General features: G+C 71.9%; 52 protein-coding genes and 1 tRNA gene (2 of these 53 only partly in view). 25 read left to right on the top strand and 28 right to left on the bottom strand.

The features are described from left to right. Positions 1–43, top strand: partial view of an ArsR family transcriptional regulator gene (locus KBX26_RS06085; RefSeq protein ID WP_210864901.1) — the 3' portion only. The gene continues 944 nt to the left of window position 1, outside the view; only the last 43 of its 987 coding nucleotides appear in the window; its start codon lies beyond the left edge, outside the window; its stop codon occupies positions 41–43. Positions 44–55: 12 nt separating this feature from the next. On the opposite strand, the gene KBX26_RS06080 is transcribed toward KBX26_RS06085, so the two are convergent. Together KBX26_RS06080 and KBX26_RS06075 are read right to left on the bottom strand one after the other, a co-directional pair. Then, on the bottom strand, positions 56–595 hold the full coding sequence (locus KBX26_RS06080) for a nitroreductase family protein (protein ID WP_030328114.1): 540 nt from the start codon (positions 593–595) through the stop codon (positions 56–58). Positions 596–679: 84 nt separating this feature from the next. After that, on the bottom strand, positions 680–1,468 hold the full coding sequence (locus KBX26_RS06075) for a hypothetical protein (RefSeq protein WP_245233500.1): 789 nt from the start codon (positions 1,466–1,468) through the stop codon (positions 680–682). A gap of 257 nt (positions 1,469–1,725) precedes the next feature. Here KBX26_RS06075 and KBX26_RS06070 point away from each other — a divergent pair, with 257 nt between their 5' ends. Continuing rightward, positions 1,726–2,991, top strand: a complete 1,266-nt coding sequence (locus tag KBX26_RS06070) for an aspartate kinase (RefSeq protein WP_030328111.1) — start codon at positions 1,726–1,728, stop codon at positions 2,989–2,991. A 5-nt stretch (positions 2,992–2,996) separates the two neighbouring features. After that, the gene (locus tag KBX26_RS06065; RefSeq protein WP_030328109.1) at positions 2,997–4,058 is read left to right on the top strand and encodes an aspartate-semialdehyde dehydrogenase; all 1,062 of its coding nucleotides are present in this window, start codon (positions 2,997–2,999) and stop codon (positions 4,056–4,058) included. Between the two features lie 119 nt (positions 4,059–4,177). Here the strand turns inward: KBX26_RS06065 and KBX26_RS06060 are convergent, their stop codons facing one another. Then, on the bottom strand, positions 4,178–5,587 hold the full coding sequence (locus KBX26_RS06060; protein WP_030328108.1) for a sensor domain-containing diguanylate cyclase: 1,410 nt from the start codon (positions 5,585–5,587) through the stop codon (positions 4,178–4,180). 228 nt (positions 5,588–5,815) lie between these two features. Here KBX26_RS06060 and KBX26_RS06055 point away from each other — a divergent pair, with 228 nt between their 5' ends. Both KBX26_RS06055 and KBX26_RS06050 read left to right on the top strand, forming a co-directional pair. Then, positions 5,816–6,595, top strand: a complete 780-nt coding sequence (locus KBX26_RS06055) for a phosphodiesterase (RefSeq protein WP_210864900.1) — start codon at positions 5,816–5,818, stop codon at positions 6,593–6,595. A 9-nt stretch (positions 6,596–6,604) separates the two neighbouring features. Next, complete coding sequence (locus KBX26_RS06050) at positions 6,605–7,255, top strand: histone deacetylase (protein ID WP_307857753.1); 651 nt, start codon at positions 6,605–6,607, stop codon at positions 7,253–7,255. A 138-nt stretch (positions 7,256–7,393) separates the two neighbouring features. Here the strand turns inward: KBX26_RS06050 and KBX26_RS06045 are convergent, their stop codons facing one another. Further along, positions 7,394–8,191 carry an alpha/beta fold hydrolase gene (locus KBX26_RS06045; protein WP_247680206.1) on the bottom strand — a complete coding sequence of 266 codons (798 nt, stop codon included), beginning with the start codon at positions 8,189–8,191 and terminating at the stop codon, positions 7,394–7,396. Positions 8,192–8,467: 276 nt separating this feature from the next. On the opposite strand from KBX26_RS06045, the gene KBX26_RS06040 reads away from it, so the two are divergent. After that, complete coding sequence (locus KBX26_RS06040) at positions 8,468–10,195, top strand: bifunctional UDP-sugar hydrolase/5'-nucleotidase (protein WP_210864899.1); 1,728 nt, start codon at positions 8,468–8,470, stop codon at positions 10,193–10,195. A 251-nt stretch (positions 10,196–10,446) separates the two neighbouring features. Here the strand turns inward: KBX26_RS06040 and KBX26_RS06035 are convergent, their stop codons facing one another. Next, complete coding sequence (locus KBX26_RS06035) at positions 10,447–11,730, bottom strand: MFS transporter (protein WP_210864898.1); 1,284 nt, start codon at positions 11,728–11,730, stop codon at positions 10,447–10,449. A gap of 150 nt (positions 11,731–11,880) precedes the next feature. On the opposite strand from KBX26_RS06035, the gene KBX26_RS06030 reads away from it, so the two are divergent. Next, a complete protein-coding gene (locus KBX26_RS06030; RefSeq protein WP_030328096.1) occupies positions 11,881–12,354 on the top strand; it encodes a hypothetical protein in 474 nt (157 codons plus the stop codon). A gap of 149 nt (positions 12,355–12,503) precedes the next feature. On the opposite strand, the gene KBX26_RS06025 is transcribed toward KBX26_RS06030, so the two are convergent. Further along, positions 12,504–14,552 (bottom strand): FG-GAP-like repeat-containing protein, encoded by a 2,049-nt coding sequence (locus KBX26_RS06025; RefSeq protein ID WP_210864897.1) that lies wholly within the window; start codon positions 14,550–14,552, stop codon positions 12,504–12,506. A gap of 213 nt (positions 14,553–14,765) precedes the next feature. Between KBX26_RS06025 and KBX26_RS06020 the strand changes: the two genes are divergently transcribed. Continuing rightward, a complete protein-coding gene (locus KBX26_RS06020) occupies positions 14,766–15,653 on the top strand; it encodes a hypothetical protein (protein ID WP_210864896.1) in 888 nt (295 codons plus the stop codon). Between the two features lie 106 nt (positions 15,654–15,759). Here KBX26_RS06020 and KBX26_RS06015 read toward each other — a convergent pair whose 3' ends face one another. From KBX26_RS06015 to KBX26_RS06000, 4 genes are all read right to left on the bottom strand, one after another. Continuing rightward, positions 15,760–17,208 carry a hypothetical protein gene (locus KBX26_RS06015; protein WP_210864895.1) on the bottom strand — a complete coding sequence of 483 codons (1,449 nt, stop codon included), beginning with the start codon at positions 17,206–17,208 and terminating at the stop codon, positions 15,760–15,762. Next, a complete protein-coding gene (locus KBX26_RS06010; RefSeq protein ID WP_247680205.1) occupies positions 17,205–17,837 on the bottom strand; it encodes a SigE family RNA polymerase sigma factor in 633 nt (210 codons plus the stop codon). The genes KBX26_RS06015 and KBX26_RS06010 overlap by 4 nt, the downstream gene beginning before the upstream one ends. Before the next feature lie 106 nt (positions 17,838–17,943). Continuing rightward, a tRNA-Pro gene (locus KBX26_RS06005) sits at positions 17,944–18,020 on the bottom strand. Positions 18,021–18,240: 220 nt separating this feature from the next. After that, positions 18,241–19,134 (bottom strand): metallophosphoesterase, encoded by an 894-nt coding sequence (locus KBX26_RS06000; RefSeq protein WP_210864894.1) that lies wholly within the window; start codon positions 19,132–19,134, stop codon positions 18,241–18,243. A 25-nt stretch (positions 19,135–19,159) separates the two neighbouring features. Here KBX26_RS06000 and KBX26_RS05995 point away from each other — a divergent pair, with 25 nt between their 5' ends. Further along, a complete protein-coding gene (locus KBX26_RS05995) occupies positions 19,160–19,615 on the top strand; it encodes a GatB/YqeY domain-containing protein (RefSeq protein WP_030328082.1) in 456 nt (151 codons plus the stop codon). A 114-nt stretch (positions 19,616–19,729) separates the two neighbouring features. Here KBX26_RS05995 and KBX26_RS05990 read toward each other — a convergent pair whose 3' ends face one another. Beyond that, complete coding sequence (locus tag KBX26_RS05990) at positions 19,730–22,174, bottom strand: transglycosylase domain-containing protein (RefSeq protein WP_036410680.1); 2,445 nt, start codon at positions 22,172–22,174, stop codon at positions 19,730–19,732. Positions 22,175–22,581: 407 nt separating this feature from the next. Here KBX26_RS05990 and KBX26_RS05985 point away from each other — a divergent pair, with 407 nt between their 5' ends. Then, a complete protein-coding gene (locus KBX26_RS05985; protein ID WP_030328078.1) occupies positions 22,582–22,902 on the top strand; it encodes a WhiB family transcriptional regulator in 321 nt (106 codons plus the stop codon). 6 nt (positions 22,903–22,908) lie between these two features. On the opposite strand, the gene KBX26_RS05980 is transcribed toward KBX26_RS05985, so the two are convergent. The 3 genes from KBX26_RS05980 to KBX26_RS05970 are packed head-to-tail and all read right to left on the bottom strand — an operon-like array spanning position 22,909 to position 25,825. Then, complete coding sequence (locus KBX26_RS05980) at positions 22,909–24,060, bottom strand: ArsA-related P-loop ATPase (protein WP_030328076.1); 1,152 nt, start codon at positions 24,058–24,060, stop codon at positions 22,909–22,911. Positions 24,061–24,113: 53 nt separating this feature from the next. Next, entirely contained in the window at positions 24,114–25,091 is a 978-nt protein-coding gene (locus tag KBX26_RS05975) for an ArsA-related P-loop ATPase (RefSeq protein WP_210864893.1), read from the bottom strand. 26 nt (positions 25,092–25,117) lie between these two features. Further along, the gene (locus tag KBX26_RS05970) at positions 25,118–25,825 is read right to left on the bottom strand and encodes a hypothetical protein (RefSeq protein ID WP_307857752.1); all 708 of its coding nucleotides are present in this window, start codon (positions 25,823–25,825) and stop codon (positions 25,118–25,120) included. A 355-nt stretch (positions 25,826–26,180) separates the two neighbouring features. On the opposite strand from KBX26_RS05970, the gene KBX26_RS05965 reads away from it, so the two are divergent. The 7 genes from KBX26_RS05965 (at position 26,181) to KBX26_RS05935 (ending at position 34,088) form a co-directional block, all read left to right on the top strand. Next, positions 26,181–26,663: a hypothetical protein gene (locus KBX26_RS05965; protein ID WP_030328070.1), complete on the top strand. Its 483-nt coding sequence runs from the start codon at positions 26,181–26,183 to the stop codon at positions 26,661–26,663. A gap of 44 nt (positions 26,664–26,707) precedes the next feature. Continuing rightward, complete coding sequence (locus KBX26_RS05960) at positions 26,708–26,863, top strand: DUF4177 domain-containing protein (RefSeq protein ID WP_007466198.1); 156 nt, start codon at positions 26,708–26,710, stop codon at positions 26,861–26,863. Beyond that, the gene (locus KBX26_RS05955; RefSeq protein WP_210857580.1) at positions 26,860–27,321 is read left to right on the top strand and encodes a RidA family protein; all 462 of its coding nucleotides are present in this window, start codon (positions 26,860–26,862) and stop codon (positions 27,319–27,321) included. Before KBX26_RS05960 ends, KBX26_RS05955 begins: the two co-directional genes overlap by 4 nt. 123 nt (positions 27,322–27,444) lie before the next feature. Further along, on the top strand, positions 27,445–28,281 hold the full coding sequence (locus tag KBX26_RS05950; protein WP_030328066.1) for an MBL fold metallo-hydrolase: 837 nt from the start codon (positions 27,445–27,447) through the stop codon (positions 28,279–28,281). Continuing rightward, entirely contained in the window at positions 28,278–31,931 is a 3,654-nt protein-coding gene (locus tag KBX26_RS05945) for an adenylate/guanylate cyclase domain-containing protein (RefSeq protein WP_210864892.1), read from the top strand. Before KBX26_RS05950 ends, KBX26_RS05945 begins: the two co-directional genes overlap by 4 nt. A gap of 126 nt (positions 31,932–32,057) precedes the next feature. Then, positions 32,058–32,561 carry a hypothetical protein gene (locus tag KBX26_RS05940; RefSeq protein ID WP_030328062.1) on the top strand — a complete coding sequence of 168 codons (504 nt, stop codon included), beginning with the start codon at positions 32,058–32,060 and terminating at the stop codon, positions 32,559–32,561. Between the two features lie 30 nt (positions 32,562–32,591). Beyond that, a complete protein-coding gene (locus tag KBX26_RS05935) occupies positions 32,592–34,088 on the top strand; it encodes a serine/threonine-protein kinase (RefSeq protein ID WP_030328060.1) in 1,497 nt (498 codons plus the stop codon). On the opposite strand, the gene KBX26_RS05930 is transcribed toward KBX26_RS05935, so the two are convergent. Continuing rightward, positions 34,075–34,407 carry a hypothetical protein gene (locus tag KBX26_RS05930; protein ID WP_210864891.1) on the bottom strand — a complete coding sequence of 111 codons (333 nt, stop codon included), beginning with the start codon at positions 34,405–34,407 and terminating at the stop codon, positions 34,075–34,077. The two genes, KBX26_RS05935 and KBX26_RS05930, sit on opposite strands and share 14 nt — an antisense overlap. A gap of 178 nt (positions 34,408–34,585) precedes the next feature. Here KBX26_RS05930 and KBX26_RS05925 point away from each other — a divergent pair, with 178 nt between their 5' ends. Further along, positions 34,586–35,527 carry a transporter substrate-binding domain-containing protein gene (locus tag KBX26_RS05925; protein ID WP_210864890.1) on the top strand — a complete coding sequence of 314 codons (942 nt, stop codon included), beginning with the start codon at positions 34,586–34,588 and terminating at the stop codon, positions 35,525–35,527. Then, complete coding sequence (locus KBX26_RS05920; protein WP_210864889.1) at positions 35,524–36,738, top strand: hypothetical protein; 1,215 nt, start codon at positions 35,524–35,526, stop codon at positions 36,736–36,738. The genes KBX26_RS05925 and KBX26_RS05920 overlap by 4 nt, the downstream gene beginning before the upstream one ends. Positions 36,739–36,849: 111 nt before the next feature. Here the strand turns inward: KBX26_RS05920 and KBX26_RS05915 are convergent, their stop codons facing one another. From KBX26_RS05915 to KBX26_RS05875, 9 genes are all read right to left on the bottom strand, one after another. Next, positions 36,850–38,013 (bottom strand): acyl-CoA dehydrogenase family protein, encoded by a 1,164-nt coding sequence (locus KBX26_RS05915; protein WP_210864888.1) that lies wholly within the window; start codon positions 38,011–38,013, stop codon positions 36,850–36,852. After that, the gene (locus KBX26_RS05910; RefSeq protein WP_210864887.1) at positions 38,010–40,046 is read right to left on the bottom strand and encodes a biotin carboxylase N-terminal domain-containing protein; all 2,037 of its coding nucleotides are present in this window, start codon (positions 40,044–40,046) and stop codon (positions 38,010–38,012) included. Before KBX26_RS05910 ends, KBX26_RS05915 begins: the two co-directional genes overlap by 4 nt. A gap of 11 nt (positions 40,047–40,057) precedes the next feature. Beyond that, positions 40,058–41,659, bottom strand: coding sequence for an acyl-CoA carboxylase subunit beta (locus KBX26_RS05905; RefSeq protein WP_210864886.1), 1,602 nt, complete (start codon positions 41,657–41,659; stop codon positions 40,058–40,060). Next, positions 41,656–42,852, bottom strand: coding sequence for an acyl-CoA dehydrogenase family protein (locus tag KBX26_RS05900; protein WP_210864885.1), 1,197 nt, complete (start codon positions 42,850–42,852; stop codon positions 41,656–41,658). The genes KBX26_RS05905 and KBX26_RS05900 overlap by 4 nt, the downstream gene beginning before the upstream one ends. Continuing rightward, on the bottom strand, positions 42,849–44,522 hold the full coding sequence (locus KBX26_RS05895) for an acyclic terpene utilization AtuA family protein (RefSeq protein ID WP_210864884.1): 1,674 nt from the start codon (positions 44,520–44,522) through the stop codon (positions 42,849–42,851). The genes KBX26_RS05900 and KBX26_RS05895 overlap by 4 nt, the downstream gene beginning before the upstream one ends. Further along, entirely contained in the window at positions 44,519–45,316 is a 798-nt protein-coding gene (locus tag KBX26_RS05890; protein WP_030328041.1) for a TIGR03084 family metal-binding protein, read from the bottom strand. Before KBX26_RS05890 ends, KBX26_RS05895 begins: the two co-directional genes overlap by 4 nt. A 37-nt stretch (positions 45,317–45,353) precedes the next feature. Next, a complete protein-coding gene (locus KBX26_RS05885; RefSeq protein WP_030328039.1) occupies positions 45,354–45,959 on the bottom strand; it encodes a TetR/AcrR family transcriptional regulator in 606 nt (201 codons plus the stop codon). A 670-nt stretch (positions 45,960–46,629) separates the two neighbouring features. Continuing rightward, positions 46,630–47,373 carry a metallophosphoesterase gene (locus KBX26_RS05880; protein ID WP_210864883.1) on the bottom strand — a complete coding sequence of 248 codons (744 nt, stop codon included), beginning with the start codon at positions 47,371–47,373 and terminating at the stop codon, positions 46,630–46,632. A gap of 114 nt (positions 47,374–47,487) precedes the next feature. Beyond that, complete coding sequence (locus KBX26_RS05875) at positions 47,488–48,165, bottom strand: Crp/Fnr family transcriptional regulator (RefSeq protein WP_007466162.1); 678 nt, start codon at positions 48,163–48,165, stop codon at positions 47,488–47,490. A 143-nt stretch (positions 48,166–48,308) separates the two neighbouring features. Between KBX26_RS05875 and KBX26_RS05870 the strand changes: the two genes are divergently transcribed. From KBX26_RS05870 to KBX26_RS05845, 6 genes are all read left to right on the top strand, one after another. Continuing rightward, positions 48,309–49,016: an adenosylcobinamide amidohydrolase gene (locus KBX26_RS05870; RefSeq protein ID WP_210864882.1), complete on the top strand. Its 708-nt coding sequence runs from the start codon at positions 48,309–48,311 to the stop codon at positions 49,014–49,016. A gap of 11 nt (positions 49,017–49,027) precedes the next feature. Beyond that, positions 49,028–50,206: a CapA family protein gene (locus tag KBX26_RS05865; protein WP_030328033.1), complete on the top strand. Its 1,179-nt coding sequence runs from the start codon at positions 49,028–49,030 to the stop codon at positions 50,204–50,206. Positions 50,207–50,246: 40 nt separating this feature from the next. Beyond that, complete coding sequence (gene nth, locus KBX26_RS05860) at positions 50,247–51,035, top strand: endonuclease III (protein WP_030328031.1); 789 nt, start codon at positions 50,247–50,249, stop codon at positions 51,033–51,035. Then, a complete protein-coding gene (locus KBX26_RS05855; protein ID WP_210859676.1) occupies positions 51,032–51,685 on the top strand; it encodes a TlpA disulfide reductase family protein in 654 nt (217 codons plus the stop codon). The genes nth and KBX26_RS05855 overlap by 4 nt, the downstream gene beginning before the upstream one ends. Next, entirely contained in the window at positions 51,682–52,374 is a 693-nt protein-coding gene (locus tag KBX26_RS05850) for a CoA pyrophosphatase (RefSeq protein ID WP_030328028.1), read from the top strand. The genes KBX26_RS05855 and KBX26_RS05850 overlap by 4 nt, the downstream gene beginning before the upstream one ends. A 63-nt stretch (positions 52,375–52,437) precedes the next feature. Further along, entirely contained in the window at positions 52,438–53,616 is a 1,179-nt protein-coding gene (locus KBX26_RS05845; protein WP_030328027.1) for a MarP family serine protease, read from the top strand. Between the two features lie 16 nt (positions 53,617–53,632). On the opposite strand, the gene KBX26_RS05840 is transcribed toward KBX26_RS05845, so the two are convergent. From KBX26_RS05840 to eccCa, 4 genes are all read right to left on the bottom strand, one after another. After that, positions 53,633–54,340, bottom strand: a complete 708-nt coding sequence (locus KBX26_RS05840) for a phosphatase PAP2 family protein (protein WP_210864881.1) — start codon at positions 54,338–54,340, stop codon at positions 53,633–53,635. Between the two features lie 37 nt (positions 54,341–54,377). Further along, complete coding sequence (locus tag KBX26_RS05835) at positions 54,378–55,169, bottom strand: phosphatase PAP2 family protein (protein ID WP_210864880.1); 792 nt, start codon at positions 55,167–55,169, stop codon at positions 54,378–54,380. Positions 55,170–55,221: 52 nt separating this feature from the next. After that, positions 55,222–56,562: a type VII secretion-associated serine protease mycosin gene (gene mycP / locus KBX26_RS05830; protein ID WP_030328020.1), complete on the bottom strand. Its 1,341-nt coding sequence runs from the start codon at positions 56,560–56,562 to the stop codon at positions 55,222–55,224. A 74-nt stretch (positions 56,563–56,636) separates the two neighbouring features. Next, positions 56,637–56,689, bottom strand: partial view of a type VII secretion protein EccCa gene (gene eccCa / locus KBX26_RS05825; RefSeq protein WP_210864879.1) — the final stretch only. 3,931 nt of this gene lie beyond the right edge of the window; only the last 53 of its 3,984 coding nucleotides appear in the window; the start codon falls outside the window, past its right edge — the gene reads right to left on this strand; it ends in the stop codon at positions 56,637–56,639.

Raw genomic sequence — 56,689 nt, 5'->3', positions numbered from 1 at the left:
CGAGGCCGCGGCGGTCCTGCTGCGCGCCAGCCGCGGCGGGTAGCCGGCTGACCGGTCAGCCGAGCAGCAGGTCGGCCAACGGTCGGCGGCGGCGCAGGCCGGTCTCCTCGGCGACGAGGTCCGCCGGCAGGCTGAGCGGGTCGCCGAGCTGCCCGACGACGAGCACCGCGTACGGCCGCACGTCGGCGGGGAGGTGCAGGTCGGCGGCGAGCCCGCCGCGGTCCACGCTCAGCACCTGCCGGACGTGCAACCCCAGCGCGGTGGCCTGCACGGTGAGGTGGGCGACCGCCTGGCCCAGGTCGTACGCGATCCCGTCGGCCGGCGCGGCGTCCGGGTCGACGTGCGCGGCGAGCAGCAGCGCGGCGGCCCGGTGCGCCCAGCGTTGGTCGCGCTCGGTCAGGTTGACCAGGATGCGCTTCCAGGTGTCGTCGTTGCGGTAGCCCACTGTGAACCGCCAGGGCTGGCGGTTGCCCAGGGAGGGTGCCCAGCGGGCGGCCTCCAGCAGGGAGGACGCGTCGGCCGCGCTCAGCTCCGCGGTGGGGTGGAACGCCAGCGGACTCCAGCGGTAGGCGAGCAGCGGGGTGAGATCGGCCATAAGACGGATCGTCCCGTATGGGTGATTCGTCGCTCAGGACGGGGTGGCGAAATGTGGGCAAGAGCACCCGTAACGGGACGAAGATCAGGGCGTTCCCGCGCTCGGGCTCTCCGACGGGTCCGGGGTCGGCGGCGCCGCGGTGTCGAGCGGCTCCCGGTCGATCACCACCGGGCCCGCCAGTTGCACGGTGGCCGGTGCCGGGGCGGGGGGAGCGGCCAGCCGCAGCGTCCCGGCCCCGGTCCGGACACCGGTCGGCGTGCCGTCCCGGTCGTAGCAGTAGATGCCCACGTCCAGCGGGGCGTTGAGCGACGCCGAGGTGGATTCCACCGAGTAACAGGTGCCGGTGACGCCCTCGGGCGCGGTGGCCGGGGCGACCGCCAGCGGGGCACGTCGGTCGGTGAGCACATCCAGCCAGTCGGTGAGCGGGTGCTGCACCCGGGGGTCCAACCGGCGCGGCACCGCGTCGTCGCGGTCACCCAGGCGTACGCAGCTCGCCGACCCGGCGTGACCGGCCGACGGCAGGGCGCACTGGAACAGCCCGTCGGCCGTGCTGGCCATCGAGACATCGGCGGTGCCGCCCAACGCGCCCCCCGGCACGTCGACCCGCCAACTGCCGTCGTTCGCGCTGGTGAAGACGATGGTCCGGTCCGGTTGACCGGGCCGGCCGTACACGTACTGCGCCACCAGGTGGCGGTCCTGAGCAGCCGCAGCCAGCGCGGCCAACTCGTCCCACGCGGCGTCCACCTGGACCGGCGCGGCATCGGCGGGTGGTGGAGCCGGTGGCTGCTCACTGGTGCAGGCGGCCAGGAGCGTCGGTAGGGCGAGGACGAGCGGCCCGAGCACGCGGCCGGCCGAGCGGAGGAGGACGGGCACCGGCCCATTCTGGTGGGTGCGGGCGATCGGTGGGCGCCGCGCGTACCGCGCTCGTCCCGGCGTGTCGGGCGGGCCGTTCCCGCGTACCGCCCGACCTGGTGGGACCGGCCCCGCCGGCGTCCGGCGGGCCGGATGGTGGGATCACCTGACCCGGCCTCGTTACCCGCCGGATACCCTCAAGGGGTCTGACACGCGCCGCCGGCCCCGGTTCCGGCGGCGTCGGCACGCTCAGGGTCGCTGGGAGGGAGTGCACCGTCGTGGCACTCGTGGTGCAGAAGTACGGCGGGTCCTCCGTCGCCAACGCCGAGCGGATCAAGCGGGTGGCCGAGCGCATCGTCGCCGCCCGCAAGGCCGGCGACGACGTGGTGGTGGTGGTGTCCGCGATGGGCGACACCACCGACGAGCTGCTCGACCTGGCCAACCAGGTCAGTCCGCTGCCGCCGGGTCGCGAACTGGACATGCTGCTCACCGCCGGGGAGCGGATCTCCATGGCCCTGCTGGCCATGGCCATCCACAACCTGGGGTACGAAGCCCGCTCGTTCACCGGTTCGCAGGCCGGCGTGATCACCACCTCGGTGCACGGCCGCGCCCGGATCATCGACGTCACCCCCGGGCGGCTCAAGGGCGCGCTCGACGAGGGGTCGGTGGTCATCGTGGCCGGCTTCCAGGGCGTCTCGCAGGACACCAAGGACGTCACCACGCTGGGCCGTGGTGGTTCGGACACCACAGCGGTGGCGCTCGCCGCCGCCCTGCACGCCGACGTCTGCGAGATCTACACCGACGTGGACGGCGTCTTCACCGCCGACCCGCGGATCGTGCCCAACGCCCGGCACATCAAGGACATCACCTACGAGGAGATGCTGGAGCTGGCCGCCTGCGGCGCGAAGGTGCTGCACCTGCGTAGCGTGGAGTACGCCCGCCGGGCGGGGTTGCCGATCCACGTCCGTTCGTCATACTCGACCAACACCGGCACGATGGTCACCGGATCGATGGAGGACCTTTCCGTGGAGCAGGCACTGATCACCGGGGTCGCACACGACCGCAGCGAGGCCAAGATCACGATCGTCGGGGTGCCCGACGAGCCCGGTGCCGCCGCGCGGATCTTCGACACCGTCGCCGGTGCCGAGATCAACATCGACATGATCGTGCAGAACGTCTCCACCGAGGGCACCGGCCGGACGGACATCTCGTTCACCCTGCCCAAGGCCGACGGGCCCACCGCGATGGCGGCGCTCAGCAAGATCCAGGAGCCGGTCAAGTTCAAGGGCCTGCTCTACGACGACCACGTCGGCAAGGTCTCGCTGATCGGCGCCGGCATGCGCTCGCACCCCGGTGTGGCAGCCGGCTTCTTCGCCGCGCTCGGCGCGGCCGGAGTCAACATCGAAATGATCTCCACCTCCGAGATCCGGGTCTCCGTCGTCTGCCGGGACACCGACCTCGACGCCGCCGTCCGCGCCATCCACGACGCGTTCGAGCTGGGCGGCGACACCGAAGCCGTGGTCTACGCGGGGACGGGTAGGTAGCGCCGATGACGGCGCTGCCCACCCTCGCCGTGGTCGGAGCGACAGGTGCCGTCGGCACCGTGATGTGTGAGCTGCTCACCGGGCGGCGCAACGTCTGGGGTGAGATCCGCCTGCTCGCCTCCGAGCGCTCCGTCGGGCGTCGGGTGCGCTGTCGGGGTGAGGAACTCGTCGTCCAGGCGCTGACCCCCGAGGCGTTCGACGGTGTCGACGTGGCCATGTTCGACGTGCCCGACGAGGTCTCCGCCGAGTGGGCGCCGATCGCCGTCGCCCGGGGCGCGATCGCCGTCGACAACTCCGGCGCGTTCCGCATGGACCGTGACGTCCCGCTCGTCGTTCCCGAGATCAACCCCGAGCAGGTCCGCAACCGGCCCCGGGGCATCATCGCCAACGCCAACTGCACGACCCTCGCGATGATCGTCGCGGTCGCGCCACTGCACCGCGAGTACGGCCTGCGAGAGCTGGTGCTCGCCTCCTACCAGGCGGTCTCCGGCGCCGGTCAGTCCGGCGTCGACATCCTGCACGACCAGCTCACCAAGGTCGCCGGCGACCGGACGCTCGGTTCGCGCACCGGCGACGTACGCCAGGCGGTCGGTGACGACCTGGGTCCGTTCCCGGCACCCATGGCGCTCAACGTGGTCCCCTGGGCCGGCTCCCCGGCGGACAGCGGCTGGTCGTCGGAAGAGGTGAAGATCCGCAACGAGTCGCGGAAGATCCTCGGCCTGCCCGACCTCAAGGTCTCCGCCACCTGCGTCCGGGTGCCGGTGGTCACCGCGCACTCGGTGGCCGTGCACGCGGTCTTCGCCAGCGAGGTGGACGCCGAGGGCGCCCGCGAGGCGCTGCGCAACGCTCCCGGGGTGATCCTGGTCGACGACCCCGCAGCCGGGGAGTTCCCGATGCCGATCGACGCCGTCGGCACCGACCCGTCCTGGGTCGGGCGGATCCGCCGCGCTCTGGACGACCCGCGCGCCCTCGACTTCTTCGTCACCGGCGACAACCTCCGCAAAGGCGCGGCCCTCAACACCGCCCAGATCGCCGAGCTCCTGGCCAAGGAACTCCACACGTCCTGACCTCCACCCTGCCCTTCCCCCGACTGCGGCGATCTTGCACTTTCGGTGCCGACACAAGGGGTAAGAGCGGCAAAACGCCTACCGAAAGCGCAAGATCGACGGCTGCGGGCCGCGGGGGGTCAGGCTGCTGAGAGGTGTACGCCGTCTCGGCCCTGGCGTTTCACCGCGTAGAGGGCCTGGTCGGCTCTTCTCAGGGTGCGTTCGGGGGCTTCGCCGGGGCGGGGTACTGCGACACCCACGCTGATCGTGCGGCCGATCCGTCGGGCGGCCTCGGTCAGCCGTTCGGCGATCCGGACCGCCTCCTCCGGGCGGCTCACCTCGATCACCGCAACGAACTCGTCGCCGCCGATCCGGTACAACTCGTCGCCGTGCCGCAACGCCGCCTCCAACGCCCGGGCCAACCCGACCAGCACCCGGTCGCCGGCCTGGTGGCCGTACGTGTCGTTCACGGTCTTGAAGCCGTCCACGTCGATCGCCAGCAGGGCCGTACGGCCGGGGGTGGCCGCCGCGATCCGCTGCCCGAACGGGCCGGTGTGCCGCAACCCGGTCAGCGGGTCGGAGCTGGCCTGCTCGCGCAACCGGGCCAGCGTGCGCAGCCGGTCCACGCTCGTCCAGGCCTGCCCGGCGAGCAACTCCATCAGGCTGACGGTGGTCGGGTCCGGGCGCAGCGCGCGTTCGTCGGCGACCAGCAACACCCCACCGGCATCCGCCGGCCCGACCGGCACGGCGACCAGCGTGCGTACCCCCGCTCGGGTCAGAGGGCGGTAGTCCTCGGTCGGCGGGTGCCCGGCCTCGCCCAGCGTGTACCCGGCGCCGTACCGGTGAGCTCGGTCGACCATCCGGTCCAGGGCAACCGGACCCGCCCCGGCCAACTCGGCGCGGATCCGGGTCTCCAGATCGCTCGGCGTCGCCGGGGACGGGCCGAGCTGACCGCCGATCAGCAGCAGCGCTGTGGAGAGCGTGGAGACCTCCCGGGCGGCGCGGGCCGCCGCCCCCATCACCTCCCCCTCGGTCGGGGCGGAGGAGAGCGCGGCGGCGTGCCGGAGCAACGTCTCGCTGCGGCTCTCCGCCGGTGGGCCGCCGAGGGCGGCGATCCGCGCGCCGAGCCCGTCGGCCAGCCGCTGCGCGGTCCCCCGCCACGGCTCCAGGTCGGTCGGCTCACTCCACTGCAGGTCGAGCACGCCGATCGCCCGGCCCGTCGGGTCCAGCACCGGTACGCACAGCTCGGCCGTCACGTCGGGGCGCACCGGTAGGTAGTCCGGGTCGACGCTGACGTCCGGGACGACGGCGGGAACGCCCGTCGCGTACACCCGGCCGACGATGCCGGTGCGCGCCGGCACGGTGGCGAAGACCTGCCAGGCCCCGGTCGCCGCGACGCAGCGCAGGCGGTCGTGGACCGCGAGCAGCACGGAGATGGTCGCCGGGGTGTGGCGGGACAGCGCGGTGACCGTCCATCGACACGCCTCCGGCGTGCTCGACGCCATCGGCAGGCGGACGGTGACGTCACGGATGACTCGCTGATGATCCACTCGCACGTCGTTCCAGGTAGGGGAGGGGCCCGGCTGACGCCGAGCCGCTCGATCAAGCGTACTCACGGCGGCGGTGACCAATCCGTCTTCGTACACACGTGCTATCCACAGGCTGTGGACGCAGCCTGTGGACTCCCGCCGCCGCAGCTCCGGCATCCCGGTAACCCGGTTCCCGGGATGCCGCGTCCGGCGATAGCGTGAGGCATCCGGCGCCGAGGAGGCGAGCCCATGCTCATCGCCCAGCTCAGTGACCCGCACCTGACCACCGGCCTGCTCGCCGCCGAACCGGCCGCCGGGTTGCACCGAGCGCTCGGCCGGGTGCTGGCGATACGACCCCGCCCGGACTGCGTGGTGATCAGCGGCGACCTGGTCGACCACGGCCAGCCCGACGAGTACGCGGCGCTGCGCGAGGTCATCGGCCGGTTCCCGCTGCCGGTGCACCTGGCCGCCGGCAACCATGACGACCGCGAGTCCCTGCTCGACGCGTTCGGCGGCACTCAGTGGCTCGGCGGCGGCTTCTCGGCCTACTACCACGTCGACCACGAGGCGGCGACCGTCGTGGTGCTCGACTCGCTCGTCCCCGGCAGCGACGGTGGCCAACTCGGCGAGGAACAGCTCGGCTGGCTCGACGGGGTGCTGGCCGGGCGACCCGAGGCGCCGGCACTGATCTTCCTGCACCACCCACCCGTCGCTGTCGGCATCCCGGTGGCGGACGCCATCCGGCTCGCCGACGGTGACGCGCTCGCCGAGGTGATCGGCCGGCACCGGCACGTCGTACGGGTCGCCGCCGGCCACCTGCACCGCCCGGTCACCACGGCGTACGCGGGCACGGTCCTCACCGTGGCACCCAGCACCTGGAAGCAGAGCACGCTCACCATGAGCGCCGACGAGCAGATCGGTTGGGTCCACGAGCCCACCGCCTTCCTGCTGCACTCCGTTCAGGCCGGCGGCTGCGTGACCCACACCGTGCAGGTGAGCCACTCCGCCGGGCAGACCTGCGGCTTCTGAGGCGTCGTCGTGCTGGTCTGGTACGTCTCGTACGGCTCGAACATGCACGCCGCCCGGTTGGGCTGGTACATCGGTGGTGGCTGCCCACCCGGCGGAAAGCGGACGTACCCCGGCTGCCGCGACCGGCGCCCACCGAGCCGGTCGGCGGCCGTGTCGTTGCCCGGCGGCATCTACTTCGCCGGCGAGTCGGGTGCCTGGACCGGCGGCATGGCCTTCTACGACCCGCACCTACCGGGCGAGGCCGCCGCCCGCGCCTACCTGGTCACCCTGGAGCAGTTCACCGACATCGCCGCGCAGGAGATGTACCGCCCGCCGGGCGACCCGACCGACCTGATTCCGGCGACCGGCGCGGCCATTGCCGCCGCCGTCGCCAACGGACGGGCGACCCTCGGCCCGGGCCGGTACGAAACGCTCGTCTGCCCGGGCCACCGCGACGGCGTTCCGCTGCTCACCTTCACCGCCCCCGAGGGGGCGTCTGCCGCGCGGTGCCGGCCACCCGCGCCGATCTACCTCGGCATGATCGCCAAAGGGCTACGCGAGTCGCACGGCTGGCCGGCCGAGCGGATCGCCACCTACCTGTCGGCCCGGCCCGGCGTCGCGGGCACCTGGCCACCGGACGCCGTGACAGCACTGGTCGACGAGGCACTGATCGACGGCTGACCCGCCGGGCTCGCGCCCGCCAGGTGGCCCGCCAGTCATGTCCCGTCGGTGCGGTGGCCGGCGGTGTGCTGGTCGGCGGTGCGCTGGTCAGGGGTGTGCTGGCTGGCGGTGGGCTGGTCGGGCGGTGCGTCGGTGCAGTCAGCCGAGCAGAAACTCGCGCAGCACCGGGGCCAACGTCGCCGGCGGCACGTCGTGGTAGCCGCCGTCGAGGCTCACCGACCGGCCGCCCGGCACTGCCTCGGCCGCCGCCCGACTCGCGTCCCGCAACCACTCTGGACTGCCAGTGCTGTCCAGGGCGAGGGTCGGCGCGGTGATGGCCGCCAGCCGTTCGGCGGGGAGTCGCCCTCCGGCGGTGACGATCGCGTCGTACACCAGGGTGTGCGCGAGCGCCGTCAGCCCCGCCCACATCGGCTGCGACCGCATCGCGGTGATCTGCTCGGCCGGCAGCCCCACCGAGGCGCTGAGGAAGGTCGTCACCGCGCCGTCCCGGTCGCCGGCGGCGATCAGCTCGATGAGCTGCGGGGTGATGTCCTTGCTGACGCCCACGTGCGAACCAACCTGAAACGGTGGCTCGAACAGCACCAGCCTGGTCACCGGCAGGCCCTGTGCGGTGGCGAGGGCGGCCAGGACGGCACCGGAGGAGATGCCGTAGAGGTCGGCGGAACCACCTGCCGCGGCGATCACGGCGGCCAGGTCGTCGATCTCACGACCGACCTCGTACGGTGCGGTGTCGCCGCTGTAGCCGCGACCCCGACGGTCATAGCCGAAGGCGGTGAAATCCGTCGCCAACGCGGCGGCCAGGTCACGGGTCGCCTGGCGATCGGCGAACGCGCCGCCGACCAGGATGAGCGCCGGCCCGGCACCGGACCGCTCGAACGCGATGGGCGTGCCGTCGGCCGATCGCACCTGCTCCGCCACCGGTGTCGTTCCGCTCACGATGCCTCCTGCCCGCGATGACTGTCCCGTCCTTTCTAGACCCTGGCTCCGACACTGTCCGGCAGACCGCGGTAAACGGTGATCGATTCTGGTCCCGGCGTACGCGCTGCTCCGATGTGCTGCCCGGCTCGACCGGTCGGCGTACGGATGAGAGGCTGTCGGGGCGGGGGCCATGCTCAACCGCCGCCCAACCGCGACCCTTCCGACGGCGTCCGTCGGCGGCCCGGTCGACCCAGAGGCCGGGCACCGTCCGCGCCGATTCTCACGAGGAGATCCATGTTCATACCCGGGATGCGCCGGGCCGCTGTCGGCCTGACCGCGCTCGCGGTGGCCGCTTTCGGCGCGGTCGCCACCAGCCCTGAGCAAGCCGACGCGCGGCCGAAGCCGGTCGACGTCACCCTGCTGGCCCTCAACGACTTCCACGGCAACCTCGAACCGCCGAGCGGGTCCAGCGGCACCATCGCCGGGCAGACCGCGGGTGGCGTCGAGTTCCTGGCCACCCACCTGGCCGAGCTGCGCGCCGCAGCCAAGAAGAAGAACACCATCACGGTCGCCGCCGGTGACCTGATCGGCGCGTCCCCGCTGCTCTCGGCCGCGTTCCACGACGAGCCGACCATCGAGGCGCTGAGCATGGCCGGGCTGGACTACGCCAGCGTCGGCAACCACGAGTTCGACGAGGGCGCCGCCGAGCTGCTGCGGATCCAGAATGGCGGCTGCCACCCGGTGGACGGCTGCGTCGACGGCACCCCGTACCGGGGAGCCGACTTCCAGTACCTGTCCGCGAACGCCTTCACGACCGCCACCGGCAAGCCGCTGATGGCCCCGTACGCGATTCACAAGGTGCAGGGCGTCAAGGTCGGCTTCATCGGCATGACCCTGGAGGGCACCCCGCAGATCGTCAGCCAGCAGGGCGTCGCCGGTCTCAGCTTCGCCGACGAGGCGGACACCGCCAACCGGTACGCTCGCGAGCTGCGCCGCAAGGGCGTGGAGGCGATCGTCGTGCTGCTGCACGAGGGTGGCACCCAGGCGGCGACCGGCGGGATCAACGACTGCGTCGGCATGACCGGCCCCATCGTGGACATCACCAACCAGATGGACCCGTCGATCGACGTGGTGGTCAGCGGGCACACCCACCAGGCGTACAACTGCGACATCAACGGCAAGCTGGTCACCAGTGCCAGCTCGTTCGGTCGCCTGGTCACCGACATCGATCTCAAGATCGACCGGCACAGCGGTGACGTGGTCTCCGCCAGCGCGAACAACGTGGTGGTCAGCCGGGACGTCGACCCGGACCGGAAGCAGACCGCGCTGATCAACCGGTACAAGACGGTGCTCGGCCCGGTCGCCGACCGCCAGGTCGGCGTGACCGCCACCGGCCTCCCGACGACGCAGGAAAACCTGCTCGGCACCTGCTCCCCGCAGGTGCCCAACTCGTGCGGCGAGTCGCCGATCGGCAACGTGATCGCCGACGCGCAGCTCGCCGCCACCGACGACGAGCAGGGTGCGGTTGCCGCCCTCATGAACCCTGGCGGCGTACGGGCCGCCCTCGACGCCGGCCCGGTCACCTACGGGGAGGCGTTCACGGTGCAGCCGTTCGCCAACAACCTGGTGACGCTGGACCTGACCGGCGCGCAGCTCTACTGCGTCCTGGAGCAGCAGTTCGTCACCGGCCGCACGCTGTACCCGTCGGCCACGCTGGGCTACGTGGTGGACCTGAACGGCACCAGCGCCACCGCAGCCGACCCGTGCGTCGGCACCCGCGTGGTCCGGGGCAGTCTCACCATCGGCGGCACCGCCGTCGACACCGCCGCCACCTACCGGGTGACGGTGAACAACTTCCTGGCCGGCGGCGGCGACGGGTTCAGCACCCTCACCGCCGGGACGAACCTGGTCACCGGGCAGATCGACCTGGACGCGTTCGTGGACTACCTGACCGCCCAGTCGCCGGTCTCCGCACCGACGCTGGACCGGATCCGCACCACCGCCGAGGTCCCCGCCACCTGACGGCCGACCCCGCGAGATCGGGCCCCGGAGCAGCAGCTCCGGGGCCCGACCCGTCCCAAACCCCGCCGCCCCGCATCAGCCCGCGCCCGCCGCTCGCCGCCCGCCGCTCGCCGCCCGCCGCTCGCCGCCCGCCGCTCGCCGCCCGCCGCTCGCCGCCCGCCGCGCGCCCGCCGCCTGCTGCAAGATCGCGCTCGAACATGGTGTAGTGGCATTGGCACGCATCGAGGCCACTACATCCAGGATCGAGCACGTCAGGCGGGGGTGGGCGCGGCGGTGCGGGACGTCGGGGCGGTCGTCGCTACGCCGTCCTGCTCGGCGGTGAGCAGTCGGCGCAGGGAGAGGGCGACCAGCGAGGCGATCAGGCAACCGCCGACCACTGTCGCCACCCAGACGCTGCCGTGGGCGGCGCCGAGGAGCGGGCCGGCGGTCACCGGTCCGATCACGCCGCTGATCCCGAAGATCATTGAACTCATGGCGTTGTACCGGCCGCGCAGCTCGTCGGTGGCCAGCGCGTTCGTCAGCGCGGGCATCACCGGCGACAGCATCGTCTCGCCAAAGCCGAAGATCGCCGAGCAGGCCACCACGCACAGCGCGGCAAAGACGGCGTTTTCGGCGCTGACCAGGCCGCCGGCACCGAGGACCAACCAGGCGCCGGCGAACACCGCCCCGACCACGGCGAGTGCACCGGTACGGCTACGCCCCTCGATCCGGCGGAGCACCAGGAGCTGGGCCAGCACGATCATTACCGTGTTGGCCGCGAGCGCCCAGGCGACCACCTGGGGCGTCACCTCGACGACCCGCACGGCGTACGCGGCGAAGCCCACCTCGATCTGGGCGTACCCGCAGGTGGTGAGGATGAGACCGAAGATCACCAGTCGGCGGAACGGGCGGTCGCGGAGCACTGTCAGGTAGCCACCGGCGGACGGCTCGCCGCCGGTCCTGGGGCGGACGAGTCGGTGACCGACGCCCGGCAGGGTCAGCAGGATCAGCGCCGGCATCAGGTAACTCACCGCGTCGAGCACGTAAATGATCTGGAACGTGCCTGGCCGGGCGGTGTCGACGATCGCGCCGGACGTCATGCCACCAATGCCGATACCGAGGTTGAGCAGGGCGAAGTTCAGCCCGAAGACCCGTTGCCGTTCGTCGTCTCCGGTCAACGAGGCGAGGATCGTGTTCTGCCCGGACCAGATCGCCGAGCTGCCGACGGCGATCACCGTCATCACCAGCACTGCCGAGCCGGTCGAGTTCACCAACGCCAGCGAGCCGGTGCCGATGGCCTCGATCAGCAGGCAGGGCACCACCACCCGGCGGGCGCCGAATCGGTCGATGAGCGTCCCGCCCAGCGGTGACAGCGCCAGGGTGACCGCGCCGTACCAGCCGATCACCAGACCCGCCCGGGTGTCGGTGAGTCCGCGTACGTCGGTGAAGTAGATGAACAGGAACGGCAGGGTCAGACCGCGCCCGATCGCCGACAACAGGGTGCCGATCAGGAGTCGGCGAGCTTCGAAACGGCGGGGTAGGGCACGACGCAGCATGTCCGGCATTCTGTTCGCCGGGTGCGACACCGCGCGAACACTTTTGGACGTCGCCCCGCTGGCCGCAGGCCGCCGGGTGACCAATCCCACGATGATCCACTCGGCTGACGGCGGTCCGGCGTTGTCCGCCGGGTCTGCGATGCTGACCCGATGACCGGCACCTGGCGACACCTGCCCGCTACCGCCCGCGCCATCGCGGTCACCGCCACGACGGCCGTCGCCGCCGCCCAGGCACGCGACGGTCAGGCGTACGACGAGGCAGTCGGCGGTCTCGCCGCGGACGAGCGGTCCGGGCTGGTGCTCGGCGCGGTGGTCCGACTGCTGCTCGAGGAGAGCCATCCGGACGGGTTGACCGGCGACGACATCCGCCAGGTGTTGACCCGCTGCGTGCAGCAGTCGACGCGGTGGCGTTCCGATGTCGACCCGCACGTGGTGCTCGTCCTGCTGGCCGGCGCGCTCGGGGTGTACGACCCCGACGGCGACGAGGCACCGCCGGACGCGTCGGCGCTGGCCCGGCACGCCCCGCTGCTGGTGGCCGACCTGTTGGCGACGACCAGCGTGCCGTTGGGCGACTACCTGGCCGCCGCGTTCGCCGAGATCGAACGCACCGAACGACAGGACTGACAGGCGCGAACGCCGCTGAGAAGGCGCCGAACTCGCTGCGTACGAGGAAACGGCCCGGTGTCGAAGCGACCGGGCCGTTCCTCGTGCTCACTGGTGGTTGCAGGCAAAGCCCGCCCGGGCCCGGGAAGCGGGCCCGTCGCCACCGTCGCTCAGGCCCGACCCACCTGGACCTTCGGTGACGCCGCCGACGTGGCTGCGGGCCGCTGCGGTACGACCACCAGACCGTAGTTGTAGTTGGCCATCAGCAGGTCCTTCAGGCCGTCGTTGTTGATGTCGGCCACCGCGAGGCCACGCGGGGTGAAGGAGCTGGCGGGCGGCAACTGGGAGACCCGGAACTCGTTGCCCAGCCAGCCGTCCGGCCGCTGCAACAGGACACTCGCCGCGCTCCAACCGCCGTGGGTGATGGCGACGTCGTCCCGACCGTCGTTGTTGACGTCCGCGATCGCGATGGCGTCCGGCATCTCGTACACCGGGTAGCGGATCCACCGTCCGAGCACACCGGCGCTGTCGTGCGTGAGCACCTGCACCTGGGCGTTCGGCGCGTTGCCGGACACGGTGACGACGACGTCCTTCCTGCCGTCGCCGGTCACGTCGCCGACCGCCATGGAAGCCACCGTCTGCAGATGCCCGGCGGGCGCCTGATATCCCACGGGGGCCGCGAACGACCGGGGCTGCACCTGGGCGCTGATCTGGATCAGCTGCCCGAGCTGCACCACCAGGTCCGCCCGGCCGTCCCCGGTCATGTCGACCACGTCCAGGACGAAGCCGCGGTGCGTGGAGACGAGAGCCGCGGGCGCGAAGCTGCCGTTGTCATCGCCGTACCGGACCAGGACGCCGTTGTCGCTCACCGCGACGATGTCCGTCCGGCCGTCACCATCGAGGTCGCGGAGCCTGAGGTCGATGAGGTCGTCGGCGAACGACAGGTGCTCCGCCGCCGAGAGCCCCGATCCGGTACGGCGGAACACGTCGACACCGTCGCCGGTGGCGACGACCAGCTCGTTTGCGCCGTCACCGTCCAGGTCGCCGATCACCGGATACATACTGCCGCCGCTGGAGGTGGACATCGCCACCTGCTGCTTCATCACGAGCTGGTTGTCCGCCTCCTGCACGAACAGGAAAGCGGAATGGTCGTTGGCGTCGTCGAAGTACTCGGTCGTCGTGATCACCACGTCGGAGAGGCCATCGCCGGTCAGGTCGCCGGCGGAGACCGCCTCCTCCCAGGAACCGAGCTTCAGCCATGAGGGGCCGTTGAAGGCCACCGCGCCGTAGGGCTGGGTGACCACTGGCACCGCGTCGCCGGACACGCTCGCCCCGGCCGCCGGCCAGTCGTAGCCCTGGAACTGGGCGTAGACCGAGGTCGGAGTCCAGCCGGCGCCGTTGACCATGGCGATCGCCGTGCCGTCGGTGCCGTTGACAGTGGCGAACGCGACAGCTCCGGCGGCGGACATGAACGCGACCTCACCGCCAGGGATCCGACCGTCGGCGTACCGCACGTTCGCGATGAGCAGGATCCGCTGTCCCTGCTCCACCGAGCCCGGCGACACAGTGACAGTCGTCGTGGTGGCAGGTCCGGTGTAGACCCGCACGGCGTCGGACGTGGCAGTGGCGCCGCCAGTGGCGACCGCCCGGATCCAGTAGACGTAGCGGGTGGCGACAGTGAGGCCGGTGTCCACGTACTCGGTTGACGTCGTGGTGCCGACCACCGTCTCCACCGGGGCATCGTTACTCAGGCGGACGATCTCGTACCGCGCGGTGCCGGCCACGGCCTTCCACCGCAGGGTCATGCTCGTCTCCGCCGCGGTCGCCCGTACGTTAACGGGCTTCGCCAGCGAGGTCTGCACCGACACCTCGGACGAGTCACCCGACGCCCGCTTGCCGGATCGGGACCGCACCACGTAGTAGTACGTGGTCTCGGCGGCGACGGTTCCGTCCAGGTACGACGTCCCGGTGACGGTACCCACCGTCGTGTACGGGCCACCCGAGACGGTCCCACGCCGTACCTCGTAGCTGCTGGCGCCCGCCACCGCCGGCCAGCTCACCTCGACCTGGGTCTCGGACACCAGTTTCGCGCTGACCGGAGCGGGTGGCGGCAGGGCCGCCGCGAACGCCGGTGTACCGGACGCAACCAACACCAGCAGGGCCGTCAGTAAGGCCAGCACGCCACGATTCAGCAACCGCAGTTGCGACAACATACGCATCTCCAGATCCCCCGAGGGCTTGTACGGGCAGCCGCTCGTACAGCGCCGGCACATTCGGGATCGTCACGCGGGGACGGGACGGCGGACAGCTCAACGAACGTGGCCCGGACCGAGGGAAAAGCCGGGAGGGACATCGTTCGTTTGGTTGAACTGATCCAGATTCCGGCTTGTGGGACAACGAGGTTGCTGGTCATTCGCTAGCTTTCGTAGGTCTTGCTCACCTCCCTGTACGGTCATCGCCCTTCAGGCACCCCGAAGGAACAGTTCATGCAACGAAGTGCAGCGGTGGCACGGTTCGGTCTGGCCTCCCTGATGGCCATGTGCGTTCCGCTAGCTGTCGCAGCCCCGGCCAGAGCCGACGTCGAGTACCAGTCGTTCATGTCGGCACCCCAGATTGCCGACATCACCTTGGCTCCGGGGCAATCCGCAGAGCTTCCGGTGCCCCTCAGCGTCCTCGGCAACTACGACGCCGAGGGGGCCTTCGTGACCATCCAGACCTATGGCAAATCGCCGTTGACGCTGACGGGCCCGACGGGCGCGACGTGCACCGGAGACGTCGAGCTGCTCTGCTACCTCCCCGAGGTGATCACCCCGGGGCAGACGTCCGAGACGTGGGGGGCCAGCAACCCATTCCGGGTCACGGCACCGCCGACGGCCAAGGCGGGGACCTACCCGGTCGGCCTTTACTACATGCCCGCGAACACGTCCTACCGCAATGTGGGCCGCAACAGGGATGGCAGCTGGAAGATCACCCCGACCGTGCCCATCACCCAGTGGGTCTGGTCCGGTGACCACCCGTATGAGGACCAGTCGCTCGACGTCACCGTGACGGCTGGAGCGACACCGACTCCGAGCCCGTCGGCCGCCCAACCCACGCCCACGCCCACGCGACAGTCCCCGGATGGTGATGGCACGGTCCAGCCAACCGGCACCTCTTCCCCCGGCGGCGGTGCCGGTGGGGGCAGCGAATCCGGTGGGGGGCTTCCGGTGACCGGCACCCCGGTGACCGCTCTGACTGTTGGTGGCCTGCTGCTGCTCGTCGTTGGCGCCACTGTCGTGGGGCTTGCCCGACGCCGACGCACCAGGATCGTGGTCGAGTGACCAGGCTCCCGTACCCGGCGCAGACCTGCCTCACGTGAAGCGGAAGACGGACTGACGGCGTACCCGGATGTGGCCCGGTCGTTCGGACCGGGCCACTTCCTCGCGGTCATTCCTGGTTCCAGGCATCCGTCTCCGGTGTCCCCTGCGCACCCTCGTCAGACACCTGCGCGCTGGCGAGTGTCCTGCCGGAGCCGTCGAGCGCCGTCACCACGAGACCCGCGGTGGGTCGGGGCACTGTCAACGCCGCCCCGGAGCCGCTGGCCGGGGCCCTCGCCACCTCTTGCCCGTCCCGTAGGACGCGCACAGTGGTGGCCGCAGCCGGGGTCACCACCAGCAGGAACTGCTGGTCCCCGCTACTGGCCGCGTCGCCGTCGATCGGCACGGCCAGCACGCTTGCGGGATCGGTCGGATCCGTCGGCACAGTGAACGAGGTGCCGGTGCTGATGACGCTGTCGGACCGTGGTTGATCGGGCTCGATCGTCACCTCGCCGACCCAGCTGCCGTCGACTGCGGGAGCAGCCAGGACGGTCACCTGGCCGTTCGTCACCGACGGCTCGCCGGCGGTTGGTGATCCGCCGGTCGGGATGCCGGCAACGTGCCCGCCCCACACCACGCTCGGCAGGGCGGTCAGGCGGTAGCCCGCCGACTGGGCCGACTGGTACACCAGCTCTCGGGCACGCTGCGCCGTGACATCTCCCCGTACCCGGGACATCGCGGTCGCGAGCTGGGCGTCGGTGATCGGCTTGGCCGCCAGTGAGCCCGGCCCGGGAGTTATCTTGCGCGTCACCGCGCCGCAGTTGACCCGCCACCACTCGGGTCGCTGGGTCTGCGGCGTGCGGATCAGGTAGGAACCGGTCGGCTCCGAGGCCCACTGGAACGCGTTGCCGTTGAGCACCGGTGAGGTGAGGAAGGCGCAGCCGGCGGGTGCGATCGCCACGTGTATCGCCTTTCCCGGACCGGACGGGTCGTCCACGGCAAGGCTCTCGTAGGGTTCCAGAGCGTCGCTCGTACCCCGAACAGAGCCGGTGCTGGCCAGCTTCTCGGCGCTGGCGCCCTTCTCGGCGACGAGCCACACTGCGGCGCTGGGCCAGCCGGTGACCGGATCGGGCTGGGCACGGACGAAGGCGGCGAGCGCGATCCGTTGGTCGTTGACGTCGTCGATGAAGAGGACCTTCACCGCGTTGACCGGCACCGTCAGGTTGGGAAAGTCTCCTCGGCGCTGGGCGTCCAACAGAAGGTCGGAAAGCTGGCGGACATAGCCGGTGTCCCGGGCGACCGCACCGCGTGGCGGCGACTGAAGCAGTTTGTCCGACCAGGCCAGTACGGGTGCGATGGACTCGTTCGAGTTCGCTGGTGGCTGCGTGGTCCGGGCCGGGCCGGCCACGGCGAAGGCTGTGCCACCCACCGAGACCACGAGGGCCAGGGCCAGCCCGCCGAGGCGTCGCTGCCGCCTCCGTCGATAACGCGCCAGGACTCGACCGTACGGATCCGGCTGCGGGGTCAGCGTGCTGCTCAGCTCGGCCAGGGCCCGGCCCAGCTCCTCGTCGACAGTCATGGCGTTGCCCCCGTCATCCTCGTTGTGCCGTCCGGTGCCGGCTGAGCTGCCGTTGATGCCGGTGTCGACGGCGGCGCGTCCGCTGCCAGTGCCAGCCGCAGGCGAGCCAGGCCCCTCGACGCACGGCTCTTGACTGACCCGACCGAGCAGCCCAGGGTGGCGGCGACCTCCGCCTCCGGCAGATCGACCACGTACCGCAGCACGATCACGGCCCGGGTGCGCGGCGTCAGTGCCCGCATCGCCGCGTACAGGGCGTGCCGCTCCGCCACCGCATCCGTCATGTCCCGGGTGGACCGCTCCGGCAGAATCGCCGTCACCAACTCGTGCACCCGGTAGCGGCGCCAACTACTGATGTGCTGATTGATCATGACGCGCCGCAGGTAGGCCATCGGATCTTCGACCCGCCGCCACCGACGCATCACCTTCACCAGCGCCGCCTGCACCAGATCCTCCGCATCCTGTGCCGACCCGGTGAGGTGGTACGCCACGCGCAAGAGATCCATGTAGCGCGTGTCGACGAACTCTCGGAAATGCTCGTCGTCAGCTGCCATAAGCCCCCGCCTCGATTGGTTACCTGTCACGACCCCGCCGGGGGTCAAAAGGTTGAAGGCGGCAGCGGGCGCGTTCAACGTGCCCCGGATGGCCGCAGCTGGGCAGCATCGCCACAGCGCTGGGCCGTGCATGGTCAACAAACGCCAGAGGGCACATCCGTGATCGGATGTGCCCTCTTACCTCTGGTCGGGGTGGCCGGATTCGAACCGACGACCTCTTCGTCCCGAACGAAGCGCGCTACCAAGCTGCGCCACACCCCGAGGCGTGCCGACAAATAGTAGCCCACCCGCCCCGATGGTCAAACTCGGTACCCCCGCCGACCGGACCCGTCAGCGCGATCGCCGGCCGGGCTGGTTCGTTGATCGACTCGGGTTCCAGGAAGTCGGGCTGTCGACGTGACCAGGACACCCCAACTTTCAGGAACCCGAGTCGATCAACGACAGCTGCCTGGTCTCGCCGCGACGGGTGGCGCGAGAGGGGTCAGCGGGGGATGAGGGTGAGGATGCTGGCCTCCGGGGGGCAGGCGAAGCGGACCGGGGCGGTCGGGTGGGTGCCGAGACCGGCGGAGACGTGCAGCCAGGAGTCCGAGCCGGGCCACCGGTGCAGCCCCTGCGCCATCGAGCGCGGCAGGCCGCAGTTGGTCACCAGGGCCCCGAAGCCCGGTACGCAGACCTGCCCGCCGTGGGTGTGCCCGGCCAACAGCAGGCCGAAGCCGTCCGCCGCCATCTGGTCGAGCACCCGTGGCTCGGGGGAGTGCGTCACGGCGATGGACAGGTCGGCGGAGGACGCCACCCGGCCCGACACGGACGGGTAGTCGTCCCGGTCGATGTGGGGGTCGTCGACGCCGACGAGGTCCAGCTCCCGGCCGCCGGCCTTGAGGCTCGTCCGCGCGTTGTTCAGGTCCGCCCAGCCGGCGCCGGTGAAGACCTGACGCAGCTCCTCGTAGGGAAGCTCCACGCCCTCGGTGTACTCCCGGTCGGGCAGGAAGTAGCTGAAGGGGTTCTTCAACACCGGCCCGGTGTAGTCGTTGGAGCCGAACACGAACGCGCCCGGGTAGTCCAGCAGCGGTTGCAGGGCCCGCAGCACCCCGGGCACCGCGCCCGGGTGCGCCATGTTGTCGCCGGTCACCACCACCAGGTCGGGGTCGAGGGCGGCCAGCGACGCCACCCAGCGCTGCTTGCGCGCCTGGTCGGGCATCATGTGCAGGTCCGACAGGTGCAGCACACGTAGCGGCTCCGCGTCGGTCGGGAGCACCGGCACGTCGTACCGCCGCAGTGTGAACATGTTGCGCTCGATGAGCGACGCGTACGCGAGGGTGGCCGCGCCGATCGTGGCGGTTCCGGCGGCGAGCCGGAATAGTGTGCGCTTTCGCATGGCGTTCAGGGTAGTTTGACCGTCCATGAGCACGCTGAAGGACCGCCTCACCGCCGACATGCGTTCCGCGCTCAAGGCGCGCGACGAGCTGACCACCTCCACGCTGCGGATGGCCCTGGCCGCCGTCGGCACCGCCGAGGTCGCCGGCAAGGCCAAGCGCGAGCTCACCGATGACGAGGTGCTCGCGGTGTTGACCAAGGAAGCCAAGAAGCGTCGGGAGGCGGCCACCGCCTTCGCCGACGCCGGGCGCGCCGAGCAGGCCGCGAAGGAGAGCGCCGAGGGCGAGGTGTTGGACCGCTACCTGCCCAAGCAGCTCTCGGACGCCGAGTTGACCGAGCTGGTGTCGGGGGCGCTCGCCGCGGGCGGCTTCACCGGCAAGGCCCAGATGGGCCCGGCGATGAAGGCGGCCCAGGCCGCTGTGGCGGGCCAGGCCGAGGGTGGCCGGGTGGCCGCCGAGGTACGCCGACAGCTCGGTCTCTGACTCACCGGGTCGGTGGCGCGGCACGACTGTGGTCGTAGCCGCCAGCTGGTCCGGGCAGACGAAACGGGCGGGCACCCGAGGAGGGTGCCCGCCCGTCGTGTCCTACCCGTCGGCTCAGCCGTTGGGGCGGCCGTTGCCGGGTCTACCTGGCTGGTTGCCGGGCGGGTTGCCCGGAGTGCCGTCGGTGTTGCCCGGCGTGCCGCCGCCGCTGCTGACCTGGATGGTGACCACACCACCCTTGATCGTGCGTCCGTCCGGGCTGGTGCCGGCCGCGTCGCCCGCCTTGCAGGAGGACGGCACCTTCGCACTGGAGACGACCGGCTCGAAGCCGGCGCCCTTGAGTCGGGACTTCGCCTGCTCCACCGACACGCACTTCACGTCGGGGATGCTGCGCTGGTCACCCTCGGAGATCTTCTGGCCGGGTGGTGTGAACTGGACCCGGTCCTTGCCCTTCATGGCATCGCGCAGGGTCTCGTACACCGGTGGGTTGATGCCGTCCTTCTCGGCGTGCTTCATCTTGACGTTCGTCTGCGGCCAGTCCGGGTCGGCCATGATGCCGGCCACCGAGTACTGCTTGGTCATGGCGACCAGGGCGGCCGTCTTCTCCGAGTCGGTGGTGCCGGACTTGCCGGCCACTGGCGCGTCGACGATGCCCTTCACCACGCGGGCCGTACGGCTGCCACCGCACTTGCTGGTGCTGGAGTTGTCACCGACCGGGCAGCGGGCGGCGTCCACGGCGGCCCGGGCCACCTCGGTGCTGAACCGCTTCTCGCAGCGCGGGTTGGCGATGTCCAGCTTGTTGCCCTCCGGGTCGCGGATTTCCTGCACCGGGATCGGCTCGCAGTACTTCCCGTCCGCCGCGAGGGTGGCGTACGCGTTGGCCAGGTCGAGCGGCGTGGTGGAGGAGACACCGAGGGTGAACGCGCCCCACTGGTGGGCGGCATCCTTGGTCGCGGCGAACTTGGCGTCGTTGCTCGCCCGGAACTGGATGCCGGCCCGCCGGGCGGCGTCGACCACGTTCTCCGCGCCGACCTGCTGTTGCAGCGGGACGAAGTACGTGTTGATCGACGCGCTGAAGGCGCTCCACATGTTCTGCACGCCGCCGGCCTTCAGGCCGGAGTTGGTCGGGCAGTAGAAGTGGGTGCCCTTGCAGGCAGCCGGGCTGCTGCTGTCGATGATGTATTCCGACTTGAACTGCTGGGGCGCGTTGATCGTGTAGCTGAGCGGAATGCCCTTCTCCAGCGCGGCCAGGATGCTGAAGATCTTGAAGGTCGAGCCGGCCTGGTAACCGGTGATGCCGTTGCCGCCGGTGAGCAGCGGGTTCACTGTCGCCGGGTAGTTGCCCCGGATGCCCTTCCTGCTTTTGGCCGGGTCGCTGGAGAGCTTGTTCTTCGGGTTCTTCGGGTCGTCGAGCTTGAACTGCCGGTTGACCGCGAGGGCCCGCACCCGGCCGCTGCCCGGCTCGACCACCGCGACCATTGCCGCTTCCTTGCTGTTCACGCTCTTGGCCTTACGGACGGCCTTGTCCGCACCGCGCTGCGCCTGGACGTCGAGCGAGGTCACGACGGTGTAGCCGCCGCTCTTGAGCCGACGCTCCCGGTCGTACGTGGTCGAGCCGAACGTCTCCTGATCCATCCACCAGCGGTAGAAGTAGTCGCAGAAGAAGCCCCACTCGTTGACGTTGGCGGCGACGCAGCCGTTCGGGGTGCGCTTGTCCTTCACGACCAGCTTGGTCGCCTTGGCGGCGTCCGCCTCCTGCTGGGTGATGGCCTTGATGTCGACCATGTTCTGGATGACGTAGTTACGCCGCTCCAGTGCGAGCGGGTAGCCGGCCTCGGTGGTCGGGTCGTTCGTCGTCGGCGCCTTGACCATGCCGGCCAGCAGGGCCGCTTCCTCGATCTTCAGCTTGCTCGGCGGCTTGCCGAAGTAGACCTGGCTGGCGGCGTAGATGCCGTACGCGCCGTTGCCGAACGAGGCGAGGTTGAGGTAGCGGGTGAGGATCTCGTCCTTGGAGAATTCCTTGTCGACCTGGAGAGCCAGCCGCATCTCGCGGAGCTTGCGGGCGCTGGTGTCCTCGGTCGCCGCGACGACGTCCGCCGGGTGGGTGGCCGAGTAGGCGATGGCCAGCCGGACGTACTGCATGGTCAGCGTCGAGGCGCCCTGCCGACCGGCGCCCTCGCTCTGGTTGTTCACGAACGCGCGGGCGACACCGTTGATGTCGACGCCGTTGTGCTTGTAGAAGTCGTGGTCCTCGGCCGCGATGATGGCCTTCTGCATTGCCGGCGAGATGTCTGGGAGCTTCACGTCCCGCCGGTTCTCGTCGTACATCGTCGCGAGCGGGGTCTTGCCGTCCGAGGCCATCAGGTAGCTGATCTGTGGCGCGCGGGCCACCGTCAGCTCCGTGGGCAGGGCACCGAATGTCTCGGCGCCGGCCTTCGCGGCCAGGCCGGACATCGCTACCGCGGGGAAGGCCGCCGCGGCGACCACCACGCCGGCCAGCAGGCCACACACGAGTAGCGATGCGGCGTTGGTCAGCACATTGTGGTCACGTTTCCGCATCCAGGTCACCTCGACAGGGTACGCGAGTAGGGAACGAGGGGCGCTGGGGCGTTCTTTCCCCATTTCCTGCGCGCGCTGCCCTCGTTGTGCTAAACGCACGACCCCCGGTGCTTGGTTGCGTGTGACCTGGCGTGAGTCTCCTCCGATTCAGTGAGGCGGCGCAGCGTTATCGCTGACCTCGGCGGGGTAACCGGCGGTCGAAGGCCCGGGAAGCCGGGAGTGTCCGGAATGATGGATTTCGTCGACAACGTTGCGTAATCGGTCGACTACAGAGCATGATGGGGACGGCGACAGCGCCACATGTCGTCCGCGCCGCCTTGGGGAAGGCGGGCCGGGCGATCGGGGGGAATTGCCGGCTGACGTGCATCGACGAGGTCGGTAGGTACTGCAAGGGGGGACGTGTACACATGGGCATGATCACTGACTGGCCGTCACTGGCGGCATGTCAGAACGGGGACCCGGACGCGTTGTTCGTACAGGGCGCCGAACAGAACGTGGCGAAGCGGATCTGCCGGAGCTGCCCAGTTCGGTACGAGTGCCTGGCCGACGCGCTGGACAACCGGATCGAGTTCGGTGTGTGGGGCGGCATGACCGAACGCGAACGGCGGGCGCTGCTGCGTCGTCACCCGCAGGTGACGAGCTGGCGCAAGATGTTCGAGGCCGCGATGAAGAAGAACAGCAAGGACAAGGCCGGCAAGGACAAGATTCTCGTCAGCGCGGCCAACTGACGCCGGTCACGGCCGGCTGATCGCCGCGCCGATCGTCCGTAGCCCGTCGACGTCGTGCACGTCGGCGGGCTGCGCCGTAACCGAAACCGCCGGCACGGCCGGGAACGCCTCGGTGAAGCGTGCGGCGACCTGCTGCTCGCGTACCGCCTGGCGCGCCAACGCCGCGTGCGCCCGCAGCACGTCGGCGGTGGCCTCGTGCCCACCCAGCTCGGTCAGCCGCTCGGCGGCGACCCGGCTCTGCTCGGCGTCCAGCTCCGGGACCGCCGGGCGGTGCACCCGGTTGAGCACCAGGCCGGCCAGTGGCATCTGCTCCTCGCGCAGCCGGCCCGCGAAGTAGGCGGCTTCCCGGACCGCGTCCGGCTCCGGCGTCGCGACCAGGAGAAAGGCCGTCTCCCGCGCCTGCAGGATGCGGTACGTCTGCTCGGCGCGCTGCCGGAAACCGCCGAACATCGAATCCAGCGCCGCCACGAAGCCGGACAGGTCGGTGAGCAGCTGCGCGCCGAGCACCTTCTGCACCACCTTCGAGAACATCCCGAACGAGGCGGTGACCAGGCTGAACATGCTCCGGCCGCCGCTTCGCGCCGGGGCCAGCAGCAGTCGCAGCATCCGGCCGTCGAGGAAACGGGAGAGTCGGGCCGGCGCGTCCAGGAAGTCAAGTGCCGAACGGGACGGTGGCGTGTCCACCACGATCAGGTCCCATTCGCCCCGGGCGTGCAGCTGACCCAGCTTCTCCATCGCCATGTATTCCTGAGTGCCGGCGAAGGTCGAGCTCATCGCCTGGTAGAACGGGTTCGCGAAGATCTCCGCGGCCTTCGCCGGGTCGGTGTGCTGCAACACCACGTCGTCGAAGGTGCGCTTCATGTCCAGCATCATGGCGTGCAACTCGCCGCCGCTGCCCTCGACGTCGATCCCCTTGACCTGGCGAGGGGTGTTGTCCAGCTCGGTCAGGCCCAGCGACTGGGCCAGCCGGCGGGCCGGGTCGATGGTGAGCACCACGGTGCGTCGGCCGTGGTGCTCGGCGGCCCGCAGCGCCAGCGCCGCGGCCGTGGTCGTCTTTCCCACTCCGCCGGCACCGCAGCACACGACGATCCGCACGCCCGGATCGGCGAGGATCTGGTCGACGTCCAGCTGCGGCGCCGCGTCTTCGGAAGGCACCAATCGAGCGTATCGGGCCGGTGGGCCCGCGCGCCCGTGCTGCGCTCAGGTGTGAGTCATTCGGCGCGGACGAGCGCCTGGGCCAGCGTCGCCAGCCCCGCCCGGTCCACCCCGTCGGGCAGCAATGGCAGCTCGATCATCGGCAGCCCCAACTCCACCAGGTCGGCGCGGAGCGAATCCTCCAGTTCGCGCCGGATGACCTGGTCACGTGCCTCGTCGTGCAGCCCGGCCACGATGTCCCGATCGGCCGGGAGCCCGGCGGCGACCAGTCCGCGCCGCAACTCCGCAGCGGTGACCGCCTGCCCGGCGGGCAGCGGGGGTCGGACGCCGTTGACGAGCACCTTCCCGACGCCGAAGCCGAGCGCGGTCAGGTCGGCGATCGCGTCGACGGTCTCCTGGATCGGCATCTCCTCCAGCAGCGTGACCACGTGCACAGCGGTCATCGGGGACCGCAGCAACGCGGCCACCCCCTCGCTCTGGGTCTTGATCGGGCCCACCTTGGCCAGCCGGGCGGTCTCCGCCGTCACGTTGAGGAACCGGCCGATCCGCCCGGTCGGCGGGGCGTCCAGCACCACGGCGTCGTACGCGCGCCGCTGCCCGTTGGTGCGGGTGGTGGCCTCCTTCACCTTGCCGGTGAGCAGGACGTCGCGCAGGCCGGGCGCGATGGTGGTGGCGAAGTCGATGGCACCGAGCTTGCGCAGTGCCCGGCCGGCCGCGCCCAGCTTGTAGAACATGTCCAGGTACTCGAGCAGCGCCTCCTCGGCGTCCACCGCGAGCGCCCGCACCTCACCGCCGTCCGGCGCGTCGGCGAGGTGCCGCTCCTCGTAGGGCAGCGGGTCGATGCCGAACAGCTGCGCGATGCCCTGCCGCCCCTCGACCTCGACCAGCAGGGTGCGCCGACCCCCGGCGGCGAGCGCGAGGGCCAGCGCCGCCGCCACGCTGGTCTTACCGGTGCCGCCCTTGCCGGTCACCACGTGGAGACGGGCAGGCCATCCGGCACCGGCCGGGTCGATCGGGCGCTCAGCTGCACACACCCGTCGAGCCTATCCAGGCATCGGGGTCACGCGACCTCGCAGACCCACCAACCCGTCTTCTGCACCACAGTGAAGCGCAGTTCCTGGTCGGCCACCTTCTCGTCGGCGGTGGTCATGGTGAGCCGGGTGGAGACGGTGGCCCGTTCCCCGGTCTGGTTGTCCACCTTCGGGGTGGTCCACCGGAAGCGCGGGTTCTGGTACGCGGAGGCGTACTTGTCCACCTCGGCGACCTTCGCGGCGATCTTGTCGTCGTCGCGGGCCGCGGCGCAGACGCGACTGGCGGCCTTTGTCGCGTCGCGGTCCTTGTAGATCGCGGTGAGGAACTCGTCGACGGCGACCGCCGGCTCCTTGGCACCCTCGCCGGTCTCGGCATTGCGCAGGGTCAGGAAGGCCACCACGCCGCCGCCCACGCACAGCACCATGATCACAACGAGTGCGATGGCCGCGATCAGCAGGCCGCGCTTCTTCTTCGGCTCGGCCGTGCCCGGGTAGGGCGGGTAGGCCGGCGGGGCCGGGGGGATCGGCGAGGGGTTCGGGGTGCCCGATGGCGGCGCGGCGGCCGAGGCGGGGGCGGCGGGCAGCGCCGGCCGGGCGGGGGGCGCGGGGAGAGTGGGCTGCCCCGGCGGCGGGGTGGGGGTGGACTGGCTGGGGACACCCGGCGCGCCGGGCTGATCCGGGTGCGCCGGCGGGTGGACGGGTGGGCCGGCCTGGTCGCCGCTGGGCGGGTGGGTCATGTCTTTCCCCCAGGGGTGCGGCGCCCGCCGCCACCCCTGGCGCCGAGCGTGATCGAGCGGGCGTCCGGGCGCTGCGCGACCGTCCGACCGGAAGGGTAGCGGTCGATGGCCCCCTCGGTGTCGCCCCTGCCTGCCCGGGAGGTCCAGCGATCCGGTGAGCGGTACCCGGGTCGGTTCCGGTGTCGGGCCCCCGACCTGCGGTGTGTCGCATATGTGACTGTTGGTGACCTCTTGTGCGCGTCCTGTTGGCGGGACTGGGGCCACAGACCTACCTTCGTCCCCGGTGCGGGGGCCGGAACGGACGAATGGGGCCGGGCCGGAAGCATGGTCCGAGAGGTACGACCGGAGGCAGTGCATGCGCGACGCGGACAACGTTCCTCGTACCCACTTCCCGACGAACGACCGGCCCCGCCGGCCGGGGACCGTGGCCGAGGCCGGCGGGCAGGTCACCAACCAGCCGATCAACGAACGGTCGTACCGCCGGACGCCGGAGCAGGCGGAGGCGGCCCGCGTGCCGAGCCAGCCCGTCGAGCGGATCCGCGACGACGACGAGCCGGGCTTCGTCATCCATCTGCCGATCCGGGTGCCGAACCTGGCGGCGGCGACGGTGCTGGCCGGACGGGTCGCGGTGTCCCTGGGGTTCCTGCCCGAGCTGGACGCCGGCGAGACCACCGTGTCCAATGCCGACGATCAGAACAACCGGCACCGGGTCTTCTGCGACCTGCTGCTGCCGGACCGGTCCCGCTGCCCCCAGGGGTACGAGCACGAAGGGCGCTGCGGGGAACTGCCGGCCACGTCGGAGCAGCGTCCCGTACCCCGTCCCGCCAGCGGACCGTAGGCTGTCCCTCGAACAATTCCGCACCGAGAGGGAGCCCTTCAGCGATGCAGAAGTGGGAATACTCCACGGTCCCGCTGCTGGTCCACGCGACCAAGCAGATCCTCGACAACTGGGGCGAGGACGGGTGGGAGCTCGTCGCCGTGGTCCCCGGCCCGAACCCGGACCAGCTGGTCGCCTACCTGAAGCGGCCGAAGGCGTGAGCAACGGTCCGCACGCGAAGCTCGCCGAGCTCGGCCTCGAACTGCCCGAGGTCGTGCCGCCGGTGGCCAGCTACGTCCCGGCCGTGCAGTCCGGGCAGCACGTGTACGTTTCCGGCCAGTTGCCGATGGCCGAGGGCAAGCTGCTCGGGACCGGCAAGGTCGGCGCCGGGATCTCCGCCGAGCAGGCGAAGGATCTGGCCCAGCGGTGTGCGCTCAACGCGCTGGCCGCTGTCGACTCGCTGGTCGGCCTGGAAAACGTGGTCAAGGTGGTGAAGGTGACCGGGTTCGTGGCCTCCGCGCCCGGCTTCACCGGTCAGCCCGCCGTGATCAACGGTGCCTCCGACCTCCTCGGCACCGTCTTCGGGGAGGCCGGCCGCCACGCGCGTAGTGCGGTAGGTGTGGCCGAGCTGCCCCTCGACGCCCCGGTGGAGATCGAACTGATCGTCGAGGTCGCCTGACGCGTCCCCATCGCCCCGCGATCTTGCACTTTCTGCTCGGACGAAAGCCCTGAACGGGGATGAATCAGGGGCCGCCAGTGCAAGATCGTGGGGTGTGGCGGGCGGGGTCGTACGATCGCAGCCATGAGCGGGCACGTGACGGGGGCGGTGGCGGCGCTTGCCGACGAGTTGCCCCGCTGGGTTTCGCTGCTGCGTGCCCCCAACCCGGGGCCGATGACCCTCGACGGCACCAACACCTGGGTGCTGCGCGCCCCGGCCGCCGAGTACGCCACGGTGGTCGACCCGGGGCCGGCCGACGAGGGGCACCTGACCCGGATCGTCGAGCACGGTCCGGTCGGGCTGATCCTGATCACCCACGGCCATCCCGACCACACCGAGGGCGCCGCCCGGCTGAGCGAGCTGCTCGGCGCGGTGCCCGTCCTCGCCGTCGACCCGGCGCACACCATCGGCGTGGAACCGCTGACCGGGCCGGGCGAGAGCTTCGGTGACTTCGGTCTGCGCATCCGTCCGCTGCCGACGCCGGGGCACACCGCCGACTCGGTCTGCTTCCTGGTCGAGCACGACGACGAGCGGGTGGTGCTCACCGGCGACACCATCCTCGGCCGGGGCACCACCGTGGTCGCCCACCCGGATGGGCACCTCGGTGACTACCTGACCAGCCTGGAGCTGCTGTCCGCGTACCGGGGGATTCCGGCGTTGCCCGGACACGGCCCGGCGCTGGCCGACTGCGCCGCCGCCGCCGATTTCTACCTCGCCCACCGTCGGGCCCGGCTCGACCAGGTCCGGGCGGCGGTCGCCGCCGGTGCCCACACTCCCGCCGACGTGGTGGCAGCGGTCTACGCGGACGTGGACCGCTCGCTCTGGTGGGCGGCCGAATGGTCGGTCCGTGCCCAGCTGGAGTATCTGGGCGTCGACACCGGGGAATCCCCGCCCGGGGTCAGTGGGTTGGAGCACATGTGACCTGCCCCGTGTGTGGAACCGTTGCCGTTCCCGGTGCGCGGTTCTGCCACAACTGCGGTGCCGCGCTGCCGGCCGCCGCCACGTTGCCGGCGGCCGAGCGTCGGGTGGTCACCGTGCTCTTCGGCGACCTCTCCGAGTTCACCTCCTGGTCGGAGGACCTCGACCCGGAACGCGTCGGCGCGGTCACCGACCGGGTGCTCGCCGCCCTCGCCGGTGCGGTGAAGACCTTCGGCGGGCACGTCGACAAGCTGACCGGTGACGGCATCATGGCGGTCTTCGGCGCCCCGGTGGCGCACGAGGACGACGCCGAACGCGCCGTGCGGGCCGCCCTGTCCATGCAGCGGGCCGTCCGGCGGGTGCTCGACGACGAGCGGGGCGGCGGCGCGCCGCTCGGGCTGCGGGTCGGGTTGAACACCGGCGACGTCATCGCGGGCATCCAGGCCGCCATCGAGTACACGGTCATCGGCGACACGGTGAACACCGCGGCCCGGCTCGCCGACGCCGCCGCGGTCGGAGCCGTCTACGCCGGCGGGCGGACCGCCGCGGCGACCAGGCACGTCTCCTCCTGGCGGGCGTTGCGCCCACTGCGGCTCAAGGGCAAGCGTGAACCGGTCGAGGCGTACGAGCTGTTGGGTCTGCTGGACGCGCCGGGCACCCGCTCGGGGCTCGGCGACGAGGCGCCGTACGTCGGCCGGGAGACGGAGATCGGTCGGGTCGCCGGCCGGCTCGCCGAGGTGATCGACCAGGGCGACCCACGGGTACTGCTGATGACCGCCGAGGCGGGTATCGGCAAGTCCCGGTTCGCCGCCGAGGTGGAGCGCCTCGCCGCCGGGTACGACGTCGGTGCCGGCCGGTACGCGGCGCACACCGGGGCCCGGGTGCTCTCGGTGCGCTGTGCCGCGTTCGGCGAGCGGCGCCGGCTCGCGCCCCTCGCCGACCTGGTGCGGGCCGCTGTCGGCCTGCCCAGCGACGCGTCCACCGCACTGACCCGCCCGGCGGTGGAGGAGCGGCTGCGTCGGCTCGGGCAGCGGCTCGCCCGATCCGGTGCGGAGACCGCGCCGATCGCCACCGAGCAGCTGCTCGCCCTGCTCGGCTATGCCGAACTCCCGGCGCACGGCGGCACCGACAGCGGCGAGTGGGGCGGGTCGGGTACCCCGGCCGCGGATGCCGAAGTGGTGCCGAACGCGGTCGCCGACCTGCTCAGCGGGCTCGCCTCGGAGGCCCCGCTGGTGATCGTGGTGGACGACCTGCACGATGCCACCGCAGAGACGATCAGGGCCCTCGGGTTGACGCTGTCCAGGCTCACCGGCCCGGTGCTGGTGCTGCTGCTCGGCCGCCCCGAACTGGTGCGTACCGCCGGAGCGCTGACCCGGGTCGCGGACGCCGAGGTGCACTCGTTGCCGCCGCTGCGCGGCGCCGACGCGGCCCGGCTGCTGACGAGTTACCTCGGCGGCGGCAAGCTGCCCCAGGCCGACGCCGACCGGTTGCTCGCCACCGCCCAGGGCAACCCGTTCTACCTGGCCGAACTGGTCACCCTGCTGATCGAGCGGGGTGCGCTCACCACCGAGTCGGTGCGCGGTGCCGGTGCCGCGTCCGTCCGCGGCGTCGCCGTGGAGCGGTCCGGTTCCGGTGATCGGGAGCAGAGCGGGACGGCCAGTTGGCGGTTGGTGCCGGGTTCGCTGGGCAGCCGGCTGCTCTCCCGCGACCTCGCCGCCGTGCTGGCGGCCCGGATCGACGCGCTGCCGCCGGACGCCCGGTCGGTGCTGCGCGACGCGGCGGTCACCGGTGACACGGTGCCGACCGGCGCGCTGGAGGCGATGCGCGAGCAGCGGGCCGGTCGCGACGGCCGGCCGTCGGCGGTGGTCGCCGTCGAACTCGACCGGGCGGTCGAGGAGTTGCTGCAACGCCGGATGCTGCACCGCTCGCGTGCCGGCTACTCGTTCGCGACGCCGCTCATGCGGGAGGCCGCGTACGCCGGGGTGAGCAAGGCCGAGTTGGCTGAGCGGCACGCCGCGCTGGCCCGCTGGGCGGCACCGGTGGACGATGCCACGCCGAGCACGGTGGGCGGGTTCACCGACGAGGCCCGGGACGACTTCGTGGCGATGCACGTCGAGCGGGCCGCCACGCTCGCCGACGCGGTGAAGCTGCGTCCGGACGCGCCGGCCCGGGCGGTGGTTCCGCTCGGCGTCGCCGCGCTCGGCCGGGCCGCGCGCCGGTCGCTGTCCGCCGGTGAGCCGGCAATGGCCGTCGAGTACGCCGAGCGCGCCACCGAACTGGCCCGCGACGGGGTGCCGGCCGCCGACCAGGTGGTGCACGCCCGGGCGTTGCTCCAGGTCGGCCGGGTCTCCGACGCGTTGGCGTACGCCGAGAAGATCGCCGCGAACGCGCGGGACGAGGCCACCCGGGTCAGCGCCCTGCTGCTGGCGGGGCAGGCCCAGGAGACCCTCGGGGACCAGGGCCGGGCGGTGACCGCCTGGCAGGAGGCGTTGCAGGTGGCCACGGAGGGTCAGCTGCCCACCCAGCGCGCCACGGCCATGCGCCGGCTCGGCATGGCCGACTTCGTGGCCGGGCGGTTGAGTCAGGCGAGCAGTCGGTTGGCGGCCGCGTACCAGGTGAGCCTGGGCGTCCAGGACAGGCGCGGGCAGGCGTGGTCCCTGCAGAACCTGGCCTGGGTGACCACCACCCGGGGTGACTTCGCCGGCACCGACGCGGTGCTCGGCCGGGCGGCCCGGCTCTTCGCCGAGCTGAAGGATCCGTACGGGCGGGCCTGGTTGCGCGGCACCACGGCGTTCGCCCGGCTGCTCGCCGGTCGACTGCGCGAGGCGTGTCGGATGGCGCAGGTGTTCCTGCCGTTCGGTGAGCGGGTCGGCGAGGCGTGGGCGGTGGGGACGTTGCGCGCGGTGGCGGCGTTCGCCACCGCCGAGCTGGGCGATCTGGCCGAGGCGGACCGGGAGGCCCGGCGGGCGTACCGGGAGTTCGCTGCCGCCTCCGACGACTGGGGCCGAGGTTTCGCCCTGGTGGTGCGGGCGGTGGTGGCGCGCGGGCTGGGCGAGCCGGAGCACGCGGCCGACCTGCTCACCGACGCCCTGGCGTACGCGGAGCGCACCTCGCACCCGCTGCTCACCGGGATGGCCGGGACGCTGCGGGGCTTCGTCGCGTTGGACATGGGCGACTGCGAGACGGCCGAGCAGGTGGCCCGGGCGGTGCTGACCGCCGTGGAGCCGCACAACCCGCAGGCCCCGGCGCAGGTGGCGCCCCGGGTGCTGCTGGCGACGGCCCGGCTCGCCGCCGGCGACTCGGCGACCGCTGTGGGACTGCTCGCTCCGGTGGCCACTGCCGCCGCCAACGCACCCTCGCTGCTCTTCTCCCGCCGCCAGACGATGGCCCAGTACGCTGCGGCGCTGCTCGCGCACGGTCAGCGGGAGCAGGCGTTGGACTGGGCCCGCCGAGCGGTCGGCGCACCCGCCGAGGACGTGCGCAGCCAGGTGATCGCGGCGAGTGTGCTGGCCGAGGCGTTGGCCGCCTGCGGACGCCCGGCGGAGGCGCTGTCCTGTGCGCAGGAGGCGGTCCGCCTGGCGTACGCGACCGAGCAGCGCAGCGAGCGGGCCGCGGCGGACGCCCTCCACGCCCGCCTGGCCGCAGTGGTCTGAACCGTCCCGGGGAGGGTGCAGGTTCTGCCGGTTCTGGGGATGTGGTGCCCGGGGTGAGGGGCTAGCGTGTCACCACCGCGTACGGGTCCACAGTGGTGACCGTCGCCGTGCCTGGGGAGGCCCTTCATGAAGCTGCCGCGATCCATCGCGGGCTGGACCATCGCGGTCTTCGGCGTGCTGGCGCTGGTGATGGGCGCGGTCGGGCTGCTCTGGCCGGAGGCACAGCTGCGCATGCTCGGGTTCGAGGTGCCGGCGACGCGGGCCGTCGGTGACCACACCGGGACGTTCCTGCTGGCGTCGTCGATGGCGGCGTTCAACATGGGCGTCTACTACCTGCTCGCCACGGTGACCGAGTGGCGGGTGTTCTTCCGCTTCACAGTGGTCTTCCGGCTGGTCACGTTCACCGTGTTCACTATCGCGGTGCTGGCCGACATCGCTCCCGACCGGTTCTTCGGGGTGGCGGCGTGGGAGGGGCTGGGCGCGGTCGCCACCGCCATCGGTCTGCGTCTGGATGCCCGACGGGGCATCCCGGCCGGCGGGTCCGGAACGTCCGAGGGTGCCGGGACGACCGCGGTCGCCGAGGAGGGTACCGGTCCCACCGGTGCGGCTCCGGCGGACGCGGCGCGCTGAGCCATCGGTCGGGTTGGGTATTTTCGAGCGGTGACCGACTCCCCGACCGGCGGCGTGCGCGTGCCGATCGTGCCCGGCCTGACTGATTTGCGGGTCTTTGCCCGGGGCGGGTACGCGACCGTCTACCAAGCCACCCAGATCTCCGTGGACCGCGAGGTCGCCGTCAAGGTCGAGAACCGGACGCTGGACAGCGAGCGCGACCAGGCCCGCTTCCTGCGCGAGGCGCGGGCCGCCGGGCGGATGTCGTCACACCCGCACGTGGTGGACCTCTTCGACGTGGGGGTCACCATCGATCAGCACCCCTACCTGATCATGGAACTCTGCGACGGCTCGTACGCCGAACGGATGCGCACCTCGCCGCTGGGCCCGGTGGAGGCCCGCGACCTGGGCATCAAGATCGCGGACGCGCTGGCCCACTCGCACGCCGCCGGGGTGCTGCACCGGGACGTGAAACCGGCCAACATCCTCTACTCGGGCTTCAACTCGGCGGTGCTCGCCGACTTCGGGCTCGCCGTCCTCGCCGAGCACCGGGACGCCTCGGTCACCCTCGAGGTGCTCACCCCGGCGTACGCGCCGCCGGAGATGTTCAGCCACAGCCCGCCATCGCCGGCCGTCGACGTGTACGCGCTCTGCGCCACCCTCTACGCGGTGATGCACGGCCGACCGCCGCGCTGGCAGTCCGAGCGCAACCCGAGCCTGGTCACCGTGCTGGAGATGTTCAACCAGCCGCTCCCCGCCCTGCCGGGCGTGCCGGACGAGCTGATCGACGTGCTGCGCGCGGGCATGGCCAACGACCCGGGCGAGCGCCCCTCCGCCCTGGAGTTGCACGACCTGCTCAGCAACCTGCCGCTCGGCTCGCCGTCGGCACCGGTCAGCGGCGCTCCGATCAGCGGGGGCGCGACGCTGTCCGGCCCGTACGCGGCCAGCCAGCCGGTGCCCCGCCCACCCGTTGAGGACACCCAGCCGACCCTCTCCACCGGCCGGCGTTGGCGGCGGTGGCTCTTCGGCGGCATCGGGGTGCTCGCCCTGGCCGCCTCCGCGACCGCCGGGGCCTGGGTCGCGGATCGGGCGCCACCACCCACCCCATACCCGTCCGCCACCCAGATCGCCGCGCCGGCGACCGGGCCGTTGCCCGGCTGCGCGACCGGCACCGGTGGGCCCACCGCCCTGCCCGAGGGCGCCCGGTGCCTGCCCGAGCTGGAGTGCTTCGGCCCGATGCGGATCCGCGGCAGCCGCGCCGAGGCGGCCCGGCTGTCCTGCGCCGGCCGACACACCTGGGAGACGTACGCCGAGGGCATCCTGCCGGTGTCGCTGGTCGGCGCCACCTACGACGAGGTGGCCGCCGCTGAACCGGTGCGGCAGGTGTGCAGCGTCACCACGTTCCGACTGACCACCGGGATCGCCGAGGTGACCGGCTGGCACCTGGAGGTGCTACCGCCGGTCGACGGCAGCATCGACCGGACCTACCGGTGTCTGGCGGGGCGCGGCGTGGACGCGCTCACCGCGCCCACGCTCACCGGCCGCTGAGGCCGTTCGACCCGCGTCGGCGGTCACGCACCGCACGCAACGCGTCCCGACTGTCCAACGCGTCGAGGGTGTCCGCGTCGATGCCGTACGGCATCAGCTCGGGCGGCCCGACGGCTGCCGACCGGTCCACCGGCTCCGGACCGTCGACCTGACGAGCGGCGGAGACGGCCACCCCGGCGACCATGGTCATCAGCACGCAGAGCAGCGCGAGAACCACGCCGAGCAGATCCTGCCGGCGCCACACGACCAGCATGACCAGCGGCGCAAGGGCTCCGAGCGCCGCGAGCACCGCCACTGTGCGCGCATCGGGTCTGGGCAATCGGCTCACCCGTCCAGCATGTCGTGACGAGGCCGGCTGTCAACCGCAGAGCCGACTGTCGTGCCGATCGGCGTCGATCCCGGCCGACCCGGCCGACATGGCCCACGGCACCCACACGGACTGGACAAGAACCGCTACTCTCAGTGTCCCGCAGGCTCTTCCGGCAGCGAGGTCGCCCATGAGCTCAGGCAGTTCGCAATCCCGGCTCCGCTCGATCGCGTCGACGCTGGCGGTCGCCCTGACTCTCACCCTGGCCGCTGCCGCCGGTTGCGACAGCCGCAAGGAACCGGAGTTGTTGTCGGTGCAGGAGAAGATGCGCGAGACCCACATCTACGGCCAGTCGAAGCTGCGCATCGGTGTCGCCACGAACGAGCCGCTCATGGGTGAGTTGCGAAACGGCCAGCACGTCGGGTTCGACGTCGAGATCGCCCGGTACATCGCGGCCTCCCTCGGCTACGAGGGTGAGCAGCGGCTGGAGTTCGTGTCGGTCGCCACCGAGGACCGCATCCCGTCACTCCAGGGCGGCACCGTCGACCTGGTGGTGTCCAGCTTCTCCATGACCGAGGACCGTAAGAAGCTGGTCAGCTTCGCCGGGCCGTACTTCGTCACCACGCAGGAGGTGATGGTGCCGGTCCGACTCAAGGACAAGATCCGCACCATTGAGGACCTGCGCGACCCGGCCTACAAGGTCTGCACCAGCGGCGGCTCCACCACCGAGGCCGAGTTGGAGAAGCACCAGGTCAAGACGTTCGTGGTCAAGGACGTCGGCGACTGCGTCGACGGCATCCGGAAGGGCCGCTACGACGCGGTCAGCTCCGACGAGTCGATCCTCGCCGGTTTCCTGGCCAGCTTCCCCAAGGAGTTCGAGATCGTCGACATGCCGTTCGGCACCAGCGAGTTGCTGGGCATCGGCGTGCCGATCGGTGATCCCGCGCTGCGCGACCTGGTCGCGTACTTCTTGCAGAAGAGCTACGAGCAGGGTCGCGACGGGGATGCCAGCCCCTGGCAGACCGCGTACAACCGAACCCTCGGCCCGTGGCTGAAGGCCGAGAAGCGCCAGCCGCAGCCGCTGGAGGTGCCGAAGCTCGTCGACTTCGACGACAAGGCGCCCGCGAAGTGAGCGCGGCACCGACCGCCACCGGCGGCGACGGGCCGGTGCCGCCGCCCCGCAGCTCCGTGCCCGGCGGCGCTGCCGAGGCGCCGAGAGTCGACGGTACGGTCACCGCAAGACCGGTCGTCGACCCTCCACCGGCCGGACCGGACGGTGAGGTCGCCTGGCCGGCCGCCGTGCCGGTCGCCGAACCAGCCGAACCGGTCGTCGCCGAGGTGCAGCCCGGGCGGGTCCGCTGGGATCCTGCGGAGCGGCGAGCCCGAGCCAGCCAGTCGTTCTGGACCGCCGTGGTGGGCGTACCCGCGATCTTCTCGGTGCTCCGCCTCGGCGTGGAGGCCGGCGGCGAGCTTCAGACCACGCTGCTGCTGGTGGCCAACGTCGGGCCGGTCAACCTGCTCGCCGGCTTCCTGACCACGGCGGCCCGGCTGCTCTCCACCGGCCTGGTCGCGGTGTTCGCGCTCGGCGCGGTGCTGGCCGTCAGCGCGGACCGACTCCCGCCGGGCGCCCGGCGTCGCCCGCTCTTCGCCCGCTGGGCCGACATCACGCCGGCCTGGGTGGTGCTGGCCAGCTTCCTGCTCGCCCTGATCACCTGGCCGTTGCTCTACCTTCCGCTGCTGTTGCCGGCGTTCGTGGCCGCGTTCCAGCTGCGCCCCGGGCGGCTGCACGAACGGGTAGTGCCTCGGCTGCTGCTGATCGGCGCGCTGCTCGCCGGGTACGGCTGGCTGATGCTGCCGACTCTGCGTGCGGCGGTGCAGCAGGGTGGCGAGTTGCTGGTGATCGCGCTCATCGTGGTGCCTCCGCTGCTGGCCCTGTTCATCGCGGGGCCGCTGCCGGGCATGGTGATCCGGCCGCTGGCGTCGGTGACCGAGGTGGCGGTGCTCGCCACCCTGGTCTGGGCAGCGGTGCCGGTGATCAGCACACCGGTGCTGCCGCTGACCGTCACCACCGTGGGCCCGGAGAGTGGGCCCACCGAGGACGTCCGCGGGCACGTGGTCACCACCGACGACGTCAACATGGTGATTCTCCAGGAACGGGGTGGGGTCCGGTACGTCCCTGTCGATCAGGTCCGCGCCCAGGTGCTCTGCCCGAGCGAGGAGGAGTTGCCCCGCCACCAACTGCGCATTCACGACTTCCACGTCGAGGATTCACTGTTGGAGGGCATGGGTCGTCGGGTCCGCCCGGTCCACCGCATCGACGCCGCCTGCCGTACGCCGGCCTGACCCCGTCCCGCCCCTTATGCCGCGATCTTGCACTTACTGTCCCGACGTAAAGGGCATCTCACGCATATCGACGACCGAAACTGCAAGATCGGCGTGGCCGTGCAGGCCGGGTCAGTACGACTTGTCCTGGCCGAGGACGTGTTGGGCCACGAAGTTGAGGATCATCTCGCGGCTGACCGGGGCGATCCGGCCGGCCCGGACCGCGCCGAGCAGGGTCGCCACCCCGTACTCGGTGGTCATGCCGGCCCCGCCGAGCACCTGGACGGCGGTGTCCACGGCGAGCGCGGCGGCCTCACCGGCCGCGTACTTGGCCATGTTGCCGGACACCCCGGCCTCCAGGTCGCGGCCGGCGTCGTACAGCGTGGCCGCCTTCTGGATCATGAGCCGGGCCAGCTCCACCTGCACCGCCGCGTGGGCCAGCGGGTGCGACACGCCCTGGTGGGTGCCGATGGTCCGACCACCCCAGACCTTGCGGGTGGCGGTGTACTCGCTGGCCCGCTCGATGGCGTACCGGCCGGTGCCGGCGCCCATCGCGGCCACCGTGATCCGCTCCGGGTTGAGCCCGGCGAAGAGTGCCGGCAGTCCCGCGTCCAGCGACTCACCGAGCAGCGCGTCGGCGGGCACCCGCACGTCGTCCAGGTAGAGCAGGAACTGGTTCTCCGGAGACACGATCTCCATGTCCAGCTTGGACCGGGTCAGCCCGGCCGCGTCGGTCGGCACCAGGAACAACGCCGGCTTGAGCTTGCCGGTCGAGGAATCCTCGGTACGCGCCACCACCAGCACGTGCCCGGCCTCGTCGACTCCGGAGATGTAGCACTTGCGACCGTTGAGCACCCAGTCGTCACCGTCGCGCCGGGCCACCGTGCCGAGCCGGTGGAAGTTGGAACCGGCCTCCGGCTCGGTGATCGCGAAGACGATCTTCTGGGAGCCGTCGGCCAGGCCCGGCAGGTGCCGTTTGCGCTGCTCCTCGGTGCCGTGTCGGTTGATCACGGTCGCCGCGATGGCTGGGGAGACCACCAGCAGCAGCAACGGGCAACCGGCCGCCGCCAACTCCTCGCAGACGATGGCCAGTTCGGTGATGCCGCCGCCCCCGCCACCGTACTCGGTGGGGATGTTGACCCCCAGGTAGCCGAGCCGTCCCGCCTCGGCCCACAACTCGGTGGTGTGCTCACCGGCCTTCGCCTTCTCGACGAAGTAGCCGTGGCCGTAGCGGCGGCCCAGGGCCCGCACGGCGTCGCGCAACTGGTCCTGCTCGGGGCTGAGGTCGAAGGTCATCGGGGGTCCTCCTCGGGATTCGACGGCTCCAGATCGGCGGATGCGGGGGAGCTGTCGATGACGGCCAGCACTGCGCCCGCCTGCACCTGACCACCGGTCGGCACCGGCAACTCGGCGACCACACCGTCGATCGGGGCGAGCACGGGATGTTCGAGCTTCATCGCTTCCAACGTGAGCAGCGGATCGCCGGCCCTGACCCGCTGGCCGACCTGGACGTGCACCCGGGTCACGGCGCCGGGCAGCGGCGCGAGCAGCGACCCCGCACCCACTTCCGTCGTGGGCAGGGGAAGGCGCGGCAGCTCGGTCAGGCTCGCCGCCCCGTCCGGGCCGTCCACGAAGACAGCCGACCCCACCCGGTGTACGCGGTACCCGCGCCGAACCCCGTCGACGTCGAGCACCACCCGGTCCGCTGCGGCCTGAACCAGCGCCACTGCCGGCGGGTCCGCCGACCCAGCGGCGTCGGAGCCCGGGGCTGTGCTGCCCCAGTCCGCGAGCCGGCCGGTCCGGTCCAGGCGGTAGCGGACCTCGATCTCGTGGCCGTCCGACTGGACGAGGCGGGTGACCTGCGGGACGGCGGGCACGTTGCGCCACCCGGAAGGGAGCCCGGACAGCACCGGCGCGGTCGCCCGACGGTGCGCCGCGCCCGCCAGCGCGGCGGCGAGGGCGGTGAGCGGCACCTGCTCGGTGGGGAGCAGTGGGTCGAAGACCTCCGGGTGCCGGTCCAGGAAACCCGTGTCGATCTCCACGGCGGCGAACGCGGGGCTGCGCAGCACCCGGACCAGCAGGTCCCGGTTGGTGGTCACCCCGTGCAGCTCGGCCCGGGTCAGCGCGCCGGCCAGCAGCCGGGTCGCCTCCGCCCGGGTACGACCCCAGGCGATCAGCTTCGCGAGCATCGAGTCGTAGTGCACCCCGACCACCGAGCCGGCCACCACACCCGAGTCGAGCCGCAGCCCCGGCCCGGCCAGCCCACCGAACTCGGTCACCACCGCGCCGACGCTGAACCGGTGCAGCGTCCCGGTGTCCGGCCGCCACCCCGCCGCCGCGTCCTCGGCGCACAGGCGCACCTCGATCGCGTGCCCGGTGCTCCCCGGAAGGTCCGCCGGCAGCGGCCCACCCTCGGCGACGAGCAGTTGCAACCCCACCAGATCCAGGCCGGTGCACAACTCGGTGACCGGGTGCTCCACCTGGAGCCGGGTGTTCATCTCCAGGAAGAAGAACTCGCCACCCGGGGCGAGCAGGAACTCCACAGTGCCCGCGCCCAGGTAGTCCACCGCCCGCCCGGCCGCCACCGCCGCCTCGTGCAACGCCGTCCGCACCCGCTCCGGTACGACCGCCGGTGCCTCCTCGACGATCTTCTGGTGCCGCCGCTGGATCGAGCATTCCCGGTCGCCGAGCGCCACCACCCGACCGTGGGTGTCGCCGAAGATCTGCACCTCGACGTGCCGGCCGCGCTCGACGTACCGCTCGATGAAGACAGTGCCGTCGCCGAACGCGGCAGCCGCCTCGCGGCGCGCGGAGGCGACCGCCTCGGCCAGCTCGTCGGCGGCCCGGACGATCCGCATCCCCCGGCCGCCACCGCCGGCCGACGCCTTCAGCAGCACCGGGAAGTCCGTGATCTCGTCCGGGTCGGTCCAACTGGGCAGCATCGGCACGCCCGCCTCGGCGAGCAACGCCTTCGCCGCCAGCTTGTCGCCCATCGCGGCGATCACCTTGACCGGCGGCCCGACCCAGGTCAGGCCGGCGTCGGTCACCGCCGCCGCGAACTCGGCGTTCTCGGCGAGAAACCCGTAACCGGGATGGACGGCGTCCGCGCCGGTGCGCCGGGCCGCGTCCAGGATCAGATCCACCCGCAGGTACGTCTCGGCCGGCGTGTTCCCGGGCAGCCGGACCGCCTGGTCGGCTTCGGCGACAAACGGCGCGTCCCCGTCCGCGTCCGAGTGCACGGCGACGGTCTGCACGCCCATCGCACGGCAGGTGGCGAAGATCCGACGGGCGATCTCGCCCCGGTTGGCCACGAGCAAGCGTTCGATCATCGATTGACCCCTCACATCCGGAAGATGCCGTAGCCGTCGGCACCCTTGACGGGTCCGTTGTGGATCGCCGAGAGGCAGAGCCCGAGGACGGTCCGGGTGTCCCGAGGATCGATCACCCCGTCGTCGTAGAGCCGGCCGGAGAGGAAGAGTGCCCCGGACTGCGACTCGATCTGCTGCTCGACCATCATCCGCATCGCCGCGTCGGACTCCTCGTCGTAGTCGCGCCCCCGGGCGGCAGCCGCCTGCCGGGCCACGATGGACAGCACCCCCGCCAGCTGCGCCGGGCCCATCACCGCCGACTTCGCGTTCGGCCAGGTGAACAGGAACCTCGGCTCGTACGCCCGGCCGCACATGCCGTAGTTGCCCGCCCCGTACGAGGCACCCAGGTTCACCGTCAGGTGCGGCACCGTCGAGTTCGACACCGCGTTGATCATCAGGGCGCCGTGCTTGATGATGCCGCGCTGCTCGTACTCGGTGCCGACCATGTAGCCGGTGGTGTTCTGCAAGAAGATCAACGGGGTGTCCGAGGCGTTCGCGAGCTGGATGAACTGGGCCGCCTTCTGCGCCTCCGCGCTGAACAGCACCCCTCGGGCGTTCGCCAGCACCCCCACCGGGTACCCGTGCAGCTCGCCCCAACCGGTGACCAGCGCGTCCCCGTACGCCGGCTTGAACTCGTCGAAGTCGCTGCCGTCGAGGATCCGGGCCAGCACCTCCCGGGGGTCGAACGGCACCTTCAGGTCGGCGCTGGTGATGCCGAGCAACTCCTCCGGGTCGTACTTCGGCGGCTGCGGCACCGCCGTACGCGGCGACGGGCCCTGCTTACGCCAGTTCAGCCGGCGGACACACTGCCGGGCCAGCCGGATGCCGTCCCGCTCGTCGGCGGCCAGGTAGTCGGCGAGCCCGGACGTGCCGGCGTGCATCGCCGCGCCACCCAACGACTCGTCGTCGGTGACCTCGCCGGTCGCCATCTTCACCAGCGGCGGACCGGCCAGGTAGACCTGGGACCGGTCCCGAATCATGATCACGTGATCGGACATCCCCGGCACGTACGCGCCACCGGCCGTCGCGTTGCCGAAGACCACGCTGACAGTGGGGATGCCCGCCGCCGAGAGCCGGGTCAGGTCACGAAACACCCGACCACCGGGGATGAAGATCTCCGCCTGGGTGGGCAGATCCGCCCCGGCCGACTCGACCAGGTTGACCATGGGCAGCCGGTTGGCCAGCGCGATCTCGCCGGCCCGCCGGGTCTTCGCCAGCGACCACGGATTGACAGCGCCGCCGCGTACGGTCGGATCGTTCGCGACGATCAGGCACTCCACGCCCTCGACCACCCCGATACCGGTGACCACGCTGGCTCCGACGGGGAAGTCCGAGCCGTACGCGGCGACCGGCGACAACTCCAGGAAAGGGCTGTCGGCGTCCACCAGCAGCTCGATCCGCTCCCGGGGGAGCAGCTTGCCGCGGGCGTGGTGCCGGGTCACGTACTTCTCGCCACCACCGGCCCGCGCCTGGTCCAGCGCGGCGTCCAACTCGGCCAGCCGCTCCAGCAACGCCGCCCGGTTCGCCACATACGAGGGCGCGGACGGGTCGACCGAGCTGTCCAGGATCGTCATAAGCCCATGCCCTTCGCGATGATCTCGTTCATGATCTCGGTGGTGCCGCCGCCGATGCCGAGGATCCGCGCGTCGCGGTAGTGCCGCTCCACCTCGGCGTCGCGCAGGTAGCCGAAGCCGCCGTGCAGCTGCAACGCCTGGTCGACGACGTGGTCGCAGGCGGCCACCGCCATGTTCTTGGCCATCGCCACCTCGGTCACCACCGGCTCGCCGGCAGCCACCCGAGCGGCGACGTCGTGCACGTACGACCGGGCCGCCTCGGTGCGGGTGTGCATCTCGGCCAACCGGTGCCTGATCAGCTGCCGGCTGGCCAGCGGACGCCCGAAGGTCTCCCGGTCCCGGCACCAACGCACCGCCAGCTCGACGCAGCGCTGCGCGGTCGCGTACGCCTGGGTCGCCAGCGACAGCCGTTCCGCAGCGAAGTGCTGCATGATCGCCAGGAAGCCGGTGTTCTCCGCGCCGATCCGGTTGGCGACCGGCACCCGTACGTCAGCGAAGGACAGCTCGGCGGTGTCCGAGCAGTGCCAGCCCAGCTTCTCCAACCGGCGTCCCACGGTGAACCCGGGCGACCCCTTGTCGATGACCAGCAGGGTGAGTTCACCGCTGCCGGGGAAGTCGGTACACACGGCGGTGGTCACGAAGTCGGCCCGGTGGCCGCTGGTGATGTACGTCTTCGACCCGTTCACCACGTAGTGGTCGCCGTCGCGGCGGGCGGTCGTGCGGATGCCCGCCACGTCCGAACCGCCGTCCGGCTCGGTGATGGCCAGCGCCCCGATCATCGTGCCGGACAGGGTGGGCCGGACGTACCGCTCGATCAGGCTGTCGTCGGCTGGGGACGCGGTGCCGCCGAGCCGACCGCCCAGCGAGCCGCCGGTGCGGGCACCGGCCGCCGCGACCATGTGCGGCAACGCGATCCCGTGCGTGAACAGGGCCGCCACCAGCCCGGACGAGCCGCCGGAGCGGATCAGCTCCTCGGTCACGATGATCGAGTCGAGCAGGTCACCGCCGCTGCCACCGACCGACTCCGGGAAGCCGATGCCGAGCAGGCCGAGCTTCGCGGCGGTCGCGTGCAACGCCCGGGGCACCTCGCCGGCCCGCTCCCAGTCGTCCAGGTGCGGCAACACCTCCCGGGTCACGAACGCCCGGGTCAGTTCGCGCAGTTGCCGGCGCTCCGGGGTGTCCACGATGCTCATCGCGCCTCCGTCGACAGGTCGGCCGGCAGGTCGACGATCCGGGCGCGCAGCAGCTCGCCGAGCGCCTTGGCCTGCGGGTCGAACCGGGTGGACGCGGCCACCCCCGCGCCGAGCAGACCCTCGATCACGAAGTTGACAGCACGCAGGTTCGACAACTCGTAGCGCCGCACGGTCAGCGGCGCGGTCTCCGGCAGTAGTTCCGCCAGCCGGTCGACTGTCAGCCAGGCCCGCAGCCAGGCGTACCCGGCGTCGGAACGCGCCCAGACACCGAGGTTGGCATCCCCGCCCTTGTCCCCGGAGCGCGCGCCGACCACCTCGCCGAGCGCCCCGCGCCGGGTCGAGCCGTTGACCGCCACCTCGTCACCCGAGGCGGGCTCGTCCTGCGCTGTGGGGGCGGTGCGGATCGGCGGGGCGATCGGCACCCGCTCGCCACCGGGCAGCACCGCGACGTGCGCCACCGCGTCCTGCGGCACCGCGTCGGCGGTGAAGACGCCGTACGGTGTCGCGTCGCCGGGCACCGTGGTCAGGGTGCAGCCCGGGTACGAGGCCAGGGCCAACTCCACCGCGGCGGCCGAGAACGCCCGACCGGCCCGCGTCTTGTCGCCGTCACGCAGGTGTACGTGCAGCAGGGCGCTGGCCGCCTCGGTGTCGGCGGCGTTCTCGTGGTCGGTGCGGGCCAGCGTGAACTCCAGCCCGTCAGCGCCCACCGCCTCCTCGATCTGCCCTCGGACCAGTGCCGCCTTCGCCTCGATGTGCAGACCGCAGAGGACGAACGTCATCGAGTTGCGGAAGCCGCCGAGGTTGTTGACGCCCACCTTGAGGGTTGGCGGTGGCGGCGTGCCCCGTACGCCGGAGACCCGGACCCGGTCCGGCCCGTCGGCGTGCAGCGCCACGGTGTCCAGTCGGGTGACCACATCCGGCCCGAGATAGGACGGCCCGCCGATCTCGTAGAGCAGTTGGGCGGTGACCGTCTCCACGGTGACCGCGCCACCGGTGCCCGGATGTTTGGTGACCACCGACGAGCCGTCGGAGTGCACCTCGACGATCGGGAACCCGGGCCGGTGACCGCCGTCGGGCAGTTCGGTGAAGAAGCTGAAGTTGCCGCCGGTGACCTGTGCGCCGCACTCGACGAGGTGCCCCGCGACGGTGGCCCCGGCCAGCTCGTCGAGGTCGTCGCGGCCCCACCCGTACCAGGCGATGGCCGGGCCGACCACCAGCGACGCGTCGGTGACCCGGCCGGTGACCACCACGTCGGCACCCGCGTCCAGGCAGGCGGCGATCCCGAACGCGCCGAGGTAGGCGTTAGCGCTCAACGCGTCCGGCCGCTGGATCGTGTCGCCCTCGACGTATCCGATCCGGGCCGGCAGGCCGAGCCGGTTGGCGAGCTTCTCGATGGCCGCGGCCAGGCCGGCCGGGTTCAACCCGCCGGCGTTGGTCACGATCCGCACCCCTCGGTCGAGGGCGGTGCCGAGGCAGGTCTCCAGTTGCCGCAGGAACGTCTTCGCGTAGCCCAGGTCGCTGTCACGGAGACGATCCCGGGCCAGGATCAGCATGGTCAACTCGGCCAGGTAGTCGCCGGTCAGCACGTCCAGCTCACCGCCGTCGAGCATCTCCCGCCAGGCGGTGAACCGGTCGCCGTAGAAGCCGGAGGCGTTGCCGATACGGATCATGCCCGTACCCCGTTCCCGCCGGCCGGCTTGCGGCCGTCACCCGGCGGCCCGGCGAAGGCCTGTGCCACGTCGAGCCAGTCGTCGGCGACCGGCCCGGTGGCGACCAGTGCGAGGTCCGCACGGTGTCGGCGCTGGGTGACCAGCTGGCAGAAGTCCCGGGCCGGGCCGGTGACCCGGTCGGCGGCGTCCGCCGGGCCCCAGCTCCACGTGTCGCCGCCGGGCCCGACCAGCTCGACCCGGACCGGCGCCGTCGGCGCCTCCCGGCCGTGCGCGATGAAACCGTGCCCGAGGGTACGCACGCCCAGGTGCGCCACGTGCCGAAGCCGGTCGCTGTCGGGGCGGACCACGCCGAGGGCGTCGGCGACGTCCCCGCCGTGTGCCCAGGTCTCCATGAGCCGGGCGGTGGCCATCGAGGTGGCCGACATCCGGGTGCCGTACCAGGGCAGTTTGTCACCGGCCGGAACGGCGGCCAGCGCGTCGACGAGCGCGGTTCGTCCGGCCCGCCAGCGGGCGAGCAGCTCGGCCGGCGGTGCCAGGAACTCCTCGGCCCCCGCGTCGACCATCCGCGTCACGTCCGGCGCGGAGGTCACCGTCGCGTAGAACGCCTCCGCGTCGGTGGCGGCCAACAGTGCCACGTGGTCGGTCCAGGCGAGGTGTGCGATCTGATGCCCGATGCTCCAGCCCGGCGCGGGGGTCGGCCTCGCCCAGTCGGCTGCGGGCAGTGTGGCCACCAGGGCGTCCAGCTGGGCGGACTCGTCGGCCAGGTCCGTGAGCAGGTCGCTGAGGTCGACCATGGTGCCTCCGGTCGGTGGGGGCCGGTGCGGCCGGCGGTCAGGGGGTGAGCAGAGTGGTGAGCTGGCGCTTCCAGGTGGTCAGCAGGGCGGCCCGGCGGGCCGAGTCGTCGCTGAGCAGGTTGGCCACCCCGAGCCCGCGGAGCAGGTCGAGGGTGGCCTGCACCGCTTCGCGGACGCCGGGTCGACGCTCGTCGACACCGAGCAGGGCGACGGTGAGCCGGTGCATCTCCCGCCCGACCGTCGCCTCCAGCGGCACCAGGGCGTCGCGGAGTTCCCGGTCGGTGCGGGCGGCGACCCAGAGCTCAAGCGCGGCCACGAAAAGCGGACCGGTGAACGCCACGGCGAGCAGGTCGACGACCCGGTCCAACCGTTGTGGGCCAGCAGGTAACGCTTCGGCCTCGGTGCGCAACTCGTCGGCCCGACGCTCGGCCAGGTGAGCCACGGCGGCCGTGACCAGCGCCGCCTTCGTCGGGTAGTGGTGCAGCTGAGCCCCACGGGAAACACCGGCCCGCGCCGCGACGACGGTGGTCGTGGTGCCGGACCAACCGTGCTCGATCAGGCAGTCGACGGTCGCCTCCAGCAGCCGGGCCTGGGTGGCGCGGCTGCGTTCCTGCTGGGGGACACGCGTCGATGCGGGGGGCACGCGAACAGCCTGGGGCCTACGAAACAAACAGTCAAGACTGACTTTTTCTAGGCCCGTGTCGCTCGGGCGCGAGCCGGGCGGGCTCGGGCCCCGCGAAGGCGCAGTGGACGGGTGACGGGACTTCGGGTGGGCCATGGCGCGGCGGGGTGGGTGTTGGGACGGCGGGTGGTGATGGGCCGGCGGGTGGTGATGGGACGCGGATGGGTGGGGGACGGCGGATGGTGACGGCGTGGCGTGGCGGTGGCGCCGCCCAGGAGACGGCATGGGGGCAGTGGCCTCGCTTTGGAGCTGATGTCACAAACGAATCACCCGTCGGCCCCGCTGCCTGCTGCCCCTTGCCCCTTGCTCCTTGCTCCTTGCTCGTTGCTGATGCCTGATGCCCACTGCCCGTTGCCCACTGGCCTTGCCTTGGATCGGCCTGCCGATCACCGACCGCTGATGCCGCAAACGATTCAGCTCCAAAGGGCCCCTGACCCGTAATCGGAGTGCTGCCGGCGTGGCCGTCGGGTGCCTGCTCGGCGACCGCCGGACGCCGTGTCAGCGGCTGTCGGGCGGTCTTCCCAGCGACGGGCCGCCAACTGTGCGCCGTCTCGGGCCGTCGGCTGTGCGCCGTCTCGGACCGTCGGCTCCATGCCTCGGCCCGCCGCCGTTGCGCCGTCAGGCTGCCGGGTCAGCGGCCGTCGCGGGGGCCGAAGACGGTCAGCGCGTCGGCGTCGCTGTGTCGGGAGCGCAGGTACTCGTCGGCCCAGGCGGCGGCATCGGGGAAGGTCGACTCCGCTGCCACCCGCGCGCAGGCGGCGTCCACGTCGAAGGCGGTGCGGCGCAGTTGGACGCCCGGCCCGAGCAGCGCCCACCACGCTCCGGCGCCCCCGTACGGCATGCCGATGCTGCCCGGGTTCACCACCAGCCGCCGGTCGACCAGCCGGGTGAAGGGCATGTGCGTGTGGCCGCAGACCACCGTGGAAACCTCGGCGGGAAGACCGTCGAACACCTCCGCCCAGCGGGCCAACCGGGAGTCGACGAGCACCACCTCCTCGTCGTCGCGGGGCGTCGCGTGGCAGAACAGCGTCGGCCCGAGGCCGTTTACCTCCAACGTCACCGTCGCCGGCAGCGCGCCCAGCCGGGCCACCTGGTCGTCACGCAGTTGCCCGGCGGCCCAGTTCGACACCTCGATCGACGCGGGATGCCCGGCCCGGGCCTCGACCAGCTCGCGATCGGCGTTGCCACCGACCCAGCACACCCGGTCGCCAAGGTCGGTGAGCACGTCCAGCACCTCGACCGGTTGCGGACCCGCGGCGATGTCACCGGTGAGCACGATCAGATCGGCGGTGGCGACGTCCGGCTCAGCCAGTACGGCCTCCAGCGCCGGCAGAACACCATGGATGTCGGAGAGCACCGCAACACGGTTCACCATGGCCCCACCCTCACCGCTGGTACCGCCTCGGGGCCAGCGATTCTGCGCCAGGCAGATGGCAAACGTCCCCGCCTGCGGCCGGCACCGGCCGCAGGCGGGGACGTGCTGTGCCGCTCAGACGCGGGCGCGACGGGCCAGGCGCTCCGGGTCCAGAATGATGATGCTCTTGCCGTCCAGGCGCAGCCAGCCGCGCGAGGCGAAGTCGGCCAGCGCCTTGTTCACGGTCTCCCGGGAGGCGCCGACGAGTTGGGCGATCTCCTCCTGGGTGAGGTCGTGGGTCACCCGCAGAACGCCACCGTCGCGGGTGCCGAAGCGACCCGCCATCTGCAGCAGGTTCTTGGCGACCCGGCCCGGCACGTCCGTGAAGATCAGGTCGGCGAGCGAGTCGTTGGTCCGGCGCAGTCGACGGGCCAACACCCGGAGCAACTGCTCGGCGATCTCCGGGCGGTTGTTGAGCCACGGCCGCAGCGCCTGCTTACGCAGCCGCACCAGCCGGGTGTCGGTCACCGCGGTAGCGGTCGCCGTACGCGGACCCGGGTCGAAGAGCGACAGCTCACCGACCATGTCCGACGGCCCCATCACCGCGATCAGGTTCTGCCGGCCGTCCGCCGCGCGGCGACCAACCTTGATCTTCCCGGACAGCAGGATGTAGAGGCTGTCACCGGGCTCGCCCTCATTGAAGACGATCTCGCCCTTGCGGACCTCGATCGTCTCCATCTCCTTGGCAAGCGCCTCGGCAGCTTCCGGGTCAACACCCTGGAAGATCCCGCTGCGGGCCAGTACCTCGTCCATTGCGCACCTCCGGTTGCGCGTGCCGTCCGTCGGCCGGGGCCGCCGTCCGCTGATCCCCTCGCGCGCCGCCAAGTCTAGGCGCACGTGAGCATGAATCAGAGGTCGCCCCTGGAATCTTGATCGTTGGGCGTAACCTGCCCGACGTGCTAAGCGAGCCGATTCTGACCAGCCGCGCCGAGGACGGGCGGCACGTCCCGCTGCTCGTCTGGCGCGCGGACGTCCCGCTGCGGGCGGTGAGCAGTGGCCCGCTGGGCGGTGGCATCGGGGTCCGGCGGTGGGTGCTGAACGCGACGGTACCGATGTCGTACGACCGGGAGGACCCCGCGGCGCACCTGGCCTCGCTCGCCGCTGAGCTGGCCCTCGACGGCGCCGGGGTCGGTCTGTTGACCGGCGTCGATGTGGCCGAGGTGGTGGCGCGGACCGACACCGGGGTGCGGGCCTGGGCGACGGTCGGGCTCGGCACGCCGGTGCCCGCGGCCGCGCCGACGCCGGCCGCGCTCGCCGAACGCGTCGGCACAGTCAACATCGTGGTGTACGTGCCGGCCCGGCTCGCCGACTCGGCACTCGTCAACGCGGTGGCCACCGCGACCGAGGCGAAGACCCAGGCGATCACCGAGCTGGGGGTGCCCGGGACCGGCACGCCCACCGACGCGGTCACCGTGCTCTGCCCGGTGGACGGGCCGGTGGCCGCGTACGGCGGGCCACGCTCCACCTGGGGCGCCCCGCTCGCCCGAGCGGTGCACGCGGCAGTCCTGGCCGGCGGCGCCCGGCCGGTCGTGCCGTGGTCTGAGCAGCTCAAGGGTGCAAAGTCCAACCGATCGGCCATCGTCGGCGGGTTTAACGACCGGTAGGGTCGCGGGCGATGTACGCTCCCGCCCCCCTCGCGTCCCGCCCGCGTCGCCGCGTCGCCCTCGGCCTCGCCGCGCTGCTGGCCGCCCTCCTCGTGGCCGGCTGTGCCGACCCCGGTGGTGAGGCACCCGTCTGGCAGCCCGGCGCGGGAGGTGGTGGCACCGGCGCACCGGTCTCCACCGCCGGCCCGAAGGCCACCGGGCCCGCCTCCTCCGGTGCGGGTGGCGCGATCTCGCTCTCCGCCACCGGCGACATCATCATGGGCAACGCGCCCAGTCGGCTGCCCGCCGCCGGCGGTAAGGGCTTCTTCAACTCGGTCACCGAGGCGCTCAAGGCCGATCTGGTGATGGGCAACCTGGAGGAGCCGCTGACCGTCGACACCGGCACCGGCAAGTGCGGGGCGAACTCCACCCGCTGCTTCCAGTTCCGCGCCCCGCCGGAGTACGCCGGGCACCTGCGCGACGCCGGCTTCGACGTGCTCAACCAGGCCAACAACCACGGCTACGACTACGGCCCGAAGGGCTACGAGAACACCCAGAAGGCGCTGCAGAAGTACGAGCTGGAGCACACCGGCGCGCCGAACGAGATCACCGTGGTCGACGTCAAGGGCGTCAAGGTCGCTGTCGCCGGCTTCTCGTCGTACGTCTGGTCCAACAGTCTCGTCGACATCGCCAAGGCGAAGACAGTCGTTGCCAAGGCCGCCACCATGGCCGACCTGGTCGTGGTGCAGGTGCACATGGGCGGCGAGGGCGCCGACAAGACCCGGGTGAAGCCGGGCACCGAGATGTTCCTGGGCGAGAACCGGGGCGACCCGGTGAAGTTCTCACACGCGATGATCGACGCCGGCGCTGACCTGATCGTCGGGCACGGCCCGCACGTGCTGCGCGGGATGGAGTTCTACCAGGGCCGGCTGATCGCGTACAGCCTGGGCAACTTCGCCGGCGGCGGCAACTCGCTGAGCAACGCCGGTCGCCTCGGCTGGGGCGGGGTGCTGAAGGTGTCGCTCAAGCCGGACGGTAGCTGGGCGGGTGGTTCGTTCACCTCCACGTACATGAACTCCGCCGGCAAGCCGACGATGGACCCGGACGACCGGGGCCTGGGTCTGGTCACCGAGTTGAGCCGCGCCGACTTCCCGAAGGCCGGCGCCCGGTTCGACGGGCAGGGGAAGATCTCGCCGCCAACCGCCGGCTGACCCGAGGAGGACGTCCGGGGTGCGACGTAGGCTGACCGTCGTGACCAGTAGCCCTCCCGGTGCCAGCGAGACCGACCTCGGGCGCAAACGCCGTGCCCGCAAGATCGGCCGGGTGCTGGCCGAGACGCACCCCGACGCGCATTGCGAGCTGGACCACTCCAACGCTCTGGAGTTGGCCGTCGCCACGATCCTGTCCGCGCAGTGCACGGACAAGAAAGTCAACGAGGTCACCCCGAAGCTCTTCGCCCGCTATCCCGACGCGGCCGCGTACGCCGGCGCCGACCGGGGCGAGATGGAGGAGCTGATCCGGCCCACCGGCTTCTACCGCAACAAGACCGACTCGCTGCTCAAGCTCGGTCAGGCCCTCCTCGACCGGTACGACGGCAGGGTCCCCGGCCGGCTCGTCGACCTGGTGACGCTCCCCGGCATCGGCCGCAAGACCGCCAACGTGATCCTCGGCAACGCCTTCGACGTCCCGGGCATCACCGTCGACACGCACTTCCAACGGCTGGTCCACCGGTGGGGGCTGACCACCGAGACCGACCCGGTCAAGATCGAGCACGCGATCGGCGCGCTGTACGACAAGCGCGACTGGACCATGCTCTCGCACCGGATCATCTTCCACGGGCGACGGGTCTGCCACGCCCGCAAACCGGCCTGCGGGGCGTGCACGCTCGCCAGGCTCTGCCCCTCGTACGGCACCGGCCCGACCGAGCCGGCAGCCGCCGCCAAGCTGCTCAAGGGCCCTCGGGCACGCGACCTCGCGGTGGCCGCCGGGGTCGACCCGGAGTTGGTGCCCGCGCAGGCGGTCACGGCGGAGGTGCCGTGAACCGCCGCCTCGCCCTCGCCGTCCTGCCACTGCTGCTGGCCGTCACCGCCTGCACCAGCGGCACTGCCGACGACGAGCCGGCCCCCCGTCCGGCCGCCGCCGAGCGGCCATCGCCGTTCCGGGACTGCGCCACGCTGAGCACCGCGCCCACGGCCGCGACCCCTGGCTCCGGCGCGTCGACCTCCGCGACCCCCGGCTCCGGCACGTCAGCGCCCGCCGCCGGTGGGCAGGCACTGCCGGCGCTGACGCTCTCCTGCTTCACCGGCGGTGCCCCCGTCGCGCTGGGGGCGGTGGCCGGACCGGCGGTGATCAACGTGTGGGCGTCGTGGTGCCCGCCGTGCCGCAAGGAGTTGCCCGCGTTCCAACGCCTCAGCGAGCGGGCCGCCGGTCAGCTCCAGGTGGTCGGGGTCAACAGCCGGGACAGCCGCAGCGGCGCGCAGTCCATCGGCGAGGACTTCGGCGTCCGGTTCCCGATGCTGGTGGACCAGGGTGAGGCGTTGCAGCGGGAGTTGAGGCGCAATGCCATTCCGCTGACCCTCTTCGTCGCCGCCGACGGTCAGATCCGGCACATCGACGCCACCGGCGCTCTCGACGACGCCACGCTCGCCACGCTGGTCCGCCAGCACCTCAACCTGGCGGTGCCGGCGTGACCCGTCGGCCACCCGAGTGGATCGAACCGTTGCTGACCCGGCTGGGCACCGCCCGCGCCGAGGACTTCACCCGGCTCACCACCCCGGCCGAGGGCGGTCGGGAGAGCGCTGTGCTGGTGCTGCTCGGCGAGCAGCCCGGCGTGGGCCCCGACGTGCTGGTCCTGCAACGCGCCGCCAACCTGCGCAACCACGCCGGTCAGCCGGCCTTCCCCGGCGGTGCGGCCGACCCGGAGGACGCCGACGTCCGTGCCACCGCCCTGCGTGAGGCGAACGAGGAGGTGGGCCTCGACCCGGCCAGCGTGACGGTGCTGGCCGAGCTGCCGAAACTGTGGATCCCGGTCAGCGACTTCGTGGTCACGCCGGTGCTGGCCTGGTGGCACGACCCGCACCCGGTGCACCCACGGGAGCCGGCCGAGGTGGCACACGTCGCCCGGCTGCCGGTGAGCGAGCTGGTCGATCCGGCCAACCGACTGCGGGTCCGCCACCCGAGCGGCTGGATCGGGCCGGCGTTCTCGGCGCGTGGGATGCTCGTCTGGGGCTTCACCGCGGGGGTGCTCGCCACCCTGCTCGAGATGGGCGGCTGGGCGCGTCCGTGGTCGCCGGGCCGGGTGCTGGAACTTCCGCCGAGCGGGGCGACACCGGCCCCGTCCGCCGGCACCGAAGAGGCCGACGAGAACGCCTTGCGCTGACCGCACGGTCACCTTCCGCAAGCGATGGTCATCCGCCGGGCACACTGCCCGTACGCTTGACCCGTGTCCGTCGTGGATCTCGTCCTGCTGCTGCTCATGCTCGTGTTCGCGATCAGCGGATACCGCCAGGGTTTCGTCATCGGCGTCACGTCGTTGTCCGGCTTCTTCCTGGGTCTCCTGCTGGGTCTCCAGCTCGGGCCGCTGTTCGCCAGACAGTTCGTGGACGCCGGCACCCGCGTGCTGATCTCGCTCGTGGCCATCTTCGGGCTGGCGGTGGTCGGGCAGGCGCTCGCCGGTTGGCTCGGCTCGCACCTGCGCAAGACGATCACCAGCGACGTGGGCAAACGGGCCGACGACGTCGGAGGGGCGTTGGTCTCGCTGTTCGCGGTGCTCCTGCTGGCCTGGCTGGTGGCCGTGCCGCTCGGCTCGTCCTCGGTGCCCTGGCTCGCCGCCTCGGTCCGCAACAGCGCGTTGATCACGGTGGTCAACCAGGTCCTACCGGAGCAGGCCCACCGGTTGTCCACGGCGTTGGAGGACACCGTCGACACCGACGGCTTCCCGGACGTCTTCGGCGACCTGGCGCCTACCCGGGCCCGGCAGGTCGACCCGCCGGACCCGGCACTGGCCGGCTCGCAGGTGGTGGTCAGCGGTCAGCAGTCGGTCGTCAAGGTGCTCGGCTCGGCGCCCAGTTGTTCGCGCCGGATCGAGGGTTCCGGGTTCGTCTACGCGGACGACCGGGTGATGACCAACGCGCACGTCGTGGCCGGCACCCGCTCGGTCGCCGTGGAGCTGGGCGGCGAGCGGTACGACGGCAAGGTGGTCGTCTACGACCCGAACCGTGACCTGGCGGTGCTGCTGGTACCCGGACTGCCCGGGCCGTCCCTACGGTTCGCCGCCGGCAACGCGGGCAGCGGCGCCGACGCCATCGTGCTCGGCTTCCCGCTCGACGGCCCGTACAACGCGCAGTCGGCGCGGGTCCGGGACGTCGACCGGATCAAGGGCCCGGACATCTACTCCGCCAACGAGGTGACCCGGGAGATCTACACGATCCGGGCGCTGGTCCGCAGCGGCAACTCGGGCGGTCCGCTGCTCTCCGCCAACGGCCTGGTGCTCGGCGTGATCTTCGCGGCGGCGTCGGACGACCCGAACACCGGTTTCGCGGTGACGGCGGCCGAGGCCCGTCCGGTGGCGTTGGCGGGAGCCGAACGCAACCGGCAGGTAGGCACCGGCGAGTGCACCTGAGTCGCCGCGGGTCAGCTCAGGTCTGAGCGGACAGAGCGCGACTCCCGGCCGTCGGCAACTTCGCCCGACCCCATCGCAGCCCCCGGTCCAGCACCGCACGAGCCATGATCGCGACGCAGGTGCCGCCATTGACGAAGGACGCCACCACGTCGCTCGGATGGTGCATCCCCCGGTACATCCGGGTCAGCGCCACGCCCAGCGGCACCATCAGCAGCAGCGTCCACCAGGCGACCTTCGCCCCGGTGCTCCGGGCGCGCAACGCCATCAGCACGGCGATGCCGACGTAGAGCGCCACCGCCGCCGAGGTGTGCCCGGACGGAAAGCTCGACGTCGGTGGCGAGACGTCCATGTGTTCCACCGCCGGCCGCCGCCGGTCGATCGCGAGAGTGGTCAGCAGGAACACCAGCGCCTGGGCGGTCACCGCCGCGCACAGGAACAGCGGCTCGCGCCAACGCTTCAGCCAGAGCCGCAGCGCCAACGCCACCAGCACTGTCACCACGACGATCATCTGGGTGCTGGCCAGCGTGCTGAACACCAGCGAGACGTTGTTCCAGTCACCGGTGCGGTCGGCGGCCAGTTCCCGGTTCACCGTGTCCTCTGCGGTGAACGGCCAGGTGCGGGCGAACACCCGGGTGACCAGCACCCCGAGCAGCACCATGAGTCCGAGCAGGAGGGACACTGGCAGCAGCACCCGCCGAACGATCTGGAGCACGAGGTCGGACATGGGTGCGCCAGTACCCGGCCGGCCCCGTCGTCAGTCCTCAGGCAGCCCCGGGGTGTCGCTCGACCTCGGGAGCGACGCCGTCGCGAATCGGTCGGACCGGCCGCAGCCCGGTGTGTGCCCGCCAACTGGTGAACGCGGCGGTGGTGGCCGCGACCACCGCCACCCCGAGCAGCCATCCACCCACCACGTCGCTGGTGAAGTGCACGCCGAGCGCCACCCTGCTCAGGCCGGTCACCACGGTGAGCAGCACCGCCGCGACCCAGAGCGCCACCCCCGCCGGCCACCGCCGGGCGTACGGAAGGAGCACCAGCAGCAGCACCCCGGCGGCCAGGGTGGCGTTCAGCGCGTGCCCGGAGGGGAACGAGTAACCGGCGGCCCGGGCCACCGGGTCCAGCAGCTCCGGTCGGTCCCGGCTGACCAGCAGCTTGAGCAGCGGACCGAGCAACCCGCCGACGACCATGGTGGTGGCCGCCCAGAGGGCCAGGCGGCGGGCGCCCCGGCGCAGCAACCAGACCACCAGGAGCAGGACGACGGCGCGCAGCGGCATCGGGGCGAACACCTCGGTCCAGACCCGCATCAGCACCACCCACGCGGGATGATCCTGGGCGTAGCCGTGCAGCGCGTCGGTGACCGTCGTGTCCAACCGGTGCAGCGGTGCCCAGGCGTCGAGCACCAGCAGTGTGAGCAGCGCGAACGGCACCAGCACCAGAAACGCCGCCGTCGCGGCGAGCGTGAGCCGTAGCCCCAGCGCGTGGTCCGGGTCGAATCGGCGGTGCCGCCACGACGGCCGGCCGGTGGGGGCGAGCGTGGGCGGCCGGTGCGTCCTCATGATTTTGTTCTACCCGACCAGGCGGCCGGTCAGGCCTACCGGTTGGCTGCGATCAACGGGTCCGCTGGCGGAGCCGGCGAACCACCAGCGCCGCCCCGGCGACCAACGCGACCAGGAGCACGACGGTGGTCGCCAGTTGCTCCGGCGCGGGGGTGTCCGCACCGCCCGCCGCCCGAGCCGTCCACCGGCTCTGCTGACCGGACGCGGCGAGACCCAGGGGATCGCTACCGGCACCGGACACCGGACCGTCGTCGACCGAGCCGGGCGCCGGACCGAAGCCGGTCACGCCCGGCGACGTCTGATCGTCGAGCGGGTTGACGGTCACCGGCGGCACCTGGGCGGTCAACGCGGCCACCGGGTCGACCACCCCGTACCCGAAGCGGTCGTCCCGCCCGGTCGGGCCGAGGTCCCGGGCGGTGGCCAACAACCGGTTGACCACCTCACCCGCCGGCATCTGCGGATAACGGGACCGGACCAGCGCGGCGGTCGCGGCCACCAGCGGCGCGGCGAAGCTGGTGCCCTGCACCCGCCAGTACCCGCTGGGCGGCTTGGCGCCGACCAGCCCGCTGGCGGGGGCGGTGAGCACCGTCGCCCGGCCGGTGATCGACCCGGACCACAGGTTGTCGCTGCTGCGTTCGAGACCGGCCACCGCGATCACACCCGGCTCCCGCGCCGGATACCAGACCTTGGTGCTGGTGGAGGTGGCCAGGTTGCCGGTGCAGGCAACCACGACCACGTCCCGGACGAACGCGTAGTCCAGGGCGGCGGCCAGGGCCGGGCTGTCGCCGCTGCCACCCAGCGACAAGTTGATCACGCGGGCGCCGTTGTCGACCGCCCAGCGCACGCCCTGGGCGACGATCAGCGCGTCGTCGTAACGGTTCTCCTCGTCCAGCACCCGGACCGGCAGGATCCGGGCGTCCGGTGCCAGGCCGACCACGCCCCGCTTGTCGTCACTGCGCCCGGCGATCAGGCCGGCGACAGTGGTGCCGTGGCCCACCGGGTCCGGGCCCGGAGCGCCGCCGGCGCCGACCAGGTCCTTGCCGGGGAGCACCTGACCGACCAGGTCGGGATGCGTGCCGTCCACTCCGGAGTCGACCACCGCCACGGTCACGCCCCGCCCGGTCGAGCTGCGCCACGCCGTTTCGGCCTGCAACTCGTCGAGCTGCCACTGCTCATCGCGGACCTGGTCGGTGCGGGCGACGGCGTCACCGGGGGCGAACGCCATCGGCGCGCCGGCGAGCTGTCCACCGTTCGTGGGCGCGGCGACCGGCACGGCCGCCGCGGTGGGTGCCACGACGGCGAGCGCCGCGGCGACGCCGAGCAGCACTCGGCCGGTCGTTCGTCGGGCCGCTGACGGACCGCTGTGCCGCACCCCAGTCACATCCCCAGCCATTCATCCCGACGGAACCATGACGATCGGAGATTACCGGTTTCCCCACCCGTCACGGGAAGAACCGGCGAGTCAGCTCATTGCGGCGGCAGATGCGCCAGCTGAACGAGGCGTACGCCCTCCCGTCGGG

The sequence above is a fragment of the Micromonospora sp. C97 genome, assembly GCF_018070385.1.
GTDB classification, from domain to species: domain Bacteria; phylum Actinomycetota; class Actinomycetes; order Mycobacteriales; family Micromonosporaceae; genus Micromonospora; species Micromonospora parva.
This window is presented reverse-complemented; position numbering and strand designations above follow the sequence as displayed.

Coding starts and splice junctions, on each gene's coding strand:
- KBX26_RS06080 (WP_030328114.1), bottom strand. CDS start 595: ATGGCCGATCTCACCCCGCTGCTCGCCTACCGCTGGAGTCCGCTGGCG.
- KBX26_RS06065 (WP_030328109.1), top strand. CDS start 2,997: ATGACGGCGCTGCCCACCCTCGCCGTGGTCGGAGCGACAGGTGCCGTC.
- KBX26_RS06055 (WP_210864900.1), top strand. CDS start 5,816: ATGCTCATCGCCCAGCTCAGTGACCCGCACCTGACCACCGGCCTGCTC.
- KBX26_RS06040 (WP_210864899.1), top strand. CDS start 8,468: ATGTTCATACCCGGGATGCGCCGGGCCGCTGTCGGCCTGACCGCGCTC.
- KBX26_RS06035 (WP_210864898.1), bottom strand. CDS start 11,730: ATGCTGCGTCGTGCCCTACCCCGCCGTTTCGAAGCTCGCCGACTCCTG.
- KBX26_RS06030 (WP_030328096.1), top strand. CDS start 11,881: ATGACCGGCACCTGGCGACACCTGCCCGCTACCGCCCGCGCCATCGCG.
- KBX26_RS06025 (WP_210864897.1), bottom strand. CDS start 14,552: ATGCGTATGTTGTCGCAACTGCGGTTGCTGAATCGTGGCGTGCTGGCC.
- KBX26_RS06015 (WP_210864895.1), bottom strand. CDS start 17,208: ATGACTGTCGACGAGGAGCTGGGCCGGGCCCTGGCCGAGCTGAGCAGC.
- KBX26_RS06000 (WP_210864894.1), bottom strand. CDS start 19,134: ATGCGAAAGCGCACACTATTCCGGCTCGCCGCCGGAACCGCCACGATC.
- KBX26_RS05995 (WP_030328082.1), top strand. CDS start 19,160: ATGAGCACGCTGAAGGACCGCCTCACCGCCGACATGCGTTCCGCGCTC.
- KBX26_RS05990 (WP_036410680.1), bottom strand. CDS start 22,174: ATGCGGAAACGTGACCACAATGTGCTGACCAACGCCGCATCGCTACTC.
- KBX26_RS05985 (WP_030328078.1), top strand. CDS start 22,582: ATGGGCATGATCACTGACTGGCCGTCACTGGCGGCATGTCAGAACGGG.
- KBX26_RS05970 (WP_307857752.1), bottom strand. CDS start 25,825: ATGACCCACCCGCCCAGCGGCGACCAGGCCGGCCCACCCGTCCACCCG.
- KBX26_RS05965 (WP_030328070.1), top strand. CDS start 26,181: ATGCGCGACGCGGACAACGTTCCTCGTACCCACTTCCCGACGAACGAC.
- KBX26_RS05960 (WP_007466198.1), top strand. CDS start 26,708: ATGCAGAAGTGGGAATACTCCACGGTCCCGCTGCTGGTCCACGCGACC.
- KBX26_RS05950 (WP_030328066.1), top strand. CDS start 27,445: ATGAGCGGGCACGTGACGGGGGCGGTGGCGGCGCTTGCCGACGAGTTG.
- KBX26_RS05940 (WP_030328062.1), top strand. CDS start 32,058: ATGAAGCTGCCGCGATCCATCGCGGGCTGGACCATCGCGGTCTTCGGC.
- KBX26_RS05925 (WP_210864890.1), top strand. CDS start 34,586: ATGAGCTCAGGCAGTTCGCAATCCCGGCTCCGCTCGATCGCGTCGACG.
- KBX26_RS05915 (WP_210864888.1), bottom strand. CDS start 38,013: ATGACCTTCGACCTCAGCCCCGAGCAGGACCAGTTGCGCGACGCCGTG.
- KBX26_RS05910 (WP_210864887.1), bottom strand. CDS start 40,046: ATGATCGAACGCTTGCTCGTGGCCAACCGGGGCGAGATCGCCCGTCGG.
- KBX26_RS05905 (WP_210864886.1), bottom strand. CDS start 41,659: ATGACGATCCTGGACAGCTCGGTCGACCCGTCCGCGCCCTCGTATGTG.
- KBX26_RS05900 (WP_210864885.1), bottom strand. CDS start 42,852: ATGAGCATCGTGGACACCCCGGAGCGCCGGCAACTGCGCGAACTGACC.
- KBX26_RS05895 (WP_210864884.1), bottom strand. CDS start 44,522: ATGATCCGTATCGGCAACGCCTCCGGCTTCTACGGCGACCGGTTCACC.
- KBX26_RS05890 (WP_030328041.1), bottom strand. CDS start 45,316: ATGGTCGACCTCAGCGACCTGCTCACGGACCTGGCCGACGAGTCCGCC.
- KBX26_RS05880 (WP_210864883.1), bottom strand. CDS start 47,373: ATGGTGAACCGTGTTGCGGTGCTCTCCGACATCCATGGTGTTCTGCCG.
- KBX26_RS05875 (WP_007466162.1), bottom strand. CDS start 48,165: ATGGACGAGGTACTGGCCCGCAGCGGGATCTTCCAGGGTGTTGACCCG.
- KBX26_RS05865 (WP_030328033.1), top strand. CDS start 49,028: ATGTACGCTCCCGCCCCCCTCGCGTCCCGCCCGCGTCGCCGCGTCGCC.
- KBX26_RS05840 (WP_210864881.1), bottom strand. CDS start 54,340: ATGTCCGACCTCGTGCTCCAGATCGTTCGGCGGGTGCTGCTGCCAGTG.
- KBX26_RS05835 (WP_210864880.1), bottom strand. CDS start 55,169: ATGAGGACGCACCGGCCGCCCACGCTCGCCCCCACCGGCCGGCCGTCG.
- mycP (WP_030328020.1), bottom strand. CDS start 56,562: ATGGCTGGGGATGTGACTGGGGTGCGGCACAGCGGTCCGTCAGCGGCC.